At 71.5% G+C, this 56,611-nt stretch carries 53 protein-coding genes and 1 tRNA gene (2 of these 54 cut by a window edge); 18 read left to right on the top strand and 36 right to left on the bottom strand.

Annotated elements, in window-relative coordinates; translation table 11 throughout:
- The 8 genes from HQQ88_RS15600 to HQQ88_RS15565 all read right to left on the bottom strand — a co-directional run.
- Positions 1-1,176, bottom strand: the 5' portion of a protein-coding gene (locus HQQ88_RS15600; protein WP_367917034.1) for a dipeptide/oligopeptide/nickel ABC transporter permease/ATP-binding protein. 585 nt of this gene lie to the left of the window's left edge; the window shows 1,176 of its 1,761 coding nt (coding positions 1-1,176); it begins with the start codon at positions 1,174-1,176; its stop codon lies off the left edge, out of view.
- On the bottom strand, positions 1,169-2,230 hold the full coding sequence (locus HQQ88_RS15595) for an ABC transporter permease (protein WP_173170131.1): 1,062 nt from the start codon (positions 2,228-2,230) through the stop codon (positions 1,169-1,171). Before HQQ88_RS15595 ends, HQQ88_RS15600 begins: the two co-directional genes overlap by 8 nt.
- A gap of 86 nt (positions 2,231-2,316) precedes the next feature.
- The gene (locus tag HQQ88_RS15590; protein ID WP_165918706.1) at positions 2,317-3,897 is read right to left on the bottom strand and encodes an ABC transporter substrate-binding protein; all 1,581 of its coding nucleotides are present in this window, start codon (positions 3,895-3,897) and stop codon (positions 2,317-2,319) included.
- Positions 3,898-4,007: 110 nt separating this feature from the next.
- Positions 4,008-5,399 (bottom strand): amidohydrolase, encoded by a 1,392-nt coding sequence (locus HQQ88_RS15585; RefSeq protein WP_132099332.1) that lies wholly within the window; start codon positions 5,397-5,399, stop codon positions 4,008-4,010.
- Complete coding sequence (locus HQQ88_RS15580) at positions 5,392-5,997, bottom strand: cysteine hydrolase family protein (RefSeq protein WP_131922033.1); 606 nt, start codon at positions 5,995-5,997, stop codon at positions 5,392-5,394. Before HQQ88_RS15580 ends, HQQ88_RS15585 begins: the two co-directional genes overlap by 8 nt.
- Before the next feature lie 113 nt (positions 5,998-6,110).
- Entirely contained in the window at positions 6,111-6,647 is a 537-nt protein-coding gene (locus HQQ88_RS15575) for a cytidine deaminase (RefSeq protein ID WP_173170129.1), read from the bottom strand.
- Positions 6,644-7,405, bottom strand: a complete 762-nt coding sequence (locus HQQ88_RS15570) for an amidohydrolase family protein (protein ID WP_133938734.1) — start codon at positions 7,403-7,405, stop codon at positions 6,644-6,646. The genes HQQ88_RS15575 and HQQ88_RS15570 overlap by 4 nt, the downstream gene beginning before the upstream one ends.
- Positions 7,406-7,546: 141 nt before the next feature.
- Positions 7,547-8,047, bottom strand: a complete 501-nt coding sequence (locus HQQ88_RS15565; protein ID WP_111086474.1) for a hypothetical protein — start codon at positions 8,045-8,047, stop codon at positions 7,547-7,549.
- Between the two features lie 110 nt (positions 8,048-8,157).
- Between HQQ88_RS15565 and HQQ88_RS15560 the strand changes: the two genes are divergently transcribed.
- Positions 8,158-8,853, top strand: a complete 696-nt coding sequence (locus HQQ88_RS15560) for a GntR family transcriptional regulator (RefSeq protein ID WP_200849186.1) — start codon at positions 8,158-8,160, stop codon at positions 8,851-8,853.
- 102 nt (positions 8,854-8,955) lie between these two features.
- Here the strand turns inward: HQQ88_RS15560 and HQQ88_RS15555 are convergent, their stop codons facing one another.
- From HQQ88_RS15555 to HQQ88_RS15535, 5 genes are read right to left on the bottom strand one after another with little or no spacing between them, the layout of a single operon-like run.
- Positions 8,956-10,383, bottom strand: coding sequence for an amidase family protein (locus HQQ88_RS15555; protein WP_173170127.1), 1,428 nt, complete (start codon positions 10,381-10,383; stop codon positions 8,956-8,958).
- Entirely contained in the window at positions 10,383-12,398 is a 2,016-nt protein-coding gene (locus HQQ88_RS15550; protein ID WP_173170125.1) for a primary-amine oxidase, read from the bottom strand. Before HQQ88_RS15550 ends, HQQ88_RS15555 begins: the two co-directional genes overlap by 1 nt.
- A 28-nt stretch (positions 12,399-12,426) precedes the next feature.
- Complete coding sequence (locus HQQ88_RS15545) at positions 12,427-13,974, bottom strand: gamma-glutamyltransferase (RefSeq protein ID WP_173170123.1); 1,548 nt, start codon at positions 13,972-13,974, stop codon at positions 12,427-12,429.
- Positions 13,971-15,065, bottom strand: coding sequence for an FAD-dependent oxidoreductase (locus HQQ88_RS15540; protein ID WP_131844895.1), 1,095 nt, complete (start codon positions 15,063-15,065; stop codon positions 13,971-13,973). Before HQQ88_RS15540 ends, HQQ88_RS15545 begins: the two co-directional genes overlap by 4 nt.
- Positions 15,062-16,303 carry an aminotransferase class V-fold PLP-dependent enzyme gene (locus HQQ88_RS15535; protein ID WP_173170121.1) on the bottom strand — a complete coding sequence of 414 codons (1,242 nt, stop codon included), beginning with the start codon at positions 16,301-16,303 and terminating at the stop codon, positions 15,062-15,064. The genes HQQ88_RS15540 and HQQ88_RS15535 overlap by 4 nt, the downstream gene beginning before the upstream one ends.
- A 100-nt stretch (positions 16,304-16,403) precedes the next feature.
- On the opposite strand from HQQ88_RS15535, the gene HQQ88_RS15530 reads away from it, so the two are divergent.
- Together HQQ88_RS15530 and HQQ88_RS15525 are read left to right on the top strand one after the other, a co-directional pair.
- Positions 16,404-16,910 (top strand): RidA family protein, encoded by a 507-nt coding sequence (locus HQQ88_RS15530; protein ID WP_131844897.1) that lies wholly within the window; start codon positions 16,404-16,406, stop codon positions 16,908-16,910.
- On the top strand, positions 16,907-18,109 hold the full coding sequence (locus HQQ88_RS15525) for an MFS transporter (protein WP_173170119.1): 1,203 nt from the start codon (positions 16,907-16,909) through the stop codon (positions 18,107-18,109). The genes HQQ88_RS15530 and HQQ88_RS15525 overlap by 4 nt, the downstream gene beginning before the upstream one ends.
- On the opposite strand, the gene HQQ88_RS15520 is transcribed toward HQQ88_RS15525, so the two are convergent.
- The gene (locus HQQ88_RS15520; protein WP_173170117.1) at positions 18,096-19,550 is read right to left on the bottom strand and encodes an aldehyde dehydrogenase family protein; all 1,455 of its coding nucleotides are present in this window, start codon (positions 19,548-19,550) and stop codon (positions 18,096-18,098) included. The two genes, HQQ88_RS15525 and HQQ88_RS15520, sit on opposite strands and share 14 nt — an antisense overlap.
- A gap of 46 nt (positions 19,551-19,596) precedes the next feature.
- Positions 19,597-20,616: a phosphotriesterase gene (locus HQQ88_RS15515; RefSeq protein WP_173170115.1), complete on the bottom strand. Its 1,020-nt coding sequence runs from the start codon at positions 20,614-20,616 to the stop codon at positions 19,597-19,599.
- 224 nt (positions 20,617-20,840) lie between these two features.
- Here HQQ88_RS15515 and HQQ88_RS15510 point away from each other — a divergent pair, with 224 nt between their 5' ends.
- The 9 genes from HQQ88_RS15510 to HQQ88_RS15470 are packed head-to-tail and all read left to right on the top strand — an operon-like array spanning position 20,841 to position 31,728.
- A complete protein-coding gene (locus tag HQQ88_RS15510) occupies positions 20,841-22,469 on the top strand; it encodes an amino acid permease (protein ID WP_173170113.1) in 1,629 nt (542 codons plus the stop codon).
- 13 nt (positions 22,470-22,482) lie between these two features.
- Positions 22,483-23,322, top strand: a complete 840-nt coding sequence (locus HQQ88_RS15505; RefSeq protein ID WP_173170111.1) for an urea amidolyase associated protein UAAP1 — start codon at positions 22,483-22,485, stop codon at positions 23,320-23,322.
- A complete protein-coding gene (locus HQQ88_RS15500; protein ID WP_131880947.1) occupies positions 23,322-24,026 on the top strand; it encodes an urea amidolyase associated protein UAAP2 in 705 nt (234 codons plus the stop codon). Before HQQ88_RS15505 ends, HQQ88_RS15500 begins: the two co-directional genes overlap by 1 nt.
- Entirely contained in the window at positions 23,990-27,718 is a 3,729-nt protein-coding gene (gene uca, locus HQQ88_RS15495) for an urea carboxylase (RefSeq protein WP_216834937.1), read from the top strand. The genes HQQ88_RS15500 and uca overlap by 37 nt, the downstream gene beginning before the upstream one ends.
- A complete protein-coding gene (atzF, locus tag HQQ88_RS15490) occupies positions 27,715-29,427 on the top strand; it encodes an allophanate hydrolase (protein WP_173170108.1) in 1,713 nt (570 codons plus the stop codon). The genes uca and atzF overlap by 4 nt, the downstream gene beginning before the upstream one ends.
- A gap of 23 nt (positions 29,428-29,450) precedes the next feature.
- Positions 29,451-30,143 (top strand): TetR/AcrR family transcriptional regulator, encoded by a 693-nt coding sequence (locus HQQ88_RS15485; protein ID WP_131880941.1) that lies wholly within the window; start codon positions 29,451-29,453, stop codon positions 30,141-30,143.
- 45 nt (positions 30,144-30,188) lie between these two features.
- Positions 30,189-30,797, top strand: coding sequence for a biotin transporter BioY (locus HQQ88_RS15480; RefSeq protein ID WP_173170106.1), 609 nt, complete (start codon positions 30,189-30,191; stop codon positions 30,795-30,797).
- Positions 30,798-30,853: 56 nt separating this feature from the next.
- On the top strand, positions 30,854-31,267 hold the full coding sequence (locus HQQ88_RS15475; protein WP_173170105.1) for a hypothetical protein: 414 nt from the start codon (positions 30,854-30,856) through the stop codon (positions 31,265-31,267).
- Positions 31,268-31,308: 41 nt separating this feature from the next.
- Positions 31,309-31,728 (top strand): hypothetical protein, encoded by a 420-nt coding sequence (locus HQQ88_RS15470; protein WP_131844908.1) that lies wholly within the window; start codon positions 31,309-31,311, stop codon positions 31,726-31,728.
- Between the two features lie 102 nt (positions 31,729-31,830).
- Here the strand turns inward: HQQ88_RS15470 and HQQ88_RS15465 are convergent.
- Positions 31,831-31,920, bottom strand: a tRNA-Ser gene (locus HQQ88_RS15465).
- 143 nt (positions 31,921-32,063) lie between these two features.
- Here HQQ88_RS15465 and HQQ88_RS15460 point away from each other — a divergent pair.
- Entirely contained in the window at positions 32,064-33,029 is a 966-nt protein-coding gene (locus tag HQQ88_RS15460) for an SGNH/GDSL hydrolase family protein (protein WP_133938706.1), read from the top strand.
- A 10-nt stretch (positions 33,030-33,039) separates the two neighbouring features.
- Positions 33,040-34,401: a DNA repair protein RadA gene (gene radA, locus HQQ88_RS15455; RefSeq protein WP_173170104.1), complete on the top strand. Its 1,362-nt coding sequence runs from the start codon at positions 33,040-33,042 to the stop codon at positions 34,399-34,401.
- Positions 34,402-34,405: 4 nt separating this feature from the next.
- Here the strand turns inward: radA and HQQ88_RS15450 are convergent, their stop codons facing one another.
- Entirely contained in the window at positions 34,406-34,789 is a 384-nt protein-coding gene (locus HQQ88_RS15450; RefSeq protein WP_133938701.1) for an SseB family protein, read from the bottom strand.
- 281 nt (positions 34,790-35,070) lie between these two features.
- On the opposite strand from HQQ88_RS15450, the gene HQQ88_RS15445 reads away from it, so the two are divergent.
- Entirely contained in the window at positions 35,071-35,280 is a 210-nt protein-coding gene (locus tag HQQ88_RS15445) for a cold-shock protein (RefSeq protein ID WP_017887662.1), read from the top strand.
- Positions 35,281-35,384: 104 nt separating this feature from the next.
- On the opposite strand, the gene HQQ88_RS15440 is transcribed toward HQQ88_RS15445, so the two are convergent.
- The gene (locus tag HQQ88_RS15440) at positions 35,385-36,053 is read right to left on the bottom strand and encodes a hypothetical protein (RefSeq protein WP_173170103.1); all 669 of its coding nucleotides are present in this window, start codon (positions 36,051-36,053) and stop codon (positions 35,385-35,387) included.
- A gap of 64 nt (positions 36,054-36,117) precedes the next feature.
- Positions 36,118-36,660, bottom strand: coding sequence for an amino-acid N-acetyltransferase (locus tag HQQ88_RS15435; protein WP_173170102.1), 543 nt, complete (start codon positions 36,658-36,660; stop codon positions 36,118-36,120).
- Positions 36,661-36,758: 98 nt separating this feature from the next.
- On the opposite strand from HQQ88_RS15435, the gene HQQ88_RS15430 reads away from it, so the two are divergent.
- The gene (locus HQQ88_RS15430; protein ID WP_131880931.1) at positions 36,759-37,211 is read left to right on the top strand and encodes an SRPBCC family protein; all 453 of its coding nucleotides are present in this window, start codon (positions 36,759-36,761) and stop codon (positions 37,209-37,211) included.
- A gap of 84 nt (positions 37,212-37,295) precedes the next feature.
- On the opposite strand, the gene HQQ88_RS15425 is transcribed toward HQQ88_RS15430, so the two are convergent.
- Both HQQ88_RS15425 and HQQ88_RS15420 read right to left on the bottom strand, forming a co-directional pair.
- Complete coding sequence (locus tag HQQ88_RS15425) at positions 37,296-39,815, bottom strand: ATP-dependent Clp protease ATP-binding subunit (RefSeq protein WP_123294552.1); 2,520 nt, start codon at positions 39,813-39,815, stop codon at positions 37,296-37,298.
- Between the two features lie 222 nt (positions 39,816-40,037).
- Positions 40,038-40,514, bottom strand: coding sequence for a Clp protease N-terminal domain-containing protein (locus HQQ88_RS15420; RefSeq protein WP_173170098.1), 477 nt, complete (start codon positions 40,512-40,514; stop codon positions 40,038-40,040).
- A gap of 70 nt (positions 40,515-40,584) precedes the next feature.
- On the opposite strand from HQQ88_RS15420, the gene HQQ88_RS15415 reads away from it, so the two are divergent.
- On the top strand, positions 40,585-41,517 hold the full coding sequence (locus tag HQQ88_RS15415) for an NAD(+)/NADH kinase (protein WP_111086944.1): 933 nt from the start codon (positions 40,585-40,587) through the stop codon (positions 41,515-41,517).
- Positions 41,518-41,667: 150 nt separating this feature from the next.
- Here the strand turns inward: HQQ88_RS15415 and HQQ88_RS15410 are convergent, their stop codons facing one another.
- The 14 genes from HQQ88_RS15410 to tilS form a co-directional block, all read right to left on the bottom strand.
- Positions 41,668-42,726 (bottom strand): sigma-70 family RNA polymerase sigma factor, encoded by a 1,059-nt coding sequence (locus HQQ88_RS15410; protein ID WP_123294550.1) that lies wholly within the window; start codon positions 42,724-42,726, stop codon positions 41,668-41,670.
- Between the two features lie 378 nt (positions 42,727-43,104).
- Positions 43,105-43,236, bottom strand: coding sequence for a hypothetical protein (locus tag HQQ88_RS19950; RefSeq protein ID WP_258373406.1), 132 nt, complete (start codon positions 43,234-43,236; stop codon positions 43,105-43,107).
- Between the two features lie 180 nt (positions 43,237-43,416).
- Positions 43,417-43,620: a hypothetical protein gene (locus HQQ88_RS15405; RefSeq protein ID WP_111086942.1), complete on the bottom strand. Its 204-nt coding sequence runs from the start codon at positions 43,618-43,620 to the stop codon at positions 43,417-43,419.
- Positions 43,621-43,649: 29 nt separating this feature from the next.
- A complete protein-coding gene (gene lysS / locus HQQ88_RS15400) occupies positions 43,650-45,176 on the bottom strand; it encodes a lysine--tRNA ligase (protein ID WP_131922009.1) in 1,527 nt (508 codons plus the stop codon).
- A gap of 217 nt (positions 45,177-45,393) precedes the next feature.
- Positions 45,394-46,086, bottom strand: coding sequence for a Rossmann-like and DUF2520 domain-containing protein (locus tag HQQ88_RS15395; protein WP_165901135.1), 693 nt, complete (start codon positions 46,084-46,086; stop codon positions 45,394-45,396).
- Positions 46,083-47,840, bottom strand: coding sequence for a PH domain-containing protein (locus HQQ88_RS15390; RefSeq protein WP_173170097.1), 1,758 nt, complete (start codon positions 47,838-47,840; stop codon positions 46,083-46,085). Before HQQ88_RS15390 ends, HQQ88_RS15395 begins: the two co-directional genes overlap by 4 nt.
- Before the next feature lie 9 nt (positions 47,841-47,849).
- On the bottom strand, positions 47,850-48,371 hold the full coding sequence (locus HQQ88_RS15385) for a PH domain-containing protein (protein ID WP_111086938.1): 522 nt from the start codon (positions 48,369-48,371) through the stop codon (positions 47,850-47,852).
- Positions 48,372-48,428: 57 nt separating this feature from the next.
- Complete coding sequence (locus HQQ88_RS15380) at positions 48,429-48,917, bottom strand: DUF3180 domain-containing protein (RefSeq protein WP_173170095.1); 489 nt, start codon at positions 48,915-48,917, stop codon at positions 48,429-48,431.
- Positions 48,914-49,471 carry a 2-amino-4-hydroxy-6-hydroxymethyldihydropteridine diphosphokinase gene (gene folK, locus HQQ88_RS15375; protein ID WP_173170093.1) on the bottom strand — a complete coding sequence of 186 codons (558 nt, stop codon included), beginning with the start codon at positions 49,469-49,471 and terminating at the stop codon, positions 48,914-48,916. The genes HQQ88_RS15380 and folK overlap by 4 nt, the downstream gene beginning before the upstream one ends.
- On the bottom strand, positions 49,468-49,857 hold the full coding sequence (folB, locus tag HQQ88_RS15370) for a dihydroneopterin aldolase (protein ID WP_123294543.1): 390 nt from the start codon (positions 49,855-49,857) through the stop codon (positions 49,468-49,470). Before folB ends, folK begins: the two co-directional genes overlap by 4 nt.
- The gene (gene folP, locus HQQ88_RS15365; RefSeq protein ID WP_173170091.1) at positions 49,854-50,720 is read right to left on the bottom strand and encodes a dihydropteroate synthase; all 867 of its coding nucleotides are present in this window, start codon (positions 50,718-50,720) and stop codon (positions 49,854-49,856) included. Before folP ends, folB begins: the two co-directional genes overlap by 4 nt.
- A gap of 9 nt (positions 50,721-50,729) precedes the next feature.
- Positions 50,730-52,718 carry an ATP-dependent zinc metalloprotease FtsH gene (gene ftsH / locus HQQ88_RS15360; protein ID WP_123294542.1) on the bottom strand — a complete coding sequence of 663 codons (1,989 nt, stop codon included), beginning with the start codon at positions 52,716-52,718 and terminating at the stop codon, positions 50,730-50,732.
- Between the two features lie 135 nt (positions 52,719-52,853).
- Positions 52,854-53,405: a hypoxanthine phosphoribosyltransferase gene (gene hpt, locus HQQ88_RS15355; protein WP_111086933.1), complete on the bottom strand. Its 552-nt coding sequence runs from the start codon at positions 53,403-53,405 to the stop codon at positions 52,854-52,856.
- Positions 53,406-53,414: 9 nt separating this feature from the next.
- Positions 53,415-54,434, bottom strand: a complete 1,020-nt coding sequence (tilS, locus tag HQQ88_RS15350; protein ID WP_173170089.1) for a tRNA lysidine(34) synthetase TilS — start codon at positions 54,432-54,434, stop codon at positions 53,415-53,417.
- A 64-nt stretch (positions 54,435-54,498) separates the two neighbouring features.
- Here tilS and HQQ88_RS15345 point away from each other — a divergent pair, with 64 nt between their 5' ends.
- Entirely contained in the window at positions 54,499-54,990 is a 492-nt protein-coding gene (locus tag HQQ88_RS15345) for an inorganic diphosphatase (protein ID WP_111086931.1), read from the top strand.
- A 199-nt stretch (positions 54,991-55,189) separates the two neighbouring features.
- On the opposite strand, the gene HQQ88_RS15340 is transcribed toward HQQ88_RS15345, so the two are convergent.
- Positions 55,190-56,611, bottom strand: the 3' portion of a protein-coding gene (locus HQQ88_RS15340; protein ID WP_173170080.1) for an NlpC/P60 family protein. Its footprint extends 42 nt past the window's final position; 1,422 of the gene's 1,464 nt are visible here — the last part of the coding sequence; its start codon lies off the right edge, out of view; its stop codon occupies positions 55,190-55,192.

Here is a 56,611-nt window from a genome sequence, read left to right as displayed (position 1 = left end):
GCGGGAGGCGAGCACGCGGTCCGGCACACGACCGAGCAGGTCGACGCCGCCGAGTTCGAGCCGCCGCGCGGAGCCCTCGAGCCCCTCGCCCAGCAGCTTGGCGACGAGCGAGGCCGTCAACGACTTGCCCGAACCGGACTCGCCGACGATCCCGAGCACCTCGCCCCGCCGGATGGTGAACGAGACGTCCTTGACCAGGGCGCGTCCACTGGCGGCGTGCTGCACCGAGATGCCGTCCGCGACGAGCACGGCGTCGTCCTCGACCGCGAGCGTCGACGGGCCGGTCGCGCGGGTGGTGCGGGACCGCGTGGTGTTCGACCGCGGGTTCGCGGCAGCGGCCAGTCCGTCCCCGACGAGCAGGGCGGCGAGGGAGGCGAAGGTCAGCGCGACCGCGGGGCCGACGATGACGACGGGATTCACGACGATCCGGTCGAGTCCGTCGTTGAGCAGGGTTCCCCAGTCGAACGCGGGGGTCTGCGCGCCGAGGCCGATGAAGGACAGTCCGGAGATCTCGACGAGCGAGCCGGAGAAGGCACCGGCGATCAGGATCAGCGTCGGCTCGGCCATGTTCGGCAGGACGTGCCGCATGGCGACCCGGTGCGCCGGGACCCCCATCAGGCGTGCGGTGGTGACGTACTCGCTGGTGGAGATCTTCGCCGCCAGGTTGGCGGTCAGACGGGCGAAGCCGGCGATGTTCGCGACCGCGATGGCCACGACGACCTGCACCATGCCCTGCCCGAGGATCGCTGCGACGATGATCGCGACGAGCATCGTCGGGTAGCTGACCGCGAACTCGATCCCGCGCAGCCCGAGCTCGCGCACCCGGCGGGGGGCGAGCCAGACGCCGATGCCGAGCGCGATGCCCACGATCGCGGACAGGGCCGTGGCGGCGAGCGCCATCAGGACCGTGGCCCGGGTGGCGACCAGGGTGCGCGCGAGCATGTCGCGGCCGAGGGTGTCGGTACCGAGCGGGTGCTCGGCGGTGGACCCCAGCCCAGAGGTACCGCCGATGCCCGTGGCCTGGGCGCCGAACACGAACGGTGCGACGACCGCCACGATCAGGATCAGCCCGAACATCGCCAAGCCGACGATCAGCCCGCCGTTCCACGCGAAGGTGCGGGGACGCGATGCCGGGTCGGTCGAGGCCGCCTGGACGGCGGTGATGGTGTCAGCCACGCTTCTCCCCGAGGGTGCGCGGGTCGATGAGACCCAGGATGATGTCGATGACGAGGGTGATCACGAGCGAGATGAGCCCGATCACGAAGACCGCGGCGCGGATCACGGGGTAGTCCTTGTCCACCGCGATCGCCTGCACGACGACGCCGCCCAGGCCCGGCCACGCGAAGACCGCCTCGGTGATGAGTGCCGAGCCGAGCAGGGCCGTCAGGATGATCCCGGACAGCGTCAGTGCGGTGGTGAGCAGGTTCGGCAGCATGTGCTTGGCGTAGATCGACAGCGCCGGCAGCCGCCACCCGCGGGCGGTGCGCATGTAGTCCTGCTCGAGGATGACGGCGGTCTCACGGCGGACGATGCGGGCCACCGAGCACGTGCCGCCCACGGTGAGCGAGGCGATCGGCAGGACCGCCGCCGCGCCGAAGTCGTAGGCCGGCGAGTACGCGGGCGGCAGCACGTGCAGCAGGACCGCGAAGACGACGACGAACCCGGTGGCGAGCACGTACGTGGGGATCGACGAGATCAGGCCGGTGACCGCCGAGAACGAGACGTCGAGCCAGCGGTGCCGGTCACCGCGGGTGAGGACGCCGACGGTCATGCCGAGTGCGAGTCCGAGGACGAGCAGCAGCAGGACCGCGGCGATCGTGATCGTCAGCGTGTACGGCACGGCCGTCATGACGATGTCCATCGCCGGCGCGCGGTACTTGTACGAGTCACCGAAGTCGCCCTGCACGACGCCGGCGACGTACTGCCACAGCTGGACGGGGATCGGCTGGTCGAGACCGAGTTGGTGCCGGACGAGCTCGACCTGGGCGAGCGTCGCGGTGTCGCCGGCGATGGCCGTTGCCGGGTCGCCGGGGATGAGCTGCACGATGAGGAACGTCACGAGGACGAGCAGCGCCAGGTTGATGACGAGTCCGACGGCACGGCGGAGCAGGAAGCGGCGCCATGCGCCACCGAGGCTCGCGGCCCGGGGTGCGGCGGCGGTCGGGATTCCCGGAGACCCGGGGGTGCCCGGACCGGGCACGGGGAGATGGTCGACGGTGGTGGTGCTCATCGCGGGTCCTCCTGGTGCTCCGGTCCGGGCTGGGGTGGTGCGGTGGTGCTCGTTGCGTGGTGCGTGGTGCTCGTTCGGTCAGGCGATCAGGAGACGATCCGCATCGCGGAGACGTCCCAGTAGCCCGAGAACACGTGGGTCTCGAAGCCCTTGCGGGCGACGTACCGGTGCGTGTCCGTGATGAGCGGGGTCATGTCGACACGCTCGAGGATCGACTTCTGCGCGGTGGCGAAGTCCTCGCACTGCTGGTCGGCGTCCGACGTGGCCATCGCCGCCTGGTAGGCCGCGAGTCCCTCGGGGTTGTCGCTCGAGGACACGTTCGTGCCGCCCTCGGCGTAGGTCGGTCCGACGTAGCGCGCGATCGAGGTGTTGATCAGCCCGGTCTGCGCGTCCTCGGCCGCCACGGCGACGTCCCAGGTCTTGGGCTCGGTGCGCATCTGCTTGGTCCAGTCGGCAGGGTCCGGTGCCGAGACCTTCACGGTCGCACCGGCGTTCCGCAGCGACTCCGCCAGGAAGTCGGCGGCGGGGTCCCAGTTCGACATGATGAGCAGGCGGATCGTCTTGCCCGTGAGCTCCTTCGTCGCGGCCTTCGCGTCATAGGACTGCACGAGCGACGAGTCGTCCACCGCGCAGCGGTAGCTCGCCGCGTTCACCGTGTTCTGCTCGACCCCGAGTCCGTCGAGACCGGCGTTGTTGAACCCCTTCGTGTCGATCGCCTGGGCGACCGCGGCACGGAGCGGCTGGTCGTCGGCGAACACCGAGCCGGAGCCCTCTGCCTCGTTGAACACGAGGTTGTAGGCCGAGCTGGCGAACTGCACGGTGGAGTAGTCGTCGCCGCTGAAGCGCTCGGCGTTCGAGTCGTAGAAGCGTGCGACGTCGACACCGCCGGACTGCAGCAGGTTGGCGCTCGTGTTCGAGTCGCCCTGCACGGTCAGGTTGATCGTCTTGGCCGGCTCACCGGTGACGGTCTTCCACGCCGGCCAGGCGTCGTAGTCGGACCGCAGCGCGTAGGAGACGCTCTTGCCGGCCGAGGACTTCGCGAGCGTGTACGGGCCGGACCAGGCGCCGTCGACGGTGCCGGCCGCGAGGCCCTTCGTGTCGGCGAGACCGGCCGGGCAGATGATCCCGGTACCGGGGCGGGTCAGGCCGCCGAGCAGCTGCGAGTACGGCTCGCTGAGCGAGATCGTCAGCGTGCCGGCGGCGTCGTCGGCGGTGAACTTCGGGTCACCCGAGCCGAAGGCCTGGTTCTTCCAGGTCTGCGCACCCGAGTCGTCGAGGCCGACCAGGTACTCGAAGGACTTCTCGACGACCGTCGGCGTGATCTCGGTGCCGTCGGAGCACGTGGCGCCGTCGCGGATCGTGAACTCGTACTTCGATGCCGACTCGGCGTCCCACTTCGTCGCGAGCCCGCCGATGTAGCCGCCGTCGTCGCCCTCGCCCTGCCGGAGCAGGGTGTCGAAGCCGAGTCGTGCGACCTCGACGTCCGAGCTGGCCGAGGCCTTCGCGGGGTCGAAGGTGGCCGGGGCGTACCAGAGCTCTGCGTTGATCGTGTCGGTGCTCGACGAGCTGTCGCCGCCGTCAGCGGAGCCGGACGCGGTGCACGCGCTCAGGGAGAGTCCGACGGCGGTCGCCAACGCGACGCCGACGAGGATGCGCTTCCTCACCATGGTGCTGTCCTCCAGTGGGATTCGGGGTGATGCCAGGGAGTCAGTCCCAGGGTCGGGTCCAACTTGGATCCAATTTAGAACAATCCGCATCCAACTATGTTTCGAGTGGATTACATCTGCCCGGGACGAGCCGCGGCGTCGAAGACCGTCACGCCGCCGACGTCGGTGCGCAGGACCCGCGCCGCGGCGAACTCGTCGACCGTGCACGCGGCCGGGTCCACGTCGAGCAGCACCCAGTCCGCCAGGGCGCCGGCGCGCAACACGCCGCGACGGTCCTCGGCGAAGGACGCGTGTGCCGCACCGCGCGTGTAGGCCTCGACCGCCTCGAGCACCGAGAGCGCCTGTGCCGGGCCGATCGGCTCGTCGAGGCCGCGCATCCGACGGCCCGCGGCGACGGGGACCACCTCACGCGGGTCGAAGGGGAAGTACGGCGCGTCCGAGCCCATGGCGACCGTGGCACCGGCGTCGGCCCAGGTCCGCATCGGGTTGACCTCGTCGACACGGCTGCCGAGCCGGCGCTGCAGCCCGGCGGCGTTCTTCCAGGCGATCGAGGGCTGCAGCGACGCCACGACACCGAGGCGTGCCGCACGGTCGGCGCTCGCGACGCTCGGCTCGAGGTACGCGTGGATGAGCTGGCAGCGGAGTCCGGCGACCGATCGCCCCGTGTCCTGTTCCGCTGCCTCGAGCCCGTCGAGCACCTCGGCGACCGCACGACTGCCCACCGCGTGGACGCCGAGTCCCCACCCCGCGGCCACGCACGACGCTGCAAGGCGTGCGAAGTCAGCCGCCGAGATCCGCTGCACGCCGTGGTCGTCGCCGGTCCAGGGCCGTTCGAGCAGCGCCTGCCCCTTCATGCCCTCGCCGTCGTAGTAGACCTTGACCGGGCCGAGCCGGAGGCGGTCGTCGCCGTCACCGGTCACGCCGTCGATCGAGTCGAGCACCGCCAGGGCCGCATCGACGTCGGGGACCGCTGCACTGCCGAGCTCGGGGTAGGGCATCGCGACCACGCGCAGGGTCAGGAGTCCCTGCCGGTGCGCCTCCCGGTACCCCTCGAGCTCGGGCAGCGTGACGGCCGGGTCGACGACACCGGTGAACCCCATCGCGTGCAGCAGCGGCTGGATGCGGCGGATCGCGGCGAGCCGGTCCCCGAGCGTCGGCGGTGCGTCCCCGATCCAGTCCGGGGCGTCCGGGTCCGCGTCGCCGTCGGCGAGCATCGCGGCCGAGAACGTCGCGGCGTCGGCGTCGCCGTCCACGAGCTGCAGCGCTTTGAGTCCGGCGCGCTGCGCGTGCGCGTGGGCGTCGGTGAACCCCGGCAGGACGGTGCCCTCGACGTGGTCCTCGGCCGTGCCCTCCGGAGCCGCCGCCCGCACGTCGTCGAGCGTCCCGACCGCCGCGATCCGGTCGCCGACGACGAGCAGGGCCTCGGCGGTCGGCACCCCGGGGTCCATCGTCCGGACGTGTCCGACGACGAGCCGCGCGGACCGGCCGGCCGCCTCACACACCGACGGCCTCCCGCTCGTCGAGCCAGGTGCGCACGTCCGCAGCGGTCACGAGGGCGTCCCGCTGCAGGTACCCGATCGCCTCCAGTGCCGCGTCGTGCGCGCGTTCGCTCGACCCGGCGACGCAGTCGGTGAGGACCCGGACGGCGTAGTCGTGCTGGTGGGCGTCGGCCGCCGTGTAGTGGATGCAGACGTCGGTGAGTCCGCCGACGAGCAGGACAGTGCCGGCCCTGTACGCCTTGAGCACGATCTCGAGCTCGGTGCCGAAGAACGCCGAGTAGCGCCGCTTGCGGATGACGAACTCCTCGGGCCGAGGGTCGATCCACGAGGCCAGCTCGGTCTGCTCCTCGCCCTCGATGCAGTGCGGGCCCTCGGCGCCGTCGAGCTCACGGCCGATGTCGACGAGGTCCGGCTTGTGGACCTCCTGGATGAAGACGACGGGCACACCCGAGGAGCGGCAGTGCTCGATGAGGTCACGGACGCGCGGTGCGCGCTCGGCACGGCCGCCCATCACGGGGATGCCGGGCGTGGGCATCGTCGAGGCAGCTCCGCCCTGGATGTCGACGACGATCAGGACGGGGTTGCCGGAGACGGCGAGCATGCTGGTGGTTCCTTCCGGGACGGATCGTGCAGCGGGTGGGGACCGGTGCGCGCCGTCGCCGTCATCCTCTGACGGGATCCGGCGCCGCAGGGGTCCGGGGTGTTTCCGCGGTGTTAAACCTCAGGTGTCGCCGAACCGGGCGGTGTCGCCGAACCGGGCGGTGTCCCCGCGGGCGCCGTCACCGCTCCAGCCGCCGCCCGCGCGCTCCGCCGCCGCCGGAAGGGCAGCAGCTCGGCGACCCCGACCGGCCCGAACCCGTTCCCGACCGCGACCCACACCCGGGCGTCGGGCGCGTGGTCACCGAGCAGCTCCGCGCAGACCCCGCACGGCTCGATCAGGTGCATCGTCCCGCCCGGCCTGCGGAGCACCCCCACGACCGACACCACCGGCGACCCGGCGACGACGGCCGCACTCAGCGCAGCGGACTCGGCGCACACCGACGCGCGGCCGGCCGATGCCTCGACGTGCAGCCCGGTGACCGCACTGCCGTCGGCGAGCCGGAGTGCTGCGGCGACCTCGTGCACCCCCGTGCGGTACCGCCGGTCGAGCACGTCGGTCGCGATCCGGAGCAGCTCCTGGTCCGCGGCGCCCATCCCGGACGGCGGGCCGGCGAGCACCGGTCGGTCAGACGCGGGCGAGCCGCTGCTCACGACCAGCCCAGGATCCGCGCCATGTTGCCACCCTCGACCAGGGCCCGGTCGGCCTCGTCCGGGATGGCCTTCGCGATCTTCATGCGCTCGAGGTCGAAGTCGCTGCCCGGCCACTCCGACCCGAGCAGGATCTTCTCCGCGCCGAGGCGCGCGTACGCCCGCTTGACGTCGGACATCAGGGTGGCCGAGGTCTCGAGGTAGACGTGCGGGTTCCGCTCGGCGACGATGATCGCCTCCGGCACGTTCCACACCGCACCCATGTGCGCGATGATCGTCGGCACCGTCGGGAAGTTCCTCGCGATCTCCTCGATCGAGAACGGTGCACAGAACGCGTCGTCGAGTGCGTTGATCAGCACGGGCAGGCCGAGCTCGGCGCAGACCTCGAACAGCGGGTCGAGCAGGCCGTGGTCCGCGACGTGGTAGCCGTGCAGGCTGGGGTGCAGCTTCAGGCCGACCAGCCCGCCCTCGGCGAAGCGACGGATCTCGTCGGTGGCGTTCTCCCACTGCGGCATGACCTGGCCGAAGCCGAACAGCCGGTCCGGGTGCGCGGCGACCAGGTCCATCAGGAAGTCGTTCTCGATCCCCTGCGCGAGCGAGCAGACCATGGCGCGGTCGACCCCCGCGGCGTCCATGCGGTCGAGGATCCGGTTCGCGTCGAACGGCGTGTACGCCGGCGGCTCCTCGCCCGGGCGCACCCCGCTCAGGTAGTCACTGCGGCCGCGGCGGTCCTGCGTGGTGTTGTAGGCGTCGATGATCATCGTGGGCGTCTCCTCGTCGGCGGCTCGTGGGGCGGAACTCCCGCACATGTGATCCGATACTGCCAGAATTGGATCCAATTTGGTAGCGCTGGGGTGCGAGACACCCAGCCTGGAGGCGCGGCGCACCCCCGCCGCGCCGGCTCAGTGCACGACGACCATCGCGCCCATGGCCAGCACGCTCACCAGTGACGCCGCCCGGCGCACGGACTCGACCCGCGGCACCCGGCCGCCGACGACGTTCCACAGCACCACACCGGCGTGCACCGCGACCGCCACCCCGACCGGCAGCAGCACCGCACCGTGGGAGTGCCCCGCGCCGGCACCGGCACCGGCATGGCCACCTGCGAGCAGCACGAACACCGCGCCGAGCAGCATCCCGAGCGCGTGCAGGTGGTCACCACCGGGGCGACTCCGGCGACGCCACCGGTCCACCGCAGCCGTGCCCATCGCGCAGCCACCGAGCAGGAGCGCCCAGAACGGCGCCGGCACCACGTGGAGCGCCGGCACGTGGACGTCGAGCATCGCGACGAGCATCACCGCCTCGGCGACGAGTGCGACCGGCCCGACCCGTCGCCCGCCAGCGATGCCGAGCCCGAGCGCACCGACGGCTGCGACGAGCATGACGACGAGCAACACGGACATGATTGGATCCAATCACGAGCGAGTCGGATACGGCAACGGGATCCAACACCTGGCAGGATTGGATCCGCAGCGGGGGCTCGCTGTGACGACGTACCGAGGGAGACCACGACGTGACCACCAGCGACGGCAACGCACTCGTCGACGACCTCGCCGCCCGGATCCGCGCGAAGATCATGTCCGGCGAGATCCCCATCGGCGCACCGCTCCGCCAGGCCGACCTCGCCGCGCAGTTCGGCATCAGCCGCACCCCGGTCCGCGAAGCACTCCGCCAGCTGCAGACCGGCGGCCTCATCGAGGTCGTCCCGAACCGTGGCGCCGTCGTCCGGGTGCCGGTGCCGTGGGAGGTCCGCGAGGCGTACGAGGTCCGCGCCGAGCTCGAGTCGCTCGCAGCCCGTCGCGCCGTCGACCGCCTCGACGACGCCACGATCGCGCAGCTCCGCTCGGTGAACCAGGCGATGTACGAGCGCTCCCTGGCGGCGGCCGAGGGCGAGCAGCCGAAGCAGCGCGAGGGCAGCGACAACGACCAGTTCCACGGGCTCATCTACCAGGCCTCCGGCAACACCCGGTTGACCCGGATGCTCGTCGAGATCAACGACGCCTTCCCCCGGAACGTCTCGGCCCTGGTGCTCCGCGAGAACTCCCGGCACCGCGAGGAGAACTTCCGCGAGCACGAGGAGCTCATCGAGGCGTTCGTCGCCGGGGACCGCGAGCGCGCCGCCGAGCTCATGCGCGACCACGTCCTGCGCGCCGGCGAGCACCTGGCGCACTGGTACGAGCGCCGCTCGTCCACCGTCTTCACCGGCTGACCCGGCGCGACCAGCGAAAGCGGCCCGAGAGACCGGACCGCTCAGCGCCGCACCGACGGGGCGGGGCCGACCCGCGCCTCCCGACCGGACCGTCCCGGCCGTCTACAGGACCGGCGCCCGCCGGATCCAGCCGGTGGCCTCCTCGATCGCGCGCGTCACCGCGAGCAGCTGGGCCTCGCGGCCGTACCGCCCGACGACCTGCACGCCGACCGGCAGCCCCTGGGGCGTGAACCCGGCTGAGGTCACCACGACCGGGTGCGCCGTCAACGTCAGCCGGTTCGCGAGCATCTGCCACGTGAAGTAGCGGTCGAAGCGGTGGCCGTCGACCTCGTCGACCCACTCGACCTCGGCCGGCGGCGCGACCACCGGCGTCGCCGGCAGCACGAGCACGTCGTGCCGGTCGAGCACCGCAGCCGTGTCCCGGTACATCCGGGTCCGACGCTCGTACGCATCGGCGAGCTGCGCCGCCGTGGTGGCGCGCCCCTGCTCGACGTTGCGGACGTAGTCCGGGCGGAACCCGGTGGCACCGGCGTCGACGGCGTGCCGCCCACCCAGGAAGAACTCGAACGTCTCGATGGTCTCCCACGCTTCGTCGGCACCCGCGAAGTCGGGCTCGTCCGCCTCGACGACCGCTCCGAGCCCGGCGAGCTGCTCGGCGAACGCCCGGTGCACGGCACGCACGGCCGGGTCGATCGGCAGGCCGCCGGCGTCGTCGCTCCACGCGACGCGCAGGCCGTCGAGCTCCACCGGTCGGACCGGGTGCTGGGTCATGGCGGACATCGGCCAGACGGTCTTCTCGACGGCGAGGGCTTCCATGAAGCGTGCCGCGTCGGCGGAGTCACGCGCCATCGGGCCGGTGACGCCGTGCGGCGTCCAGGCGTTGCCGGTCCGGCCGCTCGGCACCCGGCCCGGGCTCGGTCGGACGCCGACGACGTTGCAGAACGCGGCCGGGTAGCGCAGGCTCCCGCCGCTGTCGGAGCCGTCGGCGATCGGCAGCATCCGCCCGGCGAGCGCCGATGCGGCACCACCGCTGGACCCACCCGCGTGCCGCGAGGTGTCCCAGGGGTTCACGGTCGTGCCGAACACCGGGTTGAAGGTCAGGACGCCCTGGCCCATCTCCGGCGTGTTCGTCTTGCCGATGATGAGCGCACCGGCGTCGCGGAGCAACGTCGCGAGGACGCTGTCGTGCTCGGCGGGGCGCGCGTCGGCGAACGCCGCCGACCCGTTCGTGGTCGGCAGGCCGGCGACGTCCATCAGGTCCTTCACCGCGGTGGGCAGGCCGTGCAGGAGCGGGAGCGGTTCGCCCGCGGCGCGTGCCTCGGCGGTGCGGCGGTCCGCCGCTTCTGCCGCGGCCAACGAGACCGAGTCGGGCTGCTGGGAGACGACGGCCTGGAGGCGCGGGTTGCGTTCCTCGATCCGGTCCAGGTGGGCGCGCATCACCTCCACCGCCGACACCTCGCGGTTCGCGACGGCGTCGGCCAAGCGGACGGCGGACCAGTCGGCGAGGTGCTCCGGGGTGTGCTCGGGCATCAGCGGCCGCCCTCGTGGTCGTGCTGCTGCTCGGCGTGCACGTGCCCGTCGTGCGCGGCGTCGGCGTGGTGGTCGTGCGCCGCGTGGTCGTGCGCCGCGTGGTCGTGGTCGTGGCCGGCACCAGGCGCGCAGTGGTCGGTCGCCGACGGCGGGACGTCGAGCGAGGGGTTCCGGTCGAAGAAGCCGTCCGGTTCGAGCCGGAAGCCGATCGTGTCGACGGGCATGATCGGCCACTGCTCGGGCCGCGGGAAGTGGTGCACGCCGAGGACGGGCCACAGCACGAGGCGCTCGTTCTCGAGGGACCGGTCCGCCTGCTGCCAGACGTGCACCCCGTCGTCACCGAGCTCGCCCTGGTTCGGGTACTCGCCGGCGATGAAGCGCTCCTCGGGGTCGAAGACGCTCGCCCAGAGGTGCTTCGCGACGAACGGCGCCTTCCGCTCGACGATGCTGCCGGGGCGGACGTGCAGCTGCGCGGTGTTCTGGACCGCCAGGCGGTAGGCCGTGCTCTCGCCGTAGCGGTTCTGCGCGGACTCGCTCTCGATGCGCCAGTGCAGCGCGCGGGCCGGGTCGGTCATCCGGGCGCCGTCGGCCTCGGAACCGATCGGCGTCTCGACCGCGATGCAGGCATTGCCGTAGGGGTTCAGGGCCTCGTCGGGCTCGGGCTCGGCGTGCACCTCGACCAGCCGGTTCAACGGCCCGTCGACGGCGGTGTCGAGCCGGACGGCGAAGTAGTGCTGGTGCGTCGGGGCCTGCACGTTCGGTGCGACCATCCGGCCGTACCGCGGGGTCTCGCCGTCGGCGATGCCGGACACCGACATCAGGCCGGTGAGCTTCACCTCGAGCTCGACGGAGCCGTCCTGGTACAGCGACCAGTAGAAGCCGTAGTCGTAGTTCGCCACGGTCGCGAAGCTCGAGATCACGAGTCGGCGGCTGCGACGGACCTCGGCGCTGCCGGTGCGGGTGTTGACGTGCTTCCAGAGGATCGAGTCGTCCTCCTCGTGCAGGCAGATGCCGTTGACGATGGTCTGCGGTTCGCCGTGGCCGTCCAGGAAGTCGACGTCGAAGTAGCGGATCTCCCCCAGGCAGTCGCAACCGAGCTCGAGGCTCGCGGTGAGCGGGCCGGCGCCGTACTCGCCCCAGTCGAAGAAGTTCTTCCGGTACGCGGTCGGGTCGCTGTCCAGGTACGGCACGTACATCTCGTTGACGGCCGCACGGTGCAGCACCGGGCGCTCGACGTCGCCGTCACGGTAGGACAGGTCGTGCAGCACGAGCCCCTCGCGGTGTGAGAAGCCGACACGGAACGTCCAGTTCTGCCAGCGGACCTCGTGCCCGTCGATCGTGAAGCCGGGACCGTTCGGCTGGACGATGTCGAGCGCGGAGACCTCGCGGTCGGGACCCCAGGTGCCGGAGGTGTAGACGCCGGTCTCGCTCGCCATCGGGATGACGCCGTGGTCCTCGATCCGGATGACCTCGAGGGTGTCGAGGTCGAGGATCGGGACGAGCCCGGCGACGGGTCGTGCGTAGCCGTTGTCCTCTGGGAACTCGCGGTACCAGACCGTGCCCCAGCTCAGGCGGCGGTCGGCGAGGTCCTCGGGCACGAAGCCGGTGATCGACTCCGGGTCGACCCAGACGAGCGACGTGTCGGTGATCCCGCGCTTCGCGAGCGCCTCGATGATGAGCGGCGACTTCCGTGCGGCCTGCGCGATGAGCCGTGCTTCGTCACTCGAGACGCCGGGGCGACGGTGGTCCACGTCGGTCCACAGCTCGACGATCGCGGGCGAGTCCGGGCCGGCGGTCCACCCGCGCACCTCCCACGCGGCGTGGGCGTCCGGGTCCATCACGACGATCCGCACCGGACGGGCGCCACCGGCGGTCGTGCCCCTGGCCTTCTCCTCGTCGAGCGCGATCCCCCAGAAGCGCGGCCGGGCCCCGATGCGCCCGGAGGCACGGACGGCGGTGACGAAGGAGGCGATCTCGACGGAGGTCAGCGGATCGAGGACGTGGGTGCTGCTCATGGGCTTCCTTCTCGGGTGGATCGTGCGGTCAGTGGGCGTCGAGGACGACGGCGCGGCCGTCCGCGCGGGGGTCGCTCGCGGCGTCGAGGTGTCCGTCGGCGTGGAGCCGGACGGTCTGGACGTGCCCGGCCTCGTCGACGGGGCCGCCCGTGCGGGCAATGGGCAGGCCGAGGGCGTCGGCCGCGGCGATCGCGTCCTCGGAACCGGGTTCGGCGACGAGCGTCATCACCTCGTGCCCGAGGTCGCGCGCACCGATCACGAACCGCGGTCGGCCGAGGACCTCGTCGGGGTCGCTGCCCGCGGCGACCAGGTCACGGGCGAGCTGCGCGAGGATCCACGGCTGGGCGCTGCCGCCCTGGCAGCCGAGGCCGAGCACCAGGTCGTCGGTCTCGGCGATCACCGGCAACAGGGTGTGCGGCGGCCGCAGGCCCGGTCCGACGTGGGCGGGGTGCGCGGGGTCGGTGCTGAAGGCGGAGCCGCGGTTGTGCAGCACCACGCCCGTCCCCGGGTCGAGGATGCCGGAGCCGAAGAGCTGGTAGACGCTCTGGATGAGCGTGACGACGGTGCCGTCGCTGTCCGCAGCGGTCACCGCGACGGTGTCGCCGAGGGCACGGCCGGCACGGGGCAGTGCGCCGACCCGACCGGAGTCGCGTGGGTCGAGCATGGCCGCGACGTCGATGGAGCCGCCGCGGGGGTCGCCGAGTTCGGCCTGGCGGACGAGCGCGGCACGGTGCACGGCGTCGACGAGGTCGGCGGTCGCAGTGCCGTGCTCGCTGCCGTCGGCGAGCGCTTCCGGCAGGATCCCGAGCAGCACGACGCCCTGCGTGGGCGGCGGCGCGACCCACCACCGGGCCCCGCCGATCGTCGTGCCGCGGGGCTCGACGAGCTCGGCGTCGTGCGAGGCGAAGTCGGCCTCGGTGTGTGCGCCCCCGAGTTCCCGCAGCCGGGCGGTGATCGAGGCGGCGATCCGTCCCCGGTACATCGCGCCCGGGTCGGCAGCGAGTTCGGTCAGGGTCGCGGCGAGTGCCGGCTGCACGAGCGGGTCGCCTTCGGCCAGGAGCGCCCCGGCGTCGTCGGTGAAGACCTCGCGCATCCCGGGGTCGGCGTGGAGCTCGTCGGTCCGGACCGCGATCGCACGGCCGAGTCCGGGGGAGACGGGGACCCCGTCGGCCGCGAGTCGTGCTGCGCGGGTCAACGGGTCGGCGAGCCCGAGTCGGCCGCCGAGTGCGTCGATCGCCTGCCATCCCGCGACGACGCCGGGGACCGTGACGGTCTGGGCGCCCTGCCGGGGCATCCGGTCGTGCTGCGCGAGCGCCGCGACGTCGATGCCGGCCGGTGCGGCGCCAGCGGAGACCACGGCGACGACGGGCCGTCCTGGCCGACGGACGAGGGCGACGAGGTCCCCGCCGATGCTGCACTGGTGCGGGTAGACGACGGTCAGTGCCGTGGCCGCCGCGAGCGCGGCGTCGATGGCGTCCCCGCCGGCCGCGACCGCCTCGGCGGCGGCGTCGAGGGCGGCCGGGTGCGGTGCGGCGACGGCGACGCGTCGGGTGGAGGGTGCTGCTGGGGCGGTCATGCGGTGGTCACCATCCGTGCGGGGCTGAGGAACGCGAGGTCGGGGCGGTCGATGCCCTGCACCAGGTCGGCGACGGCCGCACCGATCGCCGGCCCGAACTTGAAGCCGTGGCCGGAGCAGGCTGCGGCGAGGAGCACCTCGGGCTGCTCGGGCAGGGCGCCGACGACGAACCGCTTGTCCGGGGTCATCGTGTACAGGCATGCGACTGCCTGGGCACCGGCGGTGACGATGCCGGGGACGAACCCTTCGAGGAGCTCGGCCAGGTGCGCGACCTCGGCCTCGGTCGGCGGTGCGACGGGCACGTCCGGGTCCCACACGGGTCCGGCGTCGATGCCGATCTTCGCGCCGGATCCGGCGGTCTCCGGGAGCCCGAAGACGAGCCCCTCCGGCAGGTCGATCGAGAAGCACCCGAGCGCGGGCGGCTGCGCCACGGTCTGCCCCGTCGGCGCGGTGAGCGTGACGATGCGCCAGACCTCGAAGAACGCGGCGGCCTCGGGTACCAGGTGCGACGCCCAGGCGCCGCCGGCGAGCACGAGCCGTCGCGCGCGGACACTGCCGGCGTCGGTCCGGACGGTGACGACGCCGTCGTCGACCTGCCAGTCGAGCACCGTCTCGCCGTACCGCAGGTCGGCGCCGGCCGCCGCGGCGGCGGACTGCGCGAACGCGAGCGCCCGCGCGGCCTCGAGCACACCGGCGTCGGGGTCGTGGACCGCGCCGTACGACTCGGGCGGACGCAGCGAGGGCGCGAGCGTCGGCCAGGCTGCGCGGTCGACCGGGAGGCTCGCCCCACCCTGCATCGTCGGCTCGCCCCGGTGCGCGTACAGTCCACCGGTCCGGTGCAGGAAGGGCGCGCCGGCTGCGGTCCCCCAGCGGTCCCACCCGCGGTACGCACGGTCGACGAGGTCGTTCCACACCGGGTGCGGGTAGGCGCGGCGGATCATCCGGGTGGCGCCGTGCGACGAGCCGCGCTCGTGCCCCGGTGCGAAGCGCTCGACCGCGACGACGTCGAGTCCGCGGCGCGCGAGCTCGTACGTGGCGGCGGATCCGTGGATGCCGAGTCCGAGGACGACGACGTCGTGCACGGCCGTCACGCGCGGACCTCGGCGACGACGTCCGCGACGCCCTCGAGCAGGACCCGGACGTCCTCGTCGTCGTTGTACACGTGCGGCGAGACGCGGACGACGCTCGGCAGGCCACGGGCGCCCAGGTCCCACTGCGCGTGGCTCGCGGGGACGGAGATCGAGTCGATGCGGCGCTGCCGGAGCCGGGCCGAGACCTCCTTGCCGGCGACGCCGTCGACCGTGAAGGTGACGATCGCGGACGCTGACGCGGACGGGTCCGCCACGGTGACGCCGTCCACGGCGTCGAGCGCGGTGCGCAGGTGGGCGCCGAGGCCGACCAGGTGCGCCTCGGTCGCCGCCGGCCCGCGGTCGAGCGCTTCGCGCAGCGCCACTCCGAGGCCGAGCCGTGCGGCGACGGAGCACTCCCACGTCTCGAGCTGTCGCGCGGTGCCGTCCATCGTCCACTCATCCTCGCCGGTCCAGACGGCTCCGCGGACATCCGGCGCCCACGCACCGACGCCCTCGAGCATCCCGCGGCGCAGGTAGGCGATCCCGGTGCCGCGCGGCCCACGCAGGAACTTCCGGCCGGTGGTGACGAGGGCGTCGCAGTCGACGGCGCGCACGTCGATGTCGATCTGGCCGACGGACTGCGTGGCGTCGACGACGGTCAGGGCGCCGTGGCGACGGGCGACGGCGCTGATCTCCGCGATCGGTTCGACGAGGCCGGACGAGGTCGGCACGTGCACCGCACTCACGACGACACGGCCGCTCGCTCCGGCGACGGCGCGGTCCAGGGCCTCGAGGTCCATGGCACCGGTGGCGTCGCTCGGCACGACCTCGAGCCGCACGTCGTCGTGCCGCTGCATGGCCAACAACCGGAGCGCCTGGCTCACGTAGCTGGAGCGGGGTGCGACGACGGTGTCCCCGGCACCGAGCCGCAGCGCGTCGAAGACACCGCGCAGGCCGCTCGTGGCGCTGTCGAACAGGGCGATCTCGTCCGGCGCCGACCCGAGCAGGGTGGCGGCCGCGGTGTAGACGTCGGCGACCTCGTCGGCGACCTGGTTGGCGGCTTCGTACCCACCCACCCGCTGTTCCCGGCGCAGGTGGGTGACCACTGCCTCCAGGACGCCGTCGCTGACCAGGCCCGCGCCGGCCGCGTTGAAGTAGTGGCGCCCTGCGGTGCCGGCGGTGCGGGACCGCTCGGCGGCCACGTCGATCGCCGTCACTGCCTGGGCGGCCATCGTGCCGTCCTCGAGACCGATCGTCATGTCGCGGGTCCTCCCTCGTGCGCGCCACCCCCGGACGCTGAATGGATCCCATCATAAACAGGTTGTATCCATTACCGCCACCGCCGGATACTGTTGAGCCATGGAGCACTCCGCTGAAGCCCGCGCGCAGGAACTCGGACTCGTCATCCCGGACTACGCGAACCCGCCCTACGGTGGCCGGTACGGCAGCTCGCTCCGCGCGTTCCACCGCACCGGGGACCTGCTGGAGCTGAGCGGCATGACCCCGGAATCACGGGACGGCACGATGCTGCACCCGGGGTCGGTCGGGGTCGACATCACCCTCGAGCAGGCTCGTGAAGCGGCCCGCTACACCGCGGTCAACGCCCTCGGCATGATCCGCTACGCCCTCGGCTCACTCGACGAGGTCACTGCACTGTCCCGCGGGCTGTGCTTCGTCCTCTGCCCGCCCGGGTTCGAGCAGCTCAACCAGGTGTCGAACGCGGCCAGCGACCTGCTGTTCGACGTCTTCGGACCGGACGTCGGTCGGATGGGCCGCGCGTCGATCGGTGCGACCGCCCTGTCGCGGAGCGCCTGCTTCGAGCTCTGGCTCAGCCTGGAGTGCCGCCCCCGCCGAGCCGGGGAGTGAGACCGCTCGCCGAGACCGGCACGCGGGGGACCGCGTTCTGGCTCCTCGTCGTGGCGTCGACCGCCGGCTACGTCGTCAACGGTGCGAGCACCCCGGTGGTGCCACGGGTGGCGACGGACCAGCTCGGCGCCGACCCCGCCGTCGGTGGGCTGCTCGTGTCGCTCGCGGGGTTCGTGGCGATCGGCGCGATGCCACTCGCCGGCATCCTGAGCGACCGGCTCGGTCCACGACGTGTCCTCCTCGGTGCCGGGTTGCTGGCGGCGGCCGGACTCGGCATCGTGCTCGTCGCGCTGAGCGTCCCGAGCCTCGCGGTCAGCCGGCTCGTCTTCGGCGCCGGCAACGCGGCCACCGCCACCGGCCTGACTGCCTGGGTCGTCGCCGAGGTCCCGGTGACCCAGCGGAGCCGCGCACTCGGCCTGTTCGGGCTCGCCGTCTGGATCGGTCTCGCCCTGGGGCCCGTGGTCGGCGAGAACCTGTACCAGTCGGCCGGACACCGCACCGTGTGGGTCGTCGCGATCGGCATCCAGCTCGCCGGGCTCGGAGTGGCACTGCTCACGCGGGGCGGATCGGCTCCGGTGCACCGCAGCCCGGCACGACCGGCCGGTGCGGGTGTCGCGGCGGTGCTGCGGGCCGTCGTACGACCGGGCGCCGCGGGACTCGTGGCCTGGGCGGCCGAGGGCTTCATGATCGCGTTCCTCATCCAGCACCTGGTCGGGCAGGGCGTCGGCGCGCAGGGACTGACCGGGGCCGCGAACGTCTTCACGGTCTTCGCAGCGAGCGTCGTCGGGGTGCGACTGCTCCTCGGCGGACTGCCGGACCGGATCGGGCCCGTCCGCACCGCACGAGGCGCCCTGGTCGTCCTCGCCGCAGGGCTGGTCGTCCTCGCGGTCGCACACGACTTCCCGACCGCGGTCGCCGGTGCCGTCCTGGTCGGTGCCGGGTACTCGCCGCTGTTCCCGACGCTCACGATCCTGAGCACCCGGACGCTCGACGACCGCACCCGGGCCACCGGCGTCGGCGTCTTCTCGGCCGTCACCAGCGCGGGCTACGCCGTCGGCTCACTCGTGGGCGGGGTCCTGGTGTCGGCGGTCGGTTCCGGGTGGGCGCTCGTCGTCCTCGCCGCCTTGCAGCTCGCCGCGGTGCCCGCACTCGGCATGCACGACGGCGGCGGCACCGGTCGCGACCTCAGAGCGCGATGACGACGCTCTTCGACTCGCAGAACGCGCGCAGGGCCTCTTCGCCGAGGTCGCGACCGAGGCCGGACTCGCCGACCCCGCCGAAGGACAGTGCCGGGTCGAACAGGTTGTAGGTGTTCACCCACACGGTGCCGGCGTGCAGCCGCTGGCCCATCCGGTGGGCGCGGGACAGGTCACGGGTCCAGACCCCGGCGGCGAGGCCGTACGTCTGGTCGTTCGCGATGGCGATCGCCTCGTCCTCGTCGTCGAAGGGGATGACGCCGACGACGGGCCCGAAGATCTCCTCGCGCGCGATGGTCATCGTGTTCGAGACGCCGGTGAAGAGCGTCGGTTCGACGTAGTAGCCCGGGCGCTCGGGCACGCCGCCGCCGACCGCGACAGTCGCCCCCTCGGCCTTGCCCTGCTCGATGTACCCGAGCACCTGCTGCCGCTGCTCCTCGGACACGAGCGGTCCGACGGTGATCCCGCCGTCGAGCCCGTCGCCGACGGGGACCTTGCGGACGGCGGCGACCAGGCGCTCGGTGACCTCGTCGAGGACCGACCGCTGCACGAGCAGGCGGCTGCCCGCGGTGCACATCTGGCCGGAGTGCCCGAACGACGCACGCATCGCGGTGAGCACGACGGCGTCGAGGTCGGCGTCCTCGAACACGATGTTCGGGCTCTTGCCGCCGAGCTCGAGGGTCAGGCGCTTGAAGTCCGCACTCGCGGCGGTCATCACCTTGCGGCCGACCTCGGTGCTGCCGGTGAACGAGACCTTGTCGACACCGGGGTGCGCGGTGAGCGCGGCACCGACCCGGCCGTCGCCGGTCAGGACGTTGACGACCCCGGCGGGCACACCGGCTTCCTCGCAGATCGCGGCGACCCGGAGCATCGTGAGCGGGGTCTGCTCGGCCGGCTTGACGACCACCGCGCAGCCCGCGGCGAGCGCCGGTGCGAGCTTGAACGCGCCGGTCATGATCGGGAAGTTCCAGGGCAGGATGAGCGCCGCGACGCCGACCGGTTCGAGGGTCGTGTACACGTGGTGCGCTCCGCCGTCGACGGGGACGACCGTGCCGGTCAGGCGCGAGGGAGCGCCGGCGTAGTAGCGGAACACCCGGGCCGAGGTCGCGGTGTCGGCGCGGGAGCGCTCGATCGGCTTGCCGTTGTCGCGGGTCTCGAGCACGGCGAGTTCTTCGAGCCGCTCCTCGATCAGGTCCGCGACCCGGTTCAGGATGCGGCTACGGTCGTGCGGGCTCATCCCGCTCCACCGGCGGTCCTCGTGTGCCCGGCGCGCGGCGGCCACGGCGGCGTCGACGTCGGCGGGACCGGCCTGCGGCACCCGGGTGAGCAGCACCTCGGTGGCGGGGTCGAGCACGTCGAGGAGTTCGGCGCCGTCGGGTGCGGTCCAGGTGCCGTCGACGAGGAACGGCTCGAGCGGGGCCAGGGGTGCGAGCGTGTCTCTCATGACGGTTCCTCCGTGGGACGTGGGTGCGGTGGGTCGGGGTGCTCGGTCAGGGGCGGTCGAGCAGTCGAGCGGGCTCGTCGACCGTGATCCGGGTGAGGACCTCGTCGGGCACGCCGAGTGCGCGGAGGCCGGGGACGACCCGGGCGGTCAGGTGGTCGAGGCCGTGTCCGCCGTACCGACGGAGCTGGCCCTTCGTCCAGGTGGCGTGGCCGAAGACCCAGCGGGTGTCGGGGGCGCTCTCGCGCAGGGCCAGGAAGGCGTCGAGCCGTTGCGGATCGCTGGCGTTGCGGATGCGACCGACGTGCGAGCCCTCGTTGCCGAAGCAGAGCTCGAGCACGGCTCCTGCCTGGCCGAGGTCGCGCAGGTAGGGCAGGTCGAGGAACTCGTCGACGGTCGAGAACACGACCCGGCTCGGGTCGACCCCCTCGGCCACGACGTGCGCGAGCACCTCGAGGCCGTTCCGGGCGTCGGCGGCCAGCCGGACGACGACGGCCGCGCCGGTGGTCGCCGCCGCTCGTGCAGCCGCCGTGAGGCTCCGGCGCTCCTCGAGTCCCTCGGTCGTGCCGAACGCGGTCGTCGTCCCCATCAGGCCGAGGATCCCCGCGCGGTACGTCGTCCCGGGGACCGCCTCGGTCAGGACCGTCTCGAACAGCTGCTGCCGCGCGTCCGTGTCCAGCTCGAGGTACCACTCCGGCAGCAGTCGTGGCAGGTAGGCCCCGTAGCCGGCGACGATCCCGACGCCGCTCGCCCGTGACAGCTCGGGCAGCCGGGCGTGGTCGGGGCCGAAGCCGAGGGAGCTCAGGTCGACGGCGAGCCCGAGGCCGCTGCTCCGCGCGGTGCGGAGTTCGTCGGCGAGCAGGTCGACGTCGTCGAGGCGCAGGTTGTCCGCGAGTGCGAGCTGGCTCCACCGCAGGGCGGCAGCCAGGTCCGCGGTGACCGCGAGGCTCGGTTCCAGCGCTTCGACACCGGGCCGCTGCAGGGCGCTCGCGTCGGTCAGCAGGTGCTCGTGCATCGACACCGCACCGATCCCGGACGACTCGACGGGGCCGAGGACGGTCTGGATCACGACGTGCCTTTCGCGGTGGCGGACTTGACGGATCCAATCTACATCGGTTTGGATCCCTCTTGTCCACACGTGTCGCCGAGCTCCTCACTCGACTCCGAATGTTTACACGCGGCCCCCTTCCGTCACGTGCCCGAAACAGCCGGGCAACGACGGCGACACGGGTCCGCACGACACTGGTCGCACTACCTGTCGCCCGACAGGTACTCCGCGAAAGGTCTGCAGCCATGCGCTCTCCAGAGTCACCGCTCCACGCACCGCGCGCCACGTCCAGCGTCGACCCCGTCGACACCCAGGGCTCCGCCCGACTCGGCTACGAGCAGGAACTCCACCGCGGGGTCGGCTCGTTCTCGTCGTTCGCGGCCGGGTTCTCGTTCGTCTCGATCCTGACCACCGTCTTCCAGCTGTTCGGCCTCGGGTTCGGACTCGGCGGTGCCGCCTTCTTCTGGGCCTGGCCGCTCGTCTTCGGCGGCCAGCTGCTCGTCGCGCTGAACTTCGCGCAGCTCGCCGCCCGGTGGCCGATCTCAGGCGCGATCTTCCAGTGGTCCAGTCGTCTGGCGGGCGCGCGCTTCGGGTGGTTCACCGGGTGGACGATGATCATCGGGCAGATCCTCACCGTGGCCGTCGCGGCCATCGCGGTGCAGGCCGTGCTCCCCGCGATCTGGAACGGGTTCCAGGTCGTCGGCGGCCCCGGAGCCGACCCCTCCCTCGCCTCGTCGACCGGTGCTGCGAACGCGGTGGTGCTCGGCATCGTGATGCTCGTCGTGACGACCCTGGTGAACATCACGAGCGTCCGGCTGATGGCGCGGGTCACGAGCTTCGGCGTGCTGATCGAGATCATCGGCGTCGTCGTGCTCATCGGCGCGCTCTTCCTGCTGCCGCACCGCAGCCCTGCGGTGGTGTTCACGACCGCCGGCTCGACGAGCACCGAACCGTACGTCTGGGCGTTCCTGGCATCGTCCCTGATGGCTGCCTACGTGATGGTCGGCTTCGACTCCGCCGGTGAGCTCGCCGAGGAGACGCACAACCCCCGCCGGACCACCCCGAAGACCATCGTCCGCGCGCTCACCGTCTCCGGCCTCGGCGGTGGGCTGCTCATCATCGGCGCCCTGGTCGCCGCCCCGAGCCTGACCGACGGCAAGCTGGCGACGCAGGGACTCGCCTGGGTGATCACCTCGACGCTCGGCGACGTCTTCGGCCGGCTGCTGCTCTGCACCGTCGCGGTCGCCGTGTTCGCCTGCACCCTCGCCGTGCAGACCGCCGGTGCGCGCATGGTCTACTCGATGGCCCGCGAGAAGGCCCTGCCCTTCCACCGCACGCTCGCTCGGGTCTCACCCCGGACCGGGACACCGATCGCCGCGTCGATCGTCGTCGGTGTCGGTGCCGGCCTCGCACTCGCCGTGAACATCGGTCAGTCCGCGATCTTCACCGCCCTGTCCAGCCTGTGCATCGCGATGCTCTACCTGGCCTACCTCGGCGTCACCGGCCCCCTGCTGGTCCAACGCATCCGGCTCCGACGGTCCGGCTTCCCCGCCGGCGTGGACGAGGACGGCAAGCCGCTGTTCACACTCGGCCGGTGGGGCATCCCGCTCAACGCCCTCGCCGTCGCCTTCCAGGTCGGCATGGCGGTCAACCTCATCTGGCCGCGCCCGGAGATCTACGACCTGACCGGGAACTCGTGGTGGCTGCAGTACAGCGCACTGCTGTTCATCGGCGCCGTCCTGCTCGTGGGTTGGGTGTGGTCGGCCCGGCGGCACCGTGCCCACGGACCGATCACCCTCGCCGAGGTCCCGTCCACCTCCTCGGTCCCCGCCGTCCAGGCACCCGCCTCCGCGACCGCGACCGTCGAAGCCTGACCGAAGGAACCCCATGCGCGACCTCCACCAGACCGACAGCGTGCTCGCCTCGCGTTCCGATGCGCGCGCCCAGGCCGGGACGCAGTCCGAGTACATGCCGTACCTGCCGGCCTCGACGTCCCCGTTCGCCCCCGACGGCGTCGACCCCGCGCAGCTGGTGTGGGCCGAGACCGTCGCACCGGGCGGGTACACGCACAAGGTCCTGGCCAGGGGCTCGCGGCTGCGGTTCGACGACCCGACGGGGCAGGCCTGCGCCAACCTCCTGGTGTTCAACGCGCTCGAACCGTGGGAGCGGTTGAACGTCGCCGACACGCAGAAGATCCCGTGGCAGGCCTACCTCGGTGTCGGCACGCCGCTGCTCAGCGGGGACGGCCGTGCCCTGGCGACGGTGGTCGAGGACACCTCGGGGCACCACGACGCCTTCTGCGGCACGTCGACCGACGCCTGGAACGAGCGGAAGTACGGCGGTGCGGCACCCGAGGGGCCCAGCCCGAGCGGCCGGTCGCTCCTCGTGAAGGCCGCCGCCAAGCACGGGCTGACGAGGCGTGACCTGCCGCCGAGCGTCTCGTTCTTCCAGGGTGTCCGGATCGACGACGAGGGGGCGATGACCTTCACGGGGTCGGCCGGAGCCGGGCACCACGTCACCCTCGTCGCCGAGCTGCCGCTGCTCGTGCTCGTCGCGAACGTCGCGCACCCGATCGACCCCCGGCCGGAGTACGCCGTCGGCCCGCTCCGGGTGCACGCCTGGCGTGGGGCACCGACGACCGACGCGGACGAGCGGTTCACGGCGACGCCGGAACTCACCCGCGCCTACCTGAACGCCATCGACTACGCGGAAGCACGAGGCCTCTGATGCCCGACACGACGACGCACACCCGCACCTCCACCGTCCCGGTCGGCGCCGTCCACGCCCCCGACGTCGCCCTGGACTGGAGCGAGTCCCTCGTGCCCGGCGACGTCGTCCGCGACGACCGGGTCGAGCCGCTCGCGCCCTGGTCCGCCGTCGTCCGCGCCGGCGAGGTGCTCACGATCGTCGACGTCGGCGGCAACCAGAGCGCCGACTGCCTGGTCTACGACGCGCACGACCCCGACGAGCGCTACAGCGTCCCGGACACCCTCGCGGCCCAGGGGAACGCCTACGTCCGCACCGGCACCGTGCTGATGTCGAACGAGGGGCACCCGCTCATGACGGTCGTCGCCAACGAGATCGACCGGCAGGACACCATCGGCGGCGCGTGCTCGAAGGAGTCCAACACCCTGCGGTACGGCCACCACACCCAGTACCAGCACGGCTGCCGCGAGAACTTCCTGGCCGAGGCCGGTCGGCACGGCCTCGGCGCCCGCGACATCGTCTCGAACCTCAACTGGTTCATGAACGTCCCGGTCGAGGCCGACGGCGCCCTCGGGATCGTCGACGGCATGAGCGCACCGGGCAAGCGTGTCGCCGTCCGGGCCGAACGCGACGTGCTCGTCATCGTGTCGAACTGCCCCCAGATGAACAACCCGTGCAACGACTTCTCATGCACCCCGCTGCGCATGATCGTGGTCCAGCCGTGATCGCCGCACCCGACACGGAGGACACCGTGCCCCAGCCACCCGCGCTCTCCACCGACACCGTCCTCGTCGCCAACCGCGGCGAGATCGCCCGCCGGGTGATCCGCTCTGCCAAGGCCCTCGGCATGCGCACCGTCGCCGTCTACTCCGACGCCGACCGCGCCGCGCCGCACGTCCGCGAAGCCGACGTCGCCGTCCGCCTCGGCCCGGCGCCCGCCCGCGACTCCTACCTGCGCATCGACGCCGTGGTGCAGGCAGCGAAGGACACCGGCGCCGGCTTGGTCCACCCCGGCTACGGGTTCCTGTCGGAGAACACGGACTTCGCCCGCGCCTGCGAGGACGCCGGCATCCGGTTCGTCGGGCCGACCGCCGACCAGATCGTCCGCTTCGGCGCGAAGCACACCGCTCGCGAGCTCGCCGCCGCAGCCGGGGTCCCGATGCTCGCCGGCACCGGCCTGCTCGAGAGCGTCGACGACGCCGTGGCCGAGGCCGAGCGCATCGGCCTGCCGGTGATGCTCAAGGCCACCGGTGGCGGCGGCGGCATCGGCATGCAGGCGTGCGCGACCCTCGACGAGGTCCGCGAGGCCTACACGAGCGTCACCCGCACGGCCACCGCGGCCTTCGGGTCCGCCGGCATCTTCCTCGAACGCCTGGTGCGACCGGCCCGGCACGTCGAGGTCCAGCTCTTCGGCGACGGCCAGGGGCGCGTCGCGGTGATCGGCGACCGGGACTGCTCGTTGCAGCGTCGGAACCAGAAGGTCATCGAGGAGGCCCCGGCGCCCGCGCTGCCCGAGCACGTCCGCAGCGAGCTGCACGAGTCCGCCCGTCGCCTGGCCGCGAGCGTCGGGTACCGCAGCGCCGGCACCGTCGAGTTCGTCTACGACCCGGTGCGCGAAGAGGCGTCGTTCCTCGAGGTGAACACCCGCCTGCAGGTCGAGCACCCGGTGACGGAAGAGGTCTTCGGAGTCGACCTCGTCGACCTCATGCTCCGCCTGGCCCGTGACGGCGCCGACGGCATCGGCGACGACGTCTTCGACCGCACCTGGACCCCGAACGGCCACGCCGTCGAGGCCCGTGTCTACGCCGAGGACCCGGCGAAGGGTTCGTTGCCCTCCAGCGGCCTCGTCACCCAGGCGGTGTTCCCGAGCGCGACCACCGAGTCCGGCGACCCGAGCGGACTCCGCGTCGACGGCTGGGTCGAGACCGGCTCCGAGGTCTCGGCGTTCTACGATCCGATGCTCGCCAAGGTCATCGCCACCGGCGAGACCCGCGACGACGCCCTCGACCGGCTGCGCGACGGCCTCGCCGCCACGCGGATCGACGGCATCGTGACGAACACCGGGCTGCTCCGTGCACTGACCGACGACCTCGAGCTCCGCACCGCCACGCACTCCACCTCGACGCTCGACGAGACCGACGACCCGGACCCGCGCATCGACGTCATCGCACCGGGCACCATGACGATGATCCAGGACCTGCCCGGCCGGGTCGGGTACTGGCAGGTGGGCGTCCCGCCGAGCGGCCCGTTCGACGCCGCGTCGTTCGCCGAGGCGAACCGCGCCGTGGGCAACCCCGACGGCGCTCCCGCGCTCGAGATCACGGCGACGGGTCCGACGCTGCGCTTCTCGACCGCCGCCGTCGTCGCGCTCACCGGCGCACCGGCGCCCGCGACCCTCGACGGCGATCCCGTCGCGCTCTGGGAGCCGATCGACGTCGGCGCCGGACAGACCCTGGCGGTCGGGACGGCGCCCGGGCCCGGTCTGCGCACGTACCTGGCCGTCCGCGGTGGCTTCGACGTCCCCACCTACCTCGGCTCCACCGCCACGTTCACGCTCGGCGGCTTCGGCGGCCATGCCGGTCGCGCGCTGCTCGCCGGCGACGTCCTGCGGCCGGGCTCCCCGGACTCCGACGCGGCGCACCCCGCCTTCCCCGGGGGCGCCCGCCTGGGCCTGGTCGGCGGTCCGACCCCGGCCGAGCACCGCACGGCGCTCACCGACGCGTGGGAGATCGCCGTGACCGAGGGGCCGCACGCCGCCCCGGACTTCTTCACCCGCGCGGACCTGGACGTCTTCTACGCCACCGACTACGGCGTGCACCACAACTCGGCGCGCACCGGCATCCGGCTCATCGGGCCCCGACCCGAGTGGGCGCGGACGGACGGAGGCGAGGCCGGTCTGCACCCCTCGAACATCCACGACACCCCGTACGCGGTCGGTGCGATCGACTTCACCGGCGACACCCCGATCATCCTGGGTCCGGACGGGCCCTCGCTCGGCGGCTTCGTCTGCCCCGCCGTGGTCGCCAGCGGCGACCTGTGGAAGCTGGGCCAACTCCGACCAGGTGACACGGTCCGGTTCGTCCCCGTCCGCGAAGCCGACGCCGCCGCGCTCGAGGCGAACCGGGCCTCCCGGACCGTCCCCCGCACCGGGGGCGACGGCGACGACGGCGTGATCACCCGCCTGGAGGCGACCGACGTCCGTCCGAGCGTCGCCTACCGACGCGACGGCGACGACAACGTGCTCGTCGAGTACGGCGACATGACGCTCGACATCGCGCTGCGCATGCGCGTGCACGCGCTCATGACGAAGCTGCAGCAGGAGGCGCCGAAGGGCGTCCTCGACATCACCCCGGGCATCCGCTCGCTGCAGGTGCACACCGACGCGTCGGTCCTGAAGGCCCGTGACGTGGCCGGGCTCCTCCGCGAACTCGAGGACGAGATCCCGCCCACCGACCAGCTCGTCGTGCCGTCGCGCACCGTCAAGCTCCCGTTGTCGTGGGACGACCCCGCCACACGCCTCGCCATCGAGCGCTACATGAACGGCGTGCGGAACGACGCTCCGTGGACCCCCTGGAACATCGAGTTCATCCGGCGCATCAACGGTCTGGAGAGCGTCGACGACGTCTTCCGCACCGTCTTCGACGCGAGCTACCTCGTGCTCGGCCTGGGCGACGTCTACCTCGGCGCCCCGGTCGCCACACCGCTCGACCCCCGGCACCGTCTCGTGACGACGAAGTACAACCCGGCCCGCACCTGGACCGCCGAGAACTCCGTCGGGATCGGCGGTGCGTACCTCTGCATCTACGGCATGGAGGGGCCGGGCGGCTACCAGTTCGTCGGGCGCACCGTGCAGATCTGGAACCGGTTCCGCCGCGGCGGGCTGTTCCAGGAGGACCCGTGGGCGCTGCGCTTCTTCGATCGCATCGAGTGGTACCCGGTCGGTGCCGACGAGCTGCTCGAGCTGCGGGCCGAGACCGACGCCGGACGGGGCTCGTTCGAGACCGTCGACGGCGAGTTCTCGATCGCCTCGTACAACCGCTTCCTCGAGGCGAACGCGGGCTCGATCGCGGACTTCCGGGCACAGCAGGCGCGGGCGTTCGGCGAGGAGAAGGAGCGCTGGCGCGCGTCCGGCGAGTTCGACGTGCGCGACGAACCGGCCGCCGTCGAGGCGGACGAGGTCGTCCTGCCCGCCGGGGCGACGGCCGTGACCGCGCCCTTCACCTCGACGGTGTGGCAGGTGGACGTGCGACCGGGCGACCGGGTGGACGAGGGACAGAAGTTGTTGGCAGTGGAGGCGATGAAGATGGAGTCGATGGTGCACGCACCGGTGGAAGGCCACGTGTTGGAGGTCTACATCAAGCCGGGCGACCAGGTCGCACCGGGGCAGGTCCTGGCCGCGATCGGAGCGGCGGCGTGAGCGCGGCGAGCGCCGCTGCGGACCGCGTCCGCGACGCGTTCGACCGCATCGACGCCGTCGACCGGCCCGAGGTCTGGATCACCCTGCGCGACCGCGCCGCGGTCCTGCAGGAGGTCGAGGCCGTCGACCCGACGCTCCCCCTCGCCGGCCTCCTGTTCGCCGTCAAGGACAACATCGACGTCGCCGGCCTGCCCACGACGGCAGCCGCCCGCTCCTACGCGTACGAACCCGCCGCCGACGCGACCGCCGTCGCCCGCCTGCGCACCGCCGGCGCGGTCGTCGTCGGCAAGACGAACCTCGACCAGTTCGCCACCGGCCTGGTCGGCACCCGGTCGCCCTTCGGCGCGGTCCGGAACGCGTGGGACCCGACCCGTATCTCCGGTGGGTCGTCGAGCGGTTCCGCCACCGCTGTCGCGCTCGGCATCGTCGACTTCGCACTCGGCACGGACACCGCGGGCTCCGGCCGCGTGCCGGCGGCGCTCGGCAACCTGGTCGGTGTGAAGCCGACCAAGGGCCTGGTGCCGAACACCGGTGTCGTGCCGGCCTGCCGCTCGCAGGACTGCGTCACGGTCTTCGCCCGATCGCTCGACCTCGCCCGCACGACGGCGGAGCTGATGGCCGGGCCGGACGACACCGACCCGCTCGCCCGCATCGACGTCGCCCTCGCCGACGTGCCCGCCGTCCCGCGGATCGCGATCCCGCTGCCCTCGCAGCTCGAGGGCCTCGCGCCGGGCTGGGCGGAGGCCTTCGCCGCCGCCGTCGAGCGCTTCCGCGCACTCGGCCACCAGGTGGTCGAGGTCGACATCGCGCCCCTGCTCGACGCAGCGTCGCTGCTCTACGACGGCGCGTTCGTCGCCGAGCGGTACGCCGCCGTCGGCGCGCACGTCGAGGCGCACCGCGACCTGGTCGGCGACGACCTGGACCCGTCGGTCGCCACGATCGTCCTGGGTGGCGCCCGACCCACGGCAGCGGACCTCTTCGCCGACCAAGAACGCCTCGACGTGCTCGGCGCCGCGGGACGCGCCGCCCTCGCCGGCACCACAGCGCTCCTCACCCCCACCACGACGTGGCACCCCACCCTCGAGCAGGTCGCGGCTGACCCGATCGGCGCGAACAGCCGGATGGGTCGGTACACGAACTTCGCCAACCTGCTCGACATGGCCTCGCTCGCCGTCCCTGCCGGGTTCGTCGACGGCCTGCCGTTCGGGGTCATGCTGACCGGTCCCGCGTTCACCGACCGACGGCTCGCGGCGCTCGGCGCCGCGTTCCTCGCGCCCACCGTCGACCTGCTGGTCGTCGGAGCGCACCTCCGTGACCAGCCGCTGAACGGCCAGCTGGTCGCGTCCGGCGGATCGTTCGTCCGGGAGGCCCGCACCGCGTCCGACTACCGGCTGTACGCCCTCGACACGGTGCCGCCAAAGCCCGGGCTGGTCCGGGTGGGGCCGGTCGCGTCCGGCGCTGACGCGCCCGAGTCGGGGTCGGCTTCGGGGTCGGGCTCGGGCTCGGGCATCGCCGGTGAGGTCTGGCGGCTGCCCGCCGCCGGGTTCGGCACCTTCGTGGCGTCCCTGCCCGAGCCGATGGCCATCGGCACCGTGGCACTCGAGGACGGCACCGACGTCACCGGGTTCTTGGTCGAACCCTTCGCCGTCGAGGGCGCACTCGACATCACGGCGTTCGGCGGCTGGCGGGCCTACCGCGAGCAGGCATGACGCCGCGCTGGGAGGATGACTCCATGTCCTCCGACGACCGACCGGCCAGGCCCGGTCGCCCGAGGGCCGTCCCGAACGCCGACTCGGCGCTCAGTCCCCGCGACCAGATCCTCGACGCCGCCGCCGCCCTGTTCGTCGAGAACGGCATCAGCGCGACCTCGACCCGAGCCATCGCGGAGCGGGTCGGCATCCGCCAGGCCTCGCTGTACTACCACTTCGCCGGCAAGGACGACATGCTCGTCGAGCTCCTGACGACCTCGGTCCGGCCGAGTCTCGAGCTCGTCCGCGAGCTCGAACAGCGGGTCCCGGCGTCCGCCACCGCCGCCGGTGCCCTGGCCGCGCTCGTCCTGATCGACGTGGAGACCCTCGCCCGCACCCCGCACAACATCGGCACGCTCTACCTGCTGCCCGAGGTGCAGGGCGAGCGCTACGACGGGTTCCGGGCCGAGCGGGTCGAGCTGCGAGACGCCTACGGGCGCCTCGGGTCGCTCGCCGCCGCCGCCGACGTCGATGCCTCGATTGATCCCGCCCGGCTCGGCGGGATCCTCATCCAGCTCGCCGAGACCGTCATCCAGCTCCGCCGCGTCGGAGGTGTCGAGGAGGCCGACCGCGACGCCATCGTCGCGACCTGCCTGCGGGCGTGCGGGCTCGACACCACTGCCGTGGCGGATGCCCGCCGCGAGGCCGGGTCACTGCTCGCCGCCGTCACCGTCTGACCAGCTCTTCCGTTCGTCTCCGTCGCCCCATCTGGAGGTTCTGCCATGACCGCGCTCTCCCCCGCCGCACACCGTCCACTCGCCGACGCCCTGCTCCCCCGCACCGCGGTCGTGAGCACCGCGCTCGTCCTGGGTGGTGCGCTGCTCACCGCCGGCGCCGCACAGGTGTCCGTCCCGCTCTGGCCCGTCCCGATCACCGGGCAGACGCTCGCCGTCCTGCTGGTCGGCAGTGCCCTCGGTGCGCGCCGCGGTGCCCTGTCGATGCTCGTCTACGCACTGCTCGGAGTCGTCGGGCTGCCGGTCTTCGCGGGTGGCTCGGCCGGGGTCGGCGTGCTCGTCAGTCCCTCCGGCGGGTACATCGTCGGCTTCGTCGCCGCCGCTGCCCTCGTCGGGTGGATCGCCGAACGCTTCGGCGACCGCCCCCTGCGCAACTCCGTGCTGTCCTTCGCGCTCGGCACCGTCGTGACCTTCGCGGCCGGCATGGTCTGGCTCGCGGTGTCGCTCGGGCTGGACCTGCAGCAGACGCTCGCTTTCGGGCTGTACCCGTTCGTCCTCGGCGGTGCGGTGAAGGCGCTGCTCGGTGCCGGTGCCATCTCGCTTGGGTGGACGGCGGCGGTTCGGCGACGCGTGGCTGCGCGGGACGCAGGCCGCTGAGGCGCATTCGGCGGGCCATCGTGTTAAGTTGTGCACAACATGATTGCACTCAACCGATGATCCGGTCCGCCGGCATGCTCCTCGCCCTGCACGGAGCAGGCACGTCGATGACGCGTCCCCTGCCGGTCCGGGCGCACCGGATGCAGGAACGCGGTTTCGTGCCCGGCCTCCCGCACGCAGTGCTGGTGCCCTTGCTCGAGATCGCAGCCGGCGCAACCCTCGCACGAAGCCGACGACGGTCGACCACAGCTGCTGCTGCCGCTGCCGCTGCGACGGCGCTCGGAGCGGTGCGCACCGGCATCGACCTCGAGGACCGCACCGTCACCGTGGGGACCGTCGCCGCCGCAGCGCTGGCCGTCTCCGGCGCGACGGCAGTGGCCCGCGCGCATCGCGTCGGTCTCCTCGTGGGGACCGGTGCACTGGTCGTGTTCGAACTCACCCGCCGGCGTCGCGTCCGCAGCGTCGGTTGACGCACCGCTCCGCCATCCCCTGTGAAAGGCACGTGCCCCTGATGACCTCCCGCCGCCGCACTTCCCGCTCGACCAAGCCCCGCACCGTCGTCCGCATCCTGCTGGGTGCCGCCATGACCTGGGCCGGCATCAGCCACCTCACCGTCGCACGTCAGGAATTCCGGGCCCAGGTGCCGGAGTTCGTCCCGCTGGACCCGGACGTCACGGTCCTGGCATCGGGCATCGCCGAGATCTCCCTCGGCGCCGCCCTCGTGCTGCTGGTCCGTCGGCAGGCCACCGTCGGGTGGGTCGCAGCGGTGTTCTTCACCGCGATCTTCCCGGGCAACATCGCCCAGTGGATGCACCACCGTGACGGCTTCGGCCTGGACACCGACACCAAGCGGTTCGTCCGGCTCCTGTTCCAGCCCGTGCTGATCGCTGTCGCGCTCTGGGCGACGAACGCGCTCCGCAAGCGGCGCTGAACCCGGCTGCAGAGCGCCCCGGTCGCTCACGCCCTCGAGGGCGATCGGTGCTGCACTTGGAAATGCAGAAAACCCCCGCGTGAACGGGGGTTTTCTGAGAAGTGGCGGTACCGGTGGGATTTGAACCCACGGTGGAGTTGCCCCCACACATGTTTTCGAGACATGATCCTTCGGCCGCTCGGACACGGTACCGGGAAAGAGTTTACACGATCCGGGAGGCCCGTCACGCCACCCGACGTCGGCTCGCCCTCCACAGGCGGTCACCCCCAGGGCTCTTCCCACACCCACAGGCCGCCCACGTCGTCGACTCGGCCTGCGGGCGTACCGTCCACGGCATGAAGACCCGCACGCTCATCGCACTCCTGACGTCCGTCCTCGGTGGGGCCGGTGTCCTCGGGGCAGCCGCCGTCGGGGCCCGGGCCGGCGTCAAGGGCCAACGGGCGGCTGCGCAACGGGTGGTCGACATGCTGCCGATCCACGCCGACTGGTGGCACGAGCGACAGCAGCACGAGGGGCAGCTCCTGTACGTGGCGATCGGCGACTCGGCGGCGCAGGGCGTGGGCGCGACGGTGCCGTCCCGCGGGTACGTGGGCCTGTTGGCGCGACGGATCCGGCACCGTTCCCACGAGTCGGTGCGGGTCGTGAACCTGAGCGTCTCGGGCTCGACGACCTGGGGCGCCAAGCGCGACCAGTTGCCGAAGCTCCGGCAGTACACACCCGACATCTGCACGGTGTCGATCGGGGCGAACGACATCGCGGACTTCGACCCGGACAAGTTCGAGCGGAACATCCGGGCGATCTACGGCGCGGTGCCGTCGCACGCCGTGGTGGCCGAGCTGCCGTGCATGTTCGTGCCGGACCGTGAGCGCAAGGTGGCGGTGGCGAACGAGATCGTGCACCGTGTGGCCGCCGAGTTCGGGCTGACCGTGGCGCCGCTGCACACGATCACGAAGCGGGTCGGGGTCCGTCGCACGTTCTTCAACAGCTACGGCGACCTGTTCCACCCGAACGACCGGGGGTACGAGGTCTGGGCGAGCGCGTTCGAGCCGGCGGTCGACGCCCGGGTCGACACGGTCGCGGCGATCCGGCACTACCTCTCGGCGCGTGAGGCCGAGAACCTCGGGCGTGAGGCCGGGGCGGTCGCGAACGCTCGTGCCGAGCAGGACACCGACGGTGCCGAGGCACTCGACCACGCCAACCGACCGAATCCCGTCGAACGGATCCGCAACCGGATGACGGGGTCGATCGCCCTGCCCGACGAGCCGGTGCACCGCTCCGGCGATGTCGGCGGCACGGCCTAGCCTCGACGACATGGCGCGCCCGCAGTCCCTCTACCGATGCACCGAGTGCGGCTGGACCAGTGTCAAGTGGGTCGGCCGGTGCGGCGAGTGCCAGACCTGGGGCACGGTCGAGGACTCCTCGGCGGTCTCGGCGAGCACCCGGGGCACGGCGGCCGTCGCCGTCACCGGGGCCCGCGCGGCCCGCCCCATCACCGAGGCCCGAGGCACGACGGTGCAGCGCTGGCAGACCGGCATCGGCGAGTTCGACCGCGTGCTCGGCGGCGGGGTCGTCCCCGGCGCTGCGGTCCTGCTGTCCGGCGAACCCGGCGTGGGCAAGTCCACGCTGCTGCTCGAAGTCGCGTCGCGCGCGGCGGCGTCCGGCAAACGCGTCCTCTACGTCAGTGCGGAAGAGTCCGTCGACCAGGTCCGGCTCCGCGCCGAGCGTACCGGGGCGATGCACGACGACCTCTACCTGGCGAGCGAGGTCGACCTCGGCGTCATCATCGGCCAGATCGACCAAGTCAAGCCGGACCTGCTCATTGCCGACTCCGTGCAGACCATCTCGTCCAGCTCGATCGACGGCATCGCGGGTGGGACCTCCCAGGTGCGCGAGGTCGCCTCGACTCTGATCCGCATCGCGAAGGACCGCGCCCTCCCCGTCCTGATCGTCGGCCACGTCACGAAGGACGGCACGATCGCCGGGCCACGCCTGCTCGAGCACCTGGTCGACGTCGTCTGCCACTTCGAGGGCGACCGGCAGACCGCGCTCCGCTTCGTCCGGGCACTGAAGAACCGGTTCGGCCCCACAGACGAGGTCGGGTGCTTCGACATGGGCGGCGACGGCATCCACGAGGTCCCCGACCCCAGCGGCCTCTTCATGTCCAAGAACGCGACCCCGGTCTCCGGCACGTGCGTGACCGTGGCGCTCGAGGGGCGTCGGGCGCTCCCGGTCGAGGTCCAGGCACTCATCGTGCCGAGCTCCGCGCCGCAGCCCCGTCGGGTCGTGAACGGCGTCGATGCCTCACGCGTGGCGATGCTGCTCGCGGTGCTCGAGCGCCGAGCCGGCCTCAAGCTCTCCGATGCCGACGTCTACGTCTCGACGGTGGGCGGCATGAAGCTCACCGAACCCGGCGCCGACCTGGCGATCGCCCTGGCCCTGGCGAGTGCGGCACGTGACCGCCCGTACCCGCACACGCTCGCGGCCGTGGGCGAGATCAGCCTGGCGGGCGAGATCCGTCCGGCCACGGGGACCAAGCAGCGGGTGAACGAGGCGAGCCGACTCGGCTTCACGACGGTCCTCGGCGCCGACTCCGGGCATCTGCGCGAAGCACTCCGCGTGGCGTTCTCCATGACGCAGTCCGACCGCGAGCGCGAACTCGACCGCGCGTTCTGATCGCCTAAGCGCGCAATGCGGCCAGCAGGTCCCCCGGGGTCGCCTGCATGGTGTTCGGCCCGGCGATGTCGAAGAACACGCCCTCGAGCATGTCCAGGTGGGCGGCGAGGAACTCCTCGAGCCGCGGTCCGTCGTAGACCATGACCTGCCGGATCTTCTCGTCCGGCACCATCGCCGTGTAGGCGTCAGCCGACGAGAACAGCAGCAGGATGCGCTTCTCGGAGCCTTCGCGCCCGAAGACCCGCACCTGCATGTCCTTCTTGCCGGTCACAAGCCGGGGGACGATCACGATGTCGTTGCGCAGCGCGAACGCCACCGCAGCGACGTCCTGCTTCGCGAGGGCTTCCTCGAGCTGTTCGCTCCGGAAGCGCTGTTCCTTGTCTGCCATCTGAGCAATTCCACCAGATTTTCGTCGTTCAGTGACGCACGGGTAGCCAGTCGGCCCTGAGCACGCTAGCCTGATGGAACCGCTTCGGCGGCGCTCAACGTTCGAGCGAGGTGGTTTGCCCCTCAACTCGGACTACCAGGGTCACTGGCCATCAGGCCTGACCCCGAACCCGTCCCGCCGGCACCTGCCCGCGTGGCGCATCACCCCCGTCGACGTACGTCGGGGCTCCGCAGGTGCGATCGCACCATGGCGGAACGCAAGAAAGCTAAGGAAACGCCATCATGGCATCTACCGGTACCGTCAAGTGGTTCAACAACGAAAAGGGCTTCGGCTTCATCGCCCCGGACGACGGAAGCGCTGACGTCTTCGCGCACTTCTCAGCGATCGCCGGCAACGGCTACAAGTCGCTGGAGGAGAACCAGAAGGTGGAGTTCGACATCACCGAGGGCCGCAAGGGCCCGCAGGCGGAGAACATCACCGTCCTCGGCTGATCACATCAGCTTCGAACGGCCCCGTCGTCCTCTGGACGGCGGGGCCGTTTGCTGTCCCCAGAGTCGCCCGCGCCCTGGGACCGCCAGCCCACGCGACGCCCGGGCTACTGCAGGATGAACTGCACCGAGGCCTTCGACTCGAGGTTCCCCACCGCGACCTGCAAGTGGTAGCTCGCCCCGTCGGCCGAGACCGCCGGGCGGGACGCATCGCACGTCGTGGTGGACGACCGGGTGCGGTCCCAGGCGATCGCGGGCGTGGTCAGGGTCTGCCCGGACTTGATCGTGACGTCCTGGTTCGTGCCGCCGGTCTGGCAGTCCTTCGACGACCAGTACTGCTCCTCGCCCGAGCTGATCGTCAGGACCTGCTGCGCTGACCCGAGGTCGAGGTGGCACGAGTTCGTGCCGGTGTTCTTGATCGACATGGCGATCTTCGGGTCTTCGGTGGGGCCGTACGCCTCCTTGTCGAGCACGGGCGTCAGGACGACCTGGTCCTTGCTGCACGTCGACCCGTCGGCAGCGCCGGACCCAGACGCCGACGCAGATGCCGACGCCGAACGGGACGGGGCAGCGGACGAAGCACCACCGGCCGAAGCCGAAGTCGAGGCGGACGGCGAGGACGTGGGCGCTGCCGTCGGCGTCGACGCGCTCCCTCGTCCGACGACGATGAGCACGATCACCACGACGATGATCACGAGTGCGCCGAGCACGGCTGCACGACGGCGCCAGTACACGACCGGCTTCTCGGGCCCGACGGGGTGGCGCAACGACGACATGCGCACAGGGTAGACAACCGCGGATGCCCGGTGCGGGACCCCCGCCGGGTGCCGCGCGAAAGCGTCAGAGGATCTTCAGCATGCGGGTGTTGCCGAGGGTGTTCGGCTTGACCCGGGCGAGGTCGAGGAACTCCGCGACCCCTTCGTCCGACGACCGGACCAGCTCGGCGTAGACCGCCGGTTCGACGACCTGCTCGCCGATCTCCAGGTACCCGTGCTTCGCGAAGAAGTCGACCTCGAACGTCAGGCAGAAGATCCGCGCGACGCCGAGTTCACGGCCGTCGTGTTCGAGCGCCTCGAGCATCCGGTGTCCGACGCGCTTGTGGATCCAGTCGGCGTCGAGGGCGAGCGTGCGCACCTCGGCGATGTCGTCCCAGAAGACGGCGAGGGCACCACAGCCGATCGGGACGCCGTCGGGACCCTCGGCGATCCGGAACTGCTGGATCGAGCCGTAGAGCGCGACGTTCTCCTTGCCGAGCAGGATGCGCCGGTCGACGTAGGGGGCGATGAGCCGCTGGATGTGCGGGACGTCTGAGGCGAGTGCCGGACGCACCAGGATCCCGTGCTCGTCACGTTCGTGGAACGCGTGCTTCCCGTGCTCTGTCATCCCGACAACCATAGCCGCGCGTAGACGAGCGGCAGCCGACCGCTCCGGGGGACATGCCGCTGTACTGCGCCCAGGCGCGGCCGCCTACCGTCCACACCATGCCTCAGATCATCGAAACCGTCGACGTCAACGTCCCCGTCTCCGCAGCGTACGGTCAGTGGACCCGCTTCGAGGAGTTCCCGCACTTCCTCGACGAGGTCGAGAAGATCGTCCAGGTCGACGACAAGACCACCGACTGGACCGTGAAGGTCGCCGGCCAGGAGCGCGAGTTCCGCGCCGTCATCACCGAGCAGCACCCCGACGAGCGGGTCGCCTGGGCCGTCAAGGACGGCGAGACCGACCACGCCGGCGTCGTCACCTTCCACAAGCTCTCCGACGACGAGACGCGTGTGACCGCGCAGATCGACTGGGAGCCGTCCGGCTTCCTCGAGAAGCTCGGCGCCGCGGTCGGCGTCGGTGGCCACGCCATCAAGAAGGACCTGCAGAACTACAAGGAGCGCGTCGAGTCGGCTCCGACCGACACGGGCTGGCGCGGCGACGTGCAGGCGTGATCACGGCCTGACACGTCCGCACACGGACAGACGGGAGGCCCGGTGCCAGCTGGCACCGGGCCTCCCGTCTGTCTTGTGTCGGGTCTAGGACTCGATCTCACCCTGGGGGGCGTCGGTCGCGGTCTCGACCGCGGCTGCGCCGGCGAGGACCTCTTCGCGGCCCGGCTGACGCCCGGTCTCGAAGTGGAACGCACCGTCGACGAAGTCGACCTTGACGTGGTCACCGGCGGTGAGCTCACCCTGCAGGATGTGCTCGGACAGCTGGTCCTCGACCTCGTGCTGCATCGCGCGACGCAGCGGGCGTGCACCGAGGGACGGGTCGAACCCGACCTTGATGAGCTGCTCCTTGGCGGGGAGGGTGAGCTCCACCGTCATGTCGCGGTCGAGCAGACGGTCGGCCAGGCGCTTCACGAACAGGTCCACGATCTGCAGCAGCTCGGGCTGCGACAGCTGCGGGAACACGATCGTGTCGTCGACGCGGTTGAGGAACTCCGGCTTGAAGTGCTTCTTGAGCTCCTCGTTGACCTTGCCGCGCATGCGGTCGTAGCCGACGGCCGAGTCACCCTCGACCTGGAAGCCCACCGGGCCACCGGCGATGCCCTGCGAACCGAGGTTCGTGGTCATGATGATGACGGTGTTCTTGAAGTCGACCACGCGGCCCTGACCGTCGGTGAGACGGCCTTCCTCGAGCACCTGCAGCAGCGAGTTGAAGATGTCCGGGTGGGCCTTCTCGATCTCGTCGAACAGGACCACGGAGAACGGCTTGCGGCGCACCTTCTCGGTGAGCTGGCCGCCCTCCTCGAACCCGACGAACCCGGGAGGGGCACCGAACAGACGCGAGACGGTGTGCTTCTCGCCGAACTCCGACATGTCGAGGGAGATCAGTGCGCCCTCGTCGTCGAACAGGAACTCGGCGAGCGCCTTGGCGAGCTCGGTCTTGCCGACGCCCGTGGGCCCGGCGAAGATGAACGAGCCCGAGGGGCGGTTCGGGTCCTTCAGACCGGCACGGGTCCGGCGGATGGTCTTGGACAGGGCCGAGATGGCTTCTTCCTGACCGATGACCCGCTGGTGCAGTGCCTTCTCCATGAAGACGAGACGCGAGGTCTCCTCTTCGGTGAGCTTGAACACCGGGATGCCCGTGGCCTGCGCCAGGACCTCGGCGATGATGCCCTCGTCGACGGTGCCGGACGCGGCGACGTCACCGGCACGCCACTGCTTCTCGAGGCGGAGACGCTCGCCCAGGAGCTTCTTCTCCTCGTCGCGCAGGCTGGCTGCCTTCTCGAAGTCCTGCTCCTCGATGGCGGCTTCCTTCGACCCACGGACCGTCGAGATCTTCTCGTCGAACTCGCGGAGCTCCGGGGGCGCCGACAGGATCGAGAGACGCAGGCGTGCGCCGGCCTCGTCGATCAGGTCGATGGCCTTGTCCGGCAGGAAGCGGTCCTGCACGTAGCGGTCCGCAAGGTTGGCGGCCGAGACGATCGCACCGTCGGTGATGGACACCTTGTGGAACGCCTCGTACTTGTCGCGCAGGCCCTTGAGGATGTTGATCGTGTGCGGCAGCGACGGCTCGTTGACCTGCACCGACTGGAAGCGACGCTCGAGTGCTGCGTCCTTCTCGAAGTGCTTGCGGTACTCGTCGAGCGTGGTGGCACCGATGGTCTGGAGCTCACCGCGGGCGAGGAGGGGCTTGAGGATCGAGGCGGCGTCGATCGCACCTTCGGCAGCACCGGCACCGACGAGCGTGTGGATCTCGTCGATGAAGACGATGATGTCGCCGCGGGTGCGGATCTCCTTCGTGACCTTCTTCAGGCGCTCCTCGAAGTCACCGCGGTAGCGGGAACCGGCGATGAGCGATCCGAGGTCGAGCGAGTAGAGCTGCTTGTCCTTCAGCGTCTCGGGCACGTCGCCCTTGACGATCGCCTGGGCGAGGCCCTCGACGACGGCGGTCTTGCCGACGCCGGGCTCACCGATCAGGACGGGGTTGTTCTTGGAGCGGCGGGAGAGGATCTGCATGACCCGCTCCATCTCCTTCTCGCGCCCGATGACGGGGTCGAGCTTGCCGTCGCGCGCGGCCTGGGTGAGGTTGCGACCGAACTGGTCGAGGACCTGCGAACCCTGCTGCGCGTTCTGCTGCTGCTCGCCGCCGACGGCGACCGCTTCCTTGCCCTGGTAGCCGGACAGGAGCTGGATGACCTGCTGGCGGACCCGGTTGAGGTCGGCGCCGAGCTTCACGAGCACCTGGGCTGCGACGCCCTCGCCCTCGCGGATCAGGCCGAGCAGGATGTGCTCGGTACCGATGTAGTTGTGGCCGAGCTGCAGCGCTTCGCGCAGGGACAGCTCGAGCACCTTCTTGGCACGCGGCGTGAACGGGATGTGCCCGGTCGGCTGCTGCTGACCCTGGCCGATGATGTCCTGGACCTGCTCACGGACGGCGTCGAGCGAGATGCCGAGCGACTCCAGCGCCTTGGCAGCAACGCCCTCGCCCTCGTGGATCAGGCCGAGGAGGATGTGCTCGGTGCCGATGTAGTTGTGGTTGAGCATCTTCGCTTCTTCTTGAGCGAGGACGACAACCCGACGGGCTCGGTCGGTGAATCTCTCGAACATGTGCTCTCCCTTGGCCCTTTCTGACGGAGCCGACAGCTGGTCCGGTCTCGTCTGAGTCCGGTCACGTACTCCGAGAGTAACCAGCGCTCCCCGTGCGGGCTGCCCCTGTTCGCCGTGGGCGTGACCTCACTGCGCGATGTGCGCAGTGAGCGAACGGAACAGACGACGGGAGGCCCGTGGCGGCGTCCGCCACGGGCCTCCCGTCTGGTGTTCCGTCGCGTCTCAGGCGCGGCGCGCTGCCCGGCGCAGGGCACGCCGGAAGCGGCGCGGCTCGACGCCCAGGGCGTCGAGGACGTCGTGCGCCGAGCCCATGAACGGGTCGTCGACGCCGTCGAGGACGGCCAGCACGACGTACACCGGGCGGACGCGCTCGGCCGGACCGGCGAGGACGACTGCTCGTGCGAGGACCCGGGCGGCCGCCGGGGTGCAGGCGACCCGGTCGTGCTCGTCGGGGCACGCGGCCCGCGCACCGACGAAGACGCTGATCTCGGAGCGGACGGCTTCGGGGCTGACCCCGTGCGCCTCGAGGACCGGGCGGAACCGGGGCATCCCGTTGCAGAGCGTGACGGCGGCGAGCAGGAGGTGCTCCGCGTCGACGAAGCCGAAGCCAGTCTCGTGGGACTCGAGGTCGGCGAGCAGCACGATCTCGCGACCCTGCCGGACGGTGGGGAGGGCGACGGACAGCTGAGCGATCTGCATGTATTCAGAATATCGCATGCGATGCCAATTGAACAGCCCTCGGTTCAGCGCGGCTCGGTACCATCCGGTCATGGATCAGCCCGTCGTCGGCCTCGTCGTCCACCCGACCAAGAACGTGCAGGAGTCCGTCACGACCCTGCAGCGATGGAACGCGTCCGGCCGGGGCGAGCTCGTCGCCCGCCGAGCCGATGCACAGCGGATCGGCGGGGGCATCACCGCGGTGGAGGACGACGACTTCACCGCACGCGTCGACCTCGTCGTGGCCCTCGGCGGCGACGGCACCATGCTCGGCGCGATGCGACTCGTGGCGAAGCGCCCGGTCCCGGTGCTCGGCGTGAACTACGGCAACGTCGGGTTCCTGGTGGAGATCGAACCGCCGGAGCTCGAAGCCGCGCTCGACCGACTGTCAGCCGGCGAGTACCAGCTCGAGCCGCACCACGCGCTCGAGGCCCGCCTGTCCTGGAGCGGCGCGCGCACTGACTACCTGGCCTTCAACGACCTGACGATCGTGCGGCGCCCCGGTTCCGGCCAGGTGTCGGCGGACCTCAGTGTCGGCGGGCTCGGCTACGGCTACTACCGCGCCGACGCCATCGTCGCCGCGACCCCGGCCGGCTCTACCGCGTACAACTACGCCGCGGGTGGCCCGGTGCTCTCCCCCGCACTCTCCGGGTCCGTCGTCACCCCCGTCGCCCCGATGGCGGGCATCGACCGCGCCGTGGTGCTCGCCGCCCGCGAGCGCTACCGGTTCGACATCGCCGAGGGCACCAGGAGCGCCGCACTCGAGGTCGACGGGCTCGTCGTCGGCGAGGTCGCCACCGGAGCGCAGATCGACGTCCGACTCCGCAAGGACGCCGGCAGCGTCGTGCGACTCGACGCCGAACGGCACGGACGCACCGGACGGGTGAAGCTGAGCCTGCTCGACCTGCCGGTCCGGCCCGACCAGCTCATCGAGCTGATCCCGAGCGACCTGCGGCAGAAGCTCGGGCGCGAACTCGACCAGTAGCGGTCCCGGCAGGCGTCCGGTGCACACGAACGTGAATGGCCCGCTCGAGCAGTGCTCGAGCGGGCCTTCCCATCACCCCACCGGATCGTCTTCCCACAGACCGACCCGGGTTCCCCTGCCGGCGCGAGCGCCGGCCGAAGCCTGCTGACCTCAGTCGGTCAGGTACAGCTGCATGTCCTGCGAGACCGCCTTGGCGAACAGACGCAGCTTGGCGCGCGACTCCACCCGGCTGACGGCCTGGCGGGTCGTGTGCACGATCTTCGAGATCTCGTCGAGCGTCATCGGCTTGTCGTCGTCGAGGCCGTAGCGCATGCGGATCACGTTGGCTTCCTCGCTCGGCAGCTCGGCGACGATCGAACGGATGTCGCGGTGCAGGAGCGTGGTCTCGGTGAGCTCGTTCGGGGACGCAGCGTCCTCGTCCTCGATGAAGTCACCGAGCTCGCTGTCGTCCGAGTCGCCGACCACCGTGTGGATCGAGACCGGCTCGTGCGAGCGGCCCTTGAGGTCGACGAGCTCTTCCACCGTCATGCTCAGCTCGGCGGCGACCTCGTCGGGCATCGGCGCACGGCCGAGGTCGACGGTCAGGTCGCGCTCGGTGCGGGAGATCTTGTTGATCAGCTCGACGGTGTGGACCGGGATGCGGATCGTGCGGGCCTTGTCGGCGAGACCACGCGAGATCGCCTGGCGGATCCACCAGGTGGCGTAGGTCGAGAACTTGTAGCCCTGCGTGAAGTCGAACTTCTCGACCGCACGGACCAGGCCGAGGTTGCCCTCCTGGATGACGTCCATGAACGGCAGGCCACGCTGCGAGTAGCGCTTCGCGATGCTGACGACCAGACGGAGGTTCGAGGTGATCATGCGCTCCTTGGCGCGCTCACCGTCGCGGACGAGCCAGCGGAGTTCGCGCTGCAGGGTCTTCGCGAGGCCCTTCTCGGTGGCGAGCTTCTCTTCCGCGAACAGGCCGACCTCGATGCGACGGGCGATCTGCGCTTCTTCCTCGGCGGTGAGGAGCGAGAGGCGACCGATGTGGCGCAGGTAGTCGCCGACCTGGTCGACGGAGGCACCGCGGACGCCAGCGAGCTGCTCGTCGGCCTCGACCTCGGTGTCGAGGGAGGTCGTCGCGGACTCGGCGCCCTGGGTCTTCGATGCCGCTGCCTTCTTCGTGGTGGCGCGGCGGGTGGTGCTCGGTGCAGCCGGTGCGATCGTCATGGTGTTGCTCCCTGCGTTCGGCGGTGATGGCTTCGTGCGGTGGTGCTGGGGGTGTTGCTTCTGGGTGCTGCTTGGGGTGTTCACGAGTAAAGCGGTCCGGAGGTGTACCCCACAAACCGATCGGAATGATTCTCAGGCATCTCCGTGCTTCGTCATCGAAACCGTCCCCCGTGGGGTACAGCGATGCTGCCAGTGTGGTCCCCCGAACTGCCGCGGATCAAGGGTATGACGTGATGTTTCCGGCGTTGCAGGAGTGTTTCTCACGCGTTTCCGAACCTGTACCCCGCACCGCCGCGCCTTCCGGACATGCAAAAGGGGTACGTCCGGCCGGATCGATGCGATCCGGTGGTCGTACCCCGAAAACCGAGTGGGTGGGGGTCACCAGGAGGGTTCGAGCCACCCGTCCCGGCGCTTGGACGCCTCGAGGTCGGCGTCTCGGTCGAACTCGTCGTACTCGCTCTCGATGTCACCGACGAGGCTGCGACCCGTGAAGGGGTGTGTGGTTGCCATGCGGACGATGCTCACCCCGGCGCGCGACGGCGAGGTGAACGGCGCGTGACCGGTCGAGGGCGCACAGCCGTCGAGCGGGCACAGCCGTCGAGGGGGCGCGGACGTTGGAGGGGCACAGACGTCGAAGGCCGCCGCCCACGACGGGGCGACGGCCTTCGGACAGAACTGGGTCGGGCGGCGCTACTCGGCCGAGGCCGGTGCCGGCGCGGGGACGCCGTGCTCGCGCTCGAACCGGGCACGCTCCTCGGCCTCGACCTTGGCGTACGCGGCACGCTCGGTGCGGTCGGCCCGCATGATGGCGCGCATCACGAACCAGAAGATGAGGCCGACGACGATGGTCGGCGTCAGGGCGAAGATGATCCCGGTCACGACTCCATGCGGCACCGGAGCATCGTACCCCGGGGAACCGGGTCTTACTTGACCAGGGGGAAGAGGATCGTCTCGCGGATGCCGAGGCCGGTGATCGCCATGAGCAGGCGGTCGACGCCCATGCCCATGCCACCCGACGGCGGCATCGCGTGCTCGAGGGCCCGCAGGAACTCCTCGTCGACGCGCATCGCCTCGGGGTCGCCGCCGGCTGCGAGCTTCGCCTGCTCGACGAAGCGCTCCCGCTGCACGACCGGGTCGACGAGCTCGGAGTACGCCGTCGCGAGCTCGAAGCCGCGGACGTACAGGTCCCACTTCTCGACGATGCCCGGTCGGGTGCGGTGCTCGCGGGTGAGCGGCGAGGTGTCGACCGGGAAGTTCATCACGAACGTCGGGCGGTCGAGCGAGTCGATCACGAAGTGCTCCCAGAGCTCTTCGACGTACTTGCCGTGCGTGGCGTGCGCGACCTCGACGCCCTCGGCAGCGGCGAGCTCCTGCAGCTCGGACAGCGGGGTCTCCGGGGTGATCTCGCGACCGGCTGCCTCGGACAGCGAGCCGTACATGTCGATGCGCGGCCACTCGCCGCCGAGGTCGTACGTGCTGCCGTCGGGCAGGGTGACCTCGAGCGAGCCGCCGGTCACGGCCCGCGCAGCGCGCTGCACGAGCTCCTGCGTCAGGTCGGCCATCTGCTCGTAGTTGCCGTACGCCTGGTACGCCTCAACCATCGCGAACTCGGGCGAGTGCGACGAGTCGGCACCCTCGTTGCGGAAGTTCCGGTTGATCTCGAACACCCGGTCGATGCCGCCGACGACCGCGCGCTTCAGGAAGAGCTCGGGCGCGATGCGCAGGAAGAGCTCGGTGTCGAAGGCGTTCGAGTGGGTCACGAACGGACGTGCCGAGGCGCCACCGTGCTGGGTCTGCAGCATCGGCGTCTCGACCTCGAGGTACTCGTGCTCGGTGAAGGTCTGGCGGAGCGAGGACATCACGGCGGCACGCGCGCGGACGGTGGCGCGTGCTTCGTCGCGGACGATGAGGTCGAGGTAGCGCTGGCGGACCCGCGTCTCCTCGTTCAGTTCGTTGTGCAGGTTCGGCAGCGGCAGGATCGCCTTCGCCGCGATCGCCCACTCGTCGACCATGATCGACAGCTCACCCCGCCGCGAGGAGATCACACGGCCGTGTACGAACACGTGGTCGCCGAGGTCGACGAACTCCTTCCAGCGCGCGAGGGACTCGTCTCCGACCTCGGCCAGGGACACCATCGCCTGGATGCGGGAGCCGTCGCCGGACTGCAGCGACGCGAAGCAGAGCTTGCCGGTGTTGCGCGAGAACACGATGCGGCCGGCGACACCGACGACGTCCTGCGTCTCCTCGCCGGTCTCGAGGTGCGCGTACTGGTCGCGGACCGCCGGGATCGTCGTCGTGATCGGGAGCTCGGCGGGGTACGCCTCGATGCCCGATTCGAGGAGCTTCGCCCGCTTGTCGAGCCGGACCTGTCGCTGCTCGCTGGTCTCCTGCTCGGCCAGTGCGGCGGCGTCGGCGATCGCGGTGTCGGTGGTGGCGGTCTCGTCGGTCATGCGGGTGCGGCTCCGATGGTCGTGGGGGTCGGGGGAAATGCTACCCGCGCCGCGTGCCCGCCCCCGAACCGTGCCCGGACGGGTCCCCTCGACTGGTCACGACTCCCCGCCGGCACGGCGCCGACCGGTCACGTTCCGTCGGCAGGAGCGCTGCGGGCCGACGGTTCGTGACCGCTCGGCGGAACTGAGCGGGGCGTCGTGACCGACCGCCATGCCCCTACAGCGTGGACTGCCCGTCGGCGGCCGTCAGTGCGTTGTCGACGGCGGAGCGGACGAGCGCACCGAGCACCCGGCCGGGGTGGTCGACGCCGATGCCGGAGAGCGTGCCCGCCGACTGGTCCACGATCGCGGTCGAGAAGCTCACAGCGGCGCGGACGGCGTCGGCGTAGGCGGGCCGGTCCCCCTCGGCGATGACGAACGGCTCCGCGCCCATCTCGACCACCAGGGCCTGCGCGATGGGCAGGACGGGCGACGGTGCGGTCACCGCGCAGTAGGCGTCACGCAGCCGGGACAGGTCGACGCTCGTGCCCGTGAACGCCATCGCGGGGTGGATGGCGAGGGGGATCGCGCCGGCCGCCATCGCTGGGGCGAGGATGCCGACGCCGTGGTCCGGGCTGGTGTGCACGACGAGCTGTCCGGGCTGCCAGATGCCGGCGTCCGCCAGGCCCTGCACGAGCGAGGCCAGCTGGTCGTCCGGCACCGCGAGCAGGACGAGTTCGCTCCGCTCGACCAGGTCCGGCGTCGCGAGCACGGGAGCGCCGGGCAGCATCGCCTCGGCACGGTCACGGCTCTCGGCGGACACGGCGGTCACCCCGACGACCGCGTGCTCCGCGTTCGCGAGTGCGGCGCCGAGCACGGGTCCGACCCGTCCGGCACCGACGACGCCGACGCCGAGGCGCCCGGCCCTCATCGGACGGCCCCGGTGGGCGGCACGTCGCTCCACCCCGGTCCGGGAGGCACGGTGCCGGGCCGGTGGTCGCCGTCGGGTCCGGCAGGGGCTCCGGTCCCGGGCCACGGCACGTCCGCAGCGTGCCTGGCGGACTCGGGACGGGCCTCCCGTTCGCGCCACCGGTGGGACGTGTCGACCGCAGCGGCCTCGACGGCGCGCTGGGTGGTCTCGGACCACAGACGCTGCGCGTCCCGCGCGTCGAGCGCACCGACGCGGGCCGAGACGGGCCCGGCGACGGTGTGCACGTGGACGGCGGCGAGCCGCAGGGCACGCTCGAGCGGACCCTGCTCGACCTTGACGCTCTGCACCCGGGGCAGCGGCACGATGACGAGCGACCGCCAGACGGCGCCGAGCCGGAGCAGCACCGCACCCTGCACGAACCGGTACCCGTTGCGTCGGAACGCGAACGGCCGGAGCCAGGCGCCGCGGCGCGGGGAGTGCACGAAGCCGCCCTGGTCGCCGCTCGTGGTGAGGCTGTCGTCGACGACGCTGACGGCCTCGGCGGAGCCTTCCCGCAGGGCCTCCTGCGAGGCCTCGGGGCCCGCGACGGCAGTGCCGACCAGGCCGGGCAGGATGATGTCGAGGACCTCGCGGACGTCGGCCGCGGTGCCGACGGGCAGCACGATGGCGGAGGCCTGCTGGTTGCTCGACGCCCCGTTGCCCGCGTTCGTCGCCCGGTTGATCCGGACGTCCCACCAACCGAACGGGCGCCAGAGCAGCGGCTGCGCGACGCTGACGGCGTGGATGCGGCCGGGGGGCAGTGTCTCGTTCGAGGTCGAGACGAGCCCGAACCCGATCCGGATGCCGTCGCGGGTCTCGGCGATCGTGTACTGCAGCGACCGCGAGAACTTGCGGACGTAGTAGCTGCCCGCACCGATCACCGCGGGGAACAGGCCGAACAGGATCCCGTACTCGCCGGTGAGCGCGACGCTGACGATCATCGCCGCCACGGCCAGCAGGATGAAGACGGTGGTGCCGGAGAGCAGCATCGACGCGATCAGCCGGCCGGGCTTCACCTTGACGATCCGGGTGGCCTGCACCGCGGCGGGGTCGAGCTCGGGCGAGAACATCTCGTCGACGCGGTCCTGCAGCACACCGTTCGACGCGCGCGCCGGACCACTGCCACGGTCGTCGTCCTTCGCACCCGAGGCGAGCACGAGGATGCGCAGCCGCAGGTCGTCCGCGGCCTTCACCCCGAGGTAGGCGAGCTGCACGTTGGCGTCGTTGCCGGCCTGGGCGATCTCGAGCTTCGCCGTGCCGAACACCCGCGGGATGAGCGGACGCGAGATGTTGATGCCCTGGATCCGGTCGAGCCGGGCCTTGCGGTGGTTCCGGAACAGCACGCCCGAGCGGACCTCGACGATCTCGCCGGTGACCCGGAACTCGTGCATGCGCCAGGACAGGTAGAAGAGCCCGATCAGCACGAGCAGGAACACCGCGACGCCGAGCAGCACCCAGCCGACGACGCCGTGCTCGTAGACGTAGCGGACGGGGTCGCCGTCCTGCTGCTCGCCGCCCGGGATGAAGAACTCGACGAGCTGGTCGCGCAGGCTGTTCAGCACGTAGCCGAGGATGACGATCAGGAAGATCCCGCCCTTGAGCAGCGGGGTCAGCGGGTGCAGGCGGTGCCACTCGCCGTCGGTCAGGGGCGCGGCGGCGGCGGCGTTCCCGCGCGTGGGCGGGGCGGGCGGCGGCGGGCCGGGTCGGAAGGTCACCGCGACCCCCTACAGCCCGGCGCGGCGGGACTCGGCGAGCTCGACGAGCCGGTCGCGCAGTTCGTCGGCGTCGGTCGCGGGGATGCCGGGGATGCGGACGTTCGTGGCGGCCGCGGCGGTCACGAACTTCAGCTCGCTCATGCCGAGCGCCCGGTCGAGCGGACCGCGCGCCACGTCGACGAGCTGCATGCGCCCGTAGGGCACCGCCGTGAAGCGCTGCCACATCAGGCCGCGGCGGACCACCAGGTCGTCGTCGCGCAGGGCGTAGCCGATCGCACGGACCCGGCGGGGCGTCAGCGCCGCGGTGACGAGCGTGATGACGAGCACCACGATGCCGATGAGCAGCCAGACCGTTCCGGCGCCCGAGCCGAAGCCGTCGTTCACGATCCCGATCAGGACCAGACCGGCGGTCACCACGAGGCCGATCACCAGGGTCGTGATGAGTTCGGTCCACACGAGCTTCGCGGACACCCTGGTCCAGTCGATGCCGGTCAGGCCGAGGCCCGGCTCGTCGAGTCGTTCACGCGCCATCGCGGGCCTCCAGTGGTGTGCTCGGGTCAGTTCGCCGTCGTGCGGGGTGCGCTCGGGTCAGTTCGCCGTCGTGCCGTTCCGGGGGTCGCCCGGCTCGTCGTCGTCGCTCGGAGGAGCGATGCACATGCGCTCTGCCACGAGTGCGCAGACCGTCAGCACGATCCCGCCCCCGACGGCGACCACGTTCGGCAGGGTCGAGCCTAGCGAAGGCGTCACCGAGCGGGTCAGGAGGTACACGACCAGGCCGATCGCGAAGCCGCCGAACAGGGCGCCGCAGATGCTCGAGGCCTTCGCCAGCACCACCACGCGCGTGGCGTAGAGCGGGTCGACCGGGCGCTGCCGGCCGGCGCCCTCGCGGGCGTGCCGGCGGACGGGACGTGCCATGAGCACGACGGCGACGCCGATGAACGCGAGCGTGATGCCGAGCGGCACGGCGAGCAGGAGCGTCGGCGACTGTCGCGACGCGAGCACCGCGTCGAACGCGAAGCCCGCCACCGCGGTCACGACGGCGATGCTCAGCAGGGTGGAGAGACGGGTCGGCTTCACGGCTGGGTCACGTTCCCTTCGGTGGTGGCCCGGGAGGCGCGGGGCACGTCCGCGAACAGGCGCGGCTCGTCGACGCGCTCGGTGTCGTCCCCTACGTCGGCGAGCAGGTCGGCCACCGGTCCGGCGCCGGGCAGGACGGCCGCGGGGTCTGCGTCGAGCCACGGTGCGAGCACGAACGCGCGCTCGGCGGCACGGGGGTGCGGGACGGTGAGCGTGGCGGTGGCGATGCGCAGGTCGTCGACGGCGACGACGTCGAGGTCGAGGGTCCGGTCGCCCCAGCGGACGTCGCGGGTGCGGCCGTGCTCGTCCTCGATGCCGTGCAGTGCGTCGAGGAACGCCTGCGGCTCGAGGTCGGTGTCGACGACCACGACGGCGTTGCGGTACCGCGGCTTGGTGTCGTCGCGGCCGTCCAGGGTGACGGCGACGGACTCGACCTCGTGGCTCGACGCCACCGGGTGGACCCCGGGCAGCGCGGCGACCGCTCGGGCGGCGGCGCGGAGGGTGCTCCCCCGGTCACCGAGGTTGGCGCCGAGCGCGACGACGACGCGGCTCACTCTTCTTCCTCGTCCGGCACGGTCGCCCCGCGGGCACGGCGGATGGTGATCGAGACGTCCGTGAACGGCACGGTGATGGGTGCCTGCGGCTTGTGCACGGTGACCTCGGTCGCCAGGGCCGCACGGTGGGTGAGCACCGCGGCCGCGATGCGCTCCGCGAGGGTCTCGATCAGGTCCACCGGGTCGCGTTCGATCTCGGCGACGACCTGCTCGGCGAGCACGCCGTAGTGCACGGTGGCGTCGAGGTCGTCGCTGCCCGAGGCCGCGCGGGCGTCGAGCTCCACGGCGACGTCGACGACGAAGTCCTGACCGTCGGCTCGTTCGTGGTCGAAGACCCCGTGGTGGCCGCGGGCGCGGACCCCGACGAGGCGGATGGTGTCGTTCACGAGCGAGCTGCCCTCCAGGCGTCCCAGACGTCGAGCACGGCACGGGTCGGTGCCGGGTCGTGCACGCGCACCCCCCACGCGCCGCGTTCGGCGGCGAGCAGGCTGATGGCGGCGGTGGCGAGGTCGCGGTCCTTCGGCGGGGCGCCCTCGGGGCTGCCCACTCCGTCCAGGAACCGCTTGCGTGATGCGGCGACGAGCACCGGCAGGCCGATCGAGGCGAACCGCTCGTAGCCGGCCAGGATCTCCCAGTTCTGCACGCCCTGCTTGGCGAAGCCGAGGCCCGGGTCGATCACGACCTGCTCCTGGCGCACCCCGAGGACGATGAGCTCGGCGACCCGCATCTCGACCTCGCGACGGACCTCGTCGACGGCGTGCACGTACTCGGCGTTGCGGTACATCCGGTCGCTGTGACCACGCCAGTGCATGACCACGAACCCGGCCCCGGTCGACGCGACCACACGGGCCATGTCCGGGTCGGCCAGGCCGCCGGACACGTCGTTGACGATCGCGGCGCCGAGTTCGACGGCCTGTTCGGCAGTCGAGGCGTTCATCGTGTCGACGCTCACCGGGATGCCCTCGGCGACGAGCTGCCGGACGACCGGCAGGACGCGTTCCTGCTCGACCGGCACCGGCACGCGCTCCGAGCCCGGCCGGGTCGACTCCCCACCGACGTCGATGATGTCGGCGCCCGCGGCGACGAGGTCACGCGCGTGCTGCACGGCGGCGTCGTAGGCCTGGTGCAGCCCGCCGTCGCTGAACGAGTCGGGCGTCACGTTGAGGATGCCCAACACGCGCGTGCGGTCCGGTGTCGGACCGCCGCGGGTGTCGAGCCGACGAGCACGTCTCGTCGGCAGGTCGGTCATGCCGGCCCCCTACGCCGGGGCGATACCCGGGTTGCCGAAGGGGCGACGACGGGGCTTCGAGGTCGACTCGCTGTCCGACTGGTCCGCTGCGGTGGCGGCGGCCTGCCCGGGCACGTCGATCGCGGGCAGGTTGCTCACCGGACGCTTGTCGCTGGAGAGCCACTGCGGGCGCTCCGGCAGCTTGCGGACGTCCTTGAAGATCTCCACGAGCTCCGGGGCGTCGAGCGTCTCCTTCTCGAGGAGCTCACCGGCCAGGCGGTCGAGGATGTCGCGGTTGTCGTTGAGCACCTGGTAGGCCTCGTTGTGCGCGGCCTCGAGCAGCGCACGGGTCTCGGCGTCGACGGTCTGGGCGATGTTCTCCGAGTAGTCGCGCCCGGTCCCACCGCTCATGTCACGGCCGACGAACGGCTCGCTCGACCCGGAGCCGAGCTTCACGGACCCGACGGCCTGGCTCATGCCGTACTCGGTGACCATCTTGCGAGCGGTGCCGGTGGCCTTCTCGATGTCGTTCGAGGCGCCGGTGGTGGGATCGTGGAACACGATCTCCTCGGCGACGCGTCCACCCATGGCGTAGGTGAGCTGGTCGAGCAGCTCGTTGCGGGTGACCGAGTACTTGTCCTCGAGCGGGAGCACCATCGTGTACCCGAGGGCACGGCCGCGCGGAAGGATCGTGATCTTCGTGACCGGGTCGGTGTGCCGCATCGCCGCTGCCGCCAGGGCGTGGCCGCCCTCGTGGTACGCGGTGATCAGGCGTTCCTGGTCGGACATGATCCGGGTCCGACGCTGCGGGCCCGCCATCACGCGGTCGACGGCCTCGTCCAGCGCGCGGTTGTCGATGAGCTGCGCGTTCGACCGCGCGGTGAGCAGCGCGGCCTCGTTCAGGACGTTCGCCAGGTCGGCGCCGGTGAAGCCCGGCGTCTTGCGGGCGAGCAGCTCCAGGTCGACGCTCGCGGCGAGCGGCTTGCCCTTCGCGTGCACCTCGAGGATCTGCTTGCGGCCGGCCATGCCCGGGGCGTCGACACCGATCTGGCGGTCGAAGCGGCCCGGACGCAGGAGCGCGGGGTCGAGCACGTCGGGACGGTTCGTCGCGGCGATGAGGATGACGTTCGTCTTGCCGTCGAAGCCGTCCATCTCGACGAGCAGCTGGTTGAGCGTCTGCTCGCGCTCGTCGTTGCCGCCGCCGATGCCGGCACCGCGGTGCCGACCGACGGCGTCGATCTCGTCGATGAAGACGATGGCCGGCGAGTTCGCCTTGGCCTGCTCGAAGAGGTCACGGACACGACTCGCACCGACACCGACGAACATCTCGACGAAGTCCGAACCGGAGATCGAGTAGAACGGCACGCCCGCTTCGCCGGCGACGGCGCGGGCGAGCAGGGTCTTGCCGGTTCCGGGAGGGCCGTACAGCAGCACGCCCTTCGGGATCTTGGCGCCGACGGCCTGGAACTTCGCCGGCTCCTTCAGGAACTCCTTGATCTCGTGGAGTTCCTCGATCGCCTCGTCCGAGCCCGCGACGTCGGCGAACGACACCTGCGGGTTCTCCTTGTTGTTGATCTTGGCCTTCGACTTGCCGAACTGCATGACCTTCGAGCCGCCGCCCTGGGCGCTCGAGAGCAGGAACCAGAACAGGGCACCGATGATCAGGAAGGGGAGCAGGACGCCGAGGAGCGACAGGAACCAGTTGCCCGTGTTCACGTGGTCGTCGTAGCCCTTGGGCAGGTTGGCGTCGTTGACGGCCTGGATGACCTCTTCGCCACGGGGCGTGGAGTAGTAGAACTGCTCCTGCTTGTCGCCGTCGCGGGTGATCATGTCGACCCGCTGCTCGGTGGAGTTGACGATGACGGACGAGATCTTGCCGTCGGCGAGCTGCTCGAGGCCCTTCTGGGTGCTGACCTCGGTCGTGCTGCCCTGGCTGATGACGCTCCAGCCGATGAAGATGCCCGCCAGCGCGATCAGCACGTAGAGGTACGGGCCGCGGAAGATGCGCTTGAAGTTCATGTGATCCGGGCGCGAGTGCCCGACACCTTTCTCTGCCGAAGTTGCGTGCAGGTCAGCATACGGCCGCGATTCTGTGGCGAGAATGGGTGTCCTCTGCGGGCGAACTCAACCCGAGGCAAGTACCCCCTGGACGGGTTACGAGTACACGTGCGGCGCCAGGACGCCGACACCGCGCAGGTTCCGGTAGCGCTCGTCGTAGTCGAGGCCGTAACCGACCACGAACTCGTCGGGGATGTCGAAGCCCACGTACTTGACGTCGACCTCGACCTTGGCGGCCTCGGGCTTGCGCAGCAGGGCGACGATCTCGACGCTCGCGGCACCGCGGGACTGCAGGTTCTGCTTGAGCCAGGACAGCGTCAGACCGGAGTCGATGATGTCCTCGACGATGAGGACGTCGCGGCCGTGCAGGTCGGTGTCGAGGTCCTTGAGGATCCGCACCACACCGGACGACTTCGTGCCGGAGCCGTACGACGACACCGCCATCCAGTCCATCCGCGCCTGCATCTTGAGGTGCCGCGAGAAGTCGGCCATCACCATGACGGCACCCTTCAGGACACCGACGAGCAAGGGGTCGCGGCCCGCGTAGTCGGCGTCGACGACCGCCGCGAGTTCGGCGAGCTTGTCGTCGATCTGCTCGGGGGTGAAGAGGACTTCGGACAGGTCTGCCTGGACGTCGGAGAGTTCCACCGGTCCAGCCTAACCGGCACTGAACGACAGGCGGTCACCGGATCGCGACGCCCGGACGCCCGGCAGGTCGATCGGCCCCTGTCCGCTCCAGTCCGTGACGAGCCGGCAGACCTCGAGCGTCTGCACGCGCGACAGCGTCACGCCGAACTCGCTCTCCACCGCCAGGCGCACGAGTCGCTGCCGGAGTGCCGGCGGGTTCGCCCCGAGCGCCCGGACGGACAGCGAGATGCCGGCCTCGGAGTGCTCGGCGATGTCCTCCGCCATCTCCTCGGCGAAGTGGTCGAGTGCCGCCGAGTCCTCGCGCAGCTGGTCGGCCGTCCGCGCCAGCGCCTCGGGCACCCCCGCACCGAGCTCGCGCTCGAGCACCGGCATGAGGGTGTTCCGCACGCGGACACGGGCGTACGCCGCGTCGTCGTTCTGCGGGTCGTGCCACGGCGCCAACCCGGCGGCGGCGCACGCCTGCCGCGTCGCGTGCCGACGCACGGTGAGCAGCGGGCGGCCGTAGGCCGGCCCCTGGTCGCGCCGTGCGAGCGGCAGCATGCCCGACAGGCTGTCCGGACCGCTGCCGCGCAGCAGGCCCAGCAGCACCGTCTCGGCCTGGTCGTCCAGGGTGTGTCCCAACAGCACGAGATGCGACCCGGTGGCGGACGCGACCTCGGCGATCGACGCGTGGCGGGCCTCCCGGGCGGCGCCCTCCGGACCACCATCGGAGCCGACCGCGACCCTGCGGACCTCGACCGGGTCCAGACCCAGCTCGGATGCCTGCCGGGAGGCGCGGCTCGCGACCGCCTCGGAGCCCGCCTGGAGCGCGTGGTCGACGACCACTGCCCCGGCTCGGAGCCCCTGCTTGCCCGCCTCGAACGCGGTGGCCGCGGCGAGCGCGAGCGAGTCCGGTCCGCCGCTCAGCGCGACCAGCACGAGGTCACCCGCGGTGACGACGCCGTCGTCGAGCGCGGTGGCGAGCAGGTCGCGGACCGCCAGGCGGGTCTCGGCGACGGCAGGGTCCAGCCGGGGACGCGGAGAGTTCACCCGGTAACGTTAGCCGCGCTCTCGGGACCACCGACAGCCCCACCGACACACCAGGAGTACAGACATGGCCGCGTACGACGTCGTCGTCGAGATCCCCAAGGGCAGCCGCAACAAGTACGAGGTGGACCACGAGACCGGTCGTGTCTACCTCGACCGCGTGCTGTTCACGTCGTTCGTCTACCCGACCGACTACGGCTTCTTCGAGAAGACCCTGGCCGACGACGGCGACCCCGTGGACGCGCTGCTGCTCCTCGAGTTCCCGACGTTCCCCGGCGTGGGCGTCAAGGTCCGTCCGGTCGGCGTCTTCAAGATGAGCGACGAGGCCGGCAAGGACGAGAAGGTCCTCGTGGTCCCCGCGAAGGACCCGCGCTGGACGCACATCCAGGACATCTCGGACGTCGACGAGCAGACGAAGGCCGAGATCGCGCACTTCTTCGAGCGCTACAAGGACCTCGAGCCGAACAAGTGGGTCAAGGCCGAGGGCTGGGGCGACGCCGCCGAGGCCGAGGCGATCGTGCAGGCCGGCCAGGCCGCGTACGTGCCCGCTGGTCACTGACGCTTCCTGACGCCGAACGGCGCCCGCTCTCCATCGGAGGGCGGGCGCCGTTCTGTGTCCGGGGTTGCTTTGCCGGGCGGGGGACGGGCGGTGCGGGGGCGTACCTGGTGGGAACGGGCGTACCTGGTGCTCTGATCCGGGCAGGTATGCCCGATCCCGCTTGCTACCGCAGCCGTTCTGGGAACGATCGGGCTGCGGGCTACAGGGAACCGCTCGGGCGGGCGACGTACGGCAGGAGCTGGCTCGGCGTCCAAACCGCCCGCTCGACCACACCGACGCCCGGTCGGGCCGCTTCGACCATCATCCCGTTGCCGGTGTAGATCGAGTCGTGGTAACCGCCGGAGGCGGTTCCGTTCGACGAGTAGAAGAGGATGTCGCCGGGCTGGCGCTGCGAGAGCGGCACGAGGCGACCGATCGAGCCGAAGTAGTTGTACTGCCAGACGACGTTGTGCCCACCGGTCGCGATGCCCTGCGAGCTGTACGCCATCATCACGAGGCCGGAGCAGTCCCAGGTGCTCGGGCCAGCACCACCGAGGACGTAGGGCTTGCCGAGCTGCCCGCGGGCGTACGAGATCGCACCGGCGGCCTTCGAGGGGCTGCTCGGGGCGGGTGCCGGAGTGCTGGGCGCCGGGGTGGTCGGCTTCGACGGCGTCGGCGTGCTCGGCTTGGCGGGAGCCGGGGCAGGCGCGGGAGCGGGAGCCGCCGGCGTGCTCGGCTTCGACGGGGCGCTCGGGCGCGACGGGGTGGTCGTGCCGCTGCCGCTCCCGCCGCCGGTGCTCGGGTTGGTGGTCGAGGTGTTGCCGTTGCTGGTGCTGCCGCTGGTGCCGTTGTCGGTGCTGGTGCCGCTCGCGCCGCTGCCGCTGGCCGTGCCGGTGCCGCTGCTCGTCTGGGCCGCCAGGGCGGTCTCGGCCGCCTTGGCCTGCTGCGCACTCCAGTACGCACTCTCCGTCGCGACGCTCGTGCCCTTGAGGTACGCGAGCTGACGGAGGACCTCGTCCTGCTGGTCCTGCTGCTTCTGCACCCGGGCCTGGGCGTCGGCGGAGACGTCGTTGGCGGTGGCGAAGGCGGTCTTCGTCGCCTCGGTCGCCTTGCTCAGCGCCGTCGTGGCGACGGACTGCTGGTCGGCGAGCGAGTCCACGGTCTTCTGGTCGGAGCGGGCCTGGGCGAGGATCGTCGCCGACCGCTCGGACAGGTGCGACATCGTGCCGACCCGGTAGAGCAGGTCACCGGAGTCCGAGGCGTCCGTGAGCATCGTCGTCGACAGGTCGCCGCCGCCCGTGCGGGACAGCTCGACGACGAGCGCGGCCACCTGGCCCGCGGAGTCGTCCGCCTTGCCCTTGGCCCGCTTCGACTGCGCGGACAGGTCGGCGAGGGTGTCCTTCGCCTCCTGCTGCTGCGAGGCGGCGAGGGCGTACGCCTGCCCGGCCTGCTGCTCGACGATGCCGGCGCGGTCCGCGGCGGCCTGCAGTGAGGTCAACCGGTCGCTCAGCTCGTCCACCGTCTGCTGCGCGTCGGCGGCATCCGACTTCGCGGCCTTGACGTCGTCCCAGGACGGTGCCGACGGCGCGGCCTGGGCGGGACCGGCGATGACGACCGACAGTCCGATGCCGAGCACGGCGAC

This window comes from Curtobacterium sp. VKM Ac-2861 (genome assembly GCF_013204965.1).
Classification (GTDB): Bacteria; Actinomycetota; Actinomycetes; order Actinomycetales; family Microbacteriaceae; genus Curtobacterium.
This window is presented reverse-complemented; position numbering and strand designations above follow the sequence as displayed.

Excerpts from the sequence above, each read along its gene's own strand:
- HQQ88_RS15460 (WP_133938706.1), top strand. The coding sequence starts at position 32,064 with ATGAAGACCCGCACGCTCATCGCACTCCTGACGTCCGTCCTCGGTGGG.
- HQQ88_RS19950 (WP_258373406.1), bottom strand. The coding sequence starts at position 43,236 with ATGGCAACCACACACCCCTTCACGGGTCGCAGCCTCGTCGGTGACATC.
- HQQ88_RS15475 (WP_173170105.1), top strand. The coding sequence starts at position 30,854 with ATGATCCGGTCCGCCGGCATGCTCCTCGCCCTGCACGGAGCAGGCACG.
- HQQ88_RS15530 (WP_131844897.1), top strand. The coding sequence starts at position 16,404 with ATGGAGCACTCCGCTGAAGCCCGCGCGCAGGAACTCGGACTCGTCATC.
- HQQ88_RS15385 (WP_111086938.1), bottom strand. The coding sequence starts at position 48,371 with ATGGCGCGTGAACGACTCGACGAGCCGGGCCTCGGCCTGACCGGCATC.
- HQQ88_RS15510 (WP_173170113.1), top strand. The coding sequence starts at position 20,841 with ATGCGCTCTCCAGAGTCACCGCTCCACGCACCGCGCGCCACGTCCAGC.
- lysS (WP_131922009.1), bottom strand. The coding sequence starts at position 45,176 with ATGACCGACGAGACCGCCACCACCGACACCGCGATCGCCGACGCCGCC.
- HQQ88_RS15555 (WP_173170127.1), bottom strand. The coding sequence starts at position 10,383 with ATGCCCGAGCACACCCCGGAGCACCTCGCCGACTGGTCCGCCGTCCGC.
- radA (WP_173170104.1), top strand. The coding sequence starts at position 33,040 with ATGGCGCGCCCGCAGTCCCTCTACCGATGCACCGAGTGCGGCTGGACC.
- HQQ88_RS15580 (WP_131922033.1), bottom strand. The coding sequence starts at position 5,997 with ATGCTCGCCGTCTCCGGCAACCCCGTCCTGATCGTCGTCGACATCCAG.
- HQQ88_RS15470 (WP_131844908.1), top strand. The coding sequence starts at position 31,309 with ATGACCTCCCGCCGCCGCACTTCCCGCTCGACCAAGCCCCGCACCGTC.
- HQQ88_RS15535 (WP_173170121.1), bottom strand. The coding sequence starts at position 16,303 with ATGACGATCGGTCTCGAGGACGGCACGATGGCCGCCCAGGCAGTGACG.
- HQQ88_RS15570 (WP_133938734.1), bottom strand. The coding sequence starts at position 7,405 with ATGATCATCGACGCCTACAACACCACGCAGGACCGCCGCGGCCGCAGT.
- HQQ88_RS15410 (WP_123294550.1), bottom strand. The coding sequence starts at position 42,726 with ATGACGATCGCACCGGCTGCACCGAGCACCACCCGCCGCGCCACCACG.
- HQQ88_RS15425 (WP_123294552.1), bottom strand. The coding sequence starts at position 39,815 with ATGTTCGAGAGATTCACCGACCGAGCCCGTCGGGTTGTCGTCCTCGCT.
- HQQ88_RS15435 (WP_173170102.1), bottom strand. The coding sequence starts at position 36,660 with ATGACAGAGCACGGGAAGCACGCGTTCCACGAACGTGACGAGCACGGG.
- HQQ88_RS15505 (WP_173170111.1), top strand. The coding sequence starts at position 22,483 with ATGCGCGACCTCCACCAGACCGACAGCGTGCTCGCCTCGCGTTCCGAT.
- folP (WP_173170091.1), bottom strand. The coding sequence starts at position 50,720 with ATGACCGACCTGCCGACGAGACGTGCTCGTCGGCTCGACACCCGCGGC.
- HQQ88_RS15445 (WP_017887662.1), top strand. The coding sequence starts at position 35,071 with ATGGCATCTACCGGTACCGTCAAGTGGTTCAACAACGAAAAGGGCTTC.
- HQQ88_RS15565 (WP_111086474.1), bottom strand. The coding sequence starts at position 8,047 with ATGTCCGTGTTGCTCGTCGTCATGCTCGTCGCAGCCGTCGGTGCGCTC.
- HQQ88_RS15415 (WP_111086944.1), top strand. The coding sequence starts at position 40,585 with ATGGATCAGCCCGTCGTCGGCCTCGTCGTCCACCCGACCAAGAACGTG.
- HQQ88_RS15395 (WP_165901135.1), bottom strand. The coding sequence starts at position 46,086 with ATGAGGGCCGGGCGCCTCGGCGTCGGCGTCGTCGGTGCCGGACGGGTC.
- HQQ88_RS15450 (WP_133938701.1), bottom strand. The coding sequence starts at position 34,789 with ATGGCAGACAAGGAACAGCGCTTCCGGAGCGAACAGCTCGAGGAAGCC.
- uca (WP_216834937.1), top strand. The coding sequence starts at position 23,990 with ATGCACCCCGCTGCGCATGATCGTGGTCCAGCCGTGATCGCCGCACCC.
- HQQ88_RS15500 (WP_131880947.1), top strand. The coding sequence starts at position 23,322 with ATGCCCGACACGACGACGCACACCCGCACCTCCACCGTCCCGGTCGGC.
- HQQ88_RS15420 (WP_173170098.1), bottom strand. The coding sequence starts at position 40,514 with ATGCAGATCGCTCAGCTGTCCGTCGCCCTCCCCACCGTCCGGCAGGGT.
- HQQ88_RS15590 (WP_165918706.1), bottom strand. The coding sequence starts at position 3,897 with ATGGTGAGGAAGCGCATCCTCGTCGGCGTCGCGTTGGCGACCGCCGTC.
- HQQ88_RS15545 (WP_173170123.1), bottom strand. The coding sequence starts at position 13,974 with ATGACCGCCCCAGCAGCACCCTCCACCCGACGCGTCGCCGTCGCCGCA.
- HQQ88_RS15595 (WP_173170131.1), bottom strand. The coding sequence starts at position 2,230 with ATGAGCACCACCACCGTCGACCATCTCCCCGTGCCCGGTCCGGGCACC.
- HQQ88_RS15550 (WP_173170125.1), bottom strand. The coding sequence starts at position 12,398 with ATGAGCAGCACCCACGTCCTCGATCCGCTGACCTCCGTCGAGATCGCC.
- HQQ88_RS15430 (WP_131880931.1), top strand. The coding sequence starts at position 36,759 with ATGCCTCAGATCATCGAAACCGTCGACGTCAACGTCCCCGTCTCCGCA.
- HQQ88_RS15440 (WP_173170103.1), bottom strand. The coding sequence starts at position 36,053 with ATGTCGTCGTTGCGCCACCCCGTCGGGCCCGAGAAGCCGGTCGTGTAC.
- HQQ88_RS15520 (WP_173170117.1), bottom strand. The coding sequence starts at position 19,550 with ATGAGAGACACGCTCGCACCCCTGGCCCCGCTCGAGCCGTTCCTCGTC.
- HQQ88_RS15345 (WP_111086931.1), top strand. The coding sequence starts at position 54,499 with ATGGCCGCGTACGACGTCGTCGTCGAGATCCCCAAGGGCAGCCGCAAC.
- ftsH (WP_123294542.1), bottom strand. The coding sequence starts at position 52,718 with ATGAACTTCAAGCGCATCTTCCGCGGCCCGTACCTCTACGTGCTGATC.
- HQQ88_RS15485 (WP_131880941.1), top strand. The coding sequence starts at position 29,451 with ATGTCCTCCGACGACCGACCGGCCAGGCCCGGTCGCCCGAGGGCCGTC.
- HQQ88_RS15480 (WP_173170106.1), top strand. The coding sequence starts at position 30,189 with ATGACCGCGCTCTCCCCCGCCGCACACCGTCCACTCGCCGACGCCCTG.